Consider the following 49,138-nt stretch of genomic DNA (forward strand, 5'->3'; position numbering starts at 1 on the left):
ATGGTGCACCAGTTGCTACAGATGTTGCAACAGTGTATATTAGCATCGATCCAAACAACGGCGCTAATGAAATATTGGCCATTGACGACATCAACGATACCTTTATGAACCTACCAGTAGGTGGGGACGTATCTACCAATGATCAGAATCCTGACGGTCCAGCTGGAACGGAAGTGTTCACCTTGGTAAACGGTCCAACAAGTGGTACCGTGGTATTTAATGCCAATGGAACATACATTTATTCACCAGCTTTAGATTTCGTTGGAACAGATACTTTTGAGTATCAAATATGTGATGGTGGAAATCCAATAGCTTGTGATACAGCGATAGTTACAATTGAGGTTATTAGAATTACAATTGGCAATGATCCGCCAGTTGCAAACAATGATACCAATGTAACGTTAGTTGATGTACCAGTGGGAGGTAATGTACTTGTAAACGACTTCGACCCAGATGGCGATCCAATCGTTGTAACAGCTAACACGGCACCAACTGACGGTACGGTAGTAGTAAATCCTAATGGAACTTACATATACACACCAAATGCAGGTTTTATAGGAGTTGACACATTTGAATATACAATTTGTGATAACGGAACACCAGCACTATGTGATACTGCAGTAGTTACTATTTATATAATAGATTCTAAGGTCAATATTACTATAGCTAATGACGATGCCTATAATGGTGAATTGAACACAATTATTTCTGGTAATGTATTAGACAACGACAATGATCCAGAGGGAGATAATCAAACAGTTGATGTTACTATTAGCCCAATTAGTGGTCCATCAAATGGTACCTTAGTAATTAACGCCAACGGTACATTTGAATACACCCCAGGAGCTGATTTCACCGGAACTGATCAATTTGTTTACGGTATTTTTGATGATGGAAGCCCTGTTGCAACAGATAGAGCTACAGTTTATTTACTTGTTCAAAAAACACCAGCACCTGCAATAGCAGTAGTGAAAACTGGTATTCTTAACGATGAGAATCAAGACGGTTGTTCAAATGTAGATGAAACCATTTCTTACACTTTTACCGTAACTAATGAAGGAAATGTTCCATTGAGCACAATTACTTTAACTGATCCACTATTAGAAGCACCGAATCCAGTTGTGCCTATTATATTGGTGTCAGGAGATGATGGAGATGGAATACTTCAAGAAACTGAAACTTGGATATTTGCTGCAGACTATGCACTTACACAAGTAGATATTGATGCTGGTCAAGTTACAAACCAAGCTACTGTAGAAGGAACTGATCCAGATTTAACAGTGGTGAGCGATTTTTCTGATGATGACAGCGTTCTAGAAGATGACCCAACAGTAACTGTAGTATGTCAGAACCCTATAATTGCACTTATAAAAACTGGTGTTCTTGATGATACAAATGGAGATGGTTGTGCAGATGTAGATGAAGCTATAGATTATACATTTAAAGTATTCAACCTTGGTAATGTTACATTGTCTAACATAACAATTACCGATCCTTTGGTAACCGTTGTTGGAGGGCCAATTGCATTAGCTCCTAACACTACTGATGCAACAACATTTACAGCAAGGTATGTAATTACGCAAACTGATATAGACGCTGGATTTGTTGAGAACCAAGCAACAGTAACTGGTACCGATCCTTTAGGTAATACTGTTAGCGATCTATCTGATGACAATAGTGAATTTGAAAATGATCCAACAATTACAAACATCTGTCAGAACCCTGCAATTGCTTTAATAAAAGTAGGTGTTCCAAATGATGAAAACGATAATGGATGTGCAGACCTTGGAGAAACTATATCGTACACTTTTAGTGTTAAAAACATAGGAAACGTTGAGTTAACTAATGTAATTATTACCGACCCAATGGTAGCTGTTATTGGAGGACCGATTATTTTGGCTGCTGGTCAAGAAGATATATCTACCTTTACGGCAGTGTATACAATTACTCAGACAGATATAGATACAGGATTCATTCAAAACCAAGCTACGGCAGAAGGTACTGCACCTAATGGTAATGTAGTATTTGATCAATCTGATGATACTAGTTATACTGAAGATGATCCTACTATTACAGTTATTTGTCAAGACTTGTCAATTGCACTTGAGAAAACTGGCGTATTTGTAGATGAGAATGATAACGGCTCATCTGATGTTGGTGAAACAATTTCATACCAATTTACAGTAACAAATACTGGAACTGTAACAGTCTATAACATTACATTAGCAGATCCACTACCAGGAATTATTATAACTGGAGGCCCTATCGCTCAATTGGAGCCAGGTGAAGTAGATAATACTACATTTACAGCTAGCTATGCTATAACTCAAGTGGATATAGATAATGGTGAAGTAGTAAACCAAGCAACTGCTACAGGAGAGGATATAGATGGTAATATTGTAGAAGATGATTCTGATGATCCAACAGATCTAACCAATTTCGATAACAACGGAGATGGTGATCCGGATGATCCAACAGTTGTAACGCTTCCATTAGTATTACCTACTACCTTTGAAATATTTAACGGTATTACACCAAATGGCGATGGTTTCAATGACTTCTTCTTAATTGAAGGTATTAGTAACTATCCTATTAATAACGTGAAGATATTCAACAGATGGGGAGTACTTGTCTTTGAAACTGATGGTTATGGAGGTTCTAACGACAACGAAAATACTTTCAAAGGTGTTTCCGAAGGACGAGTAACTGTAGAACAAAACAAAGAATTGCCAACAGGAACATACTTTTATATTCTTACCTTCCCAGAAGATAATCCTGGCCAAGGAAGTTATAACGGATACTTATATATTAACAGATAGAGAAATCAAAAAAATTCCTGGGAGGAATTTCCCTCCCAGGATTAAAATACATAACTATGAAACACAGTTATCTAACACTACTAATTTTGATTTTACTTGGCACGTTTTCAAGTAAAGCGCAGCAGGATCCACAGTACACCCAATACATGTATAATACGCAGGTGGTAAACCCTGCATATGCGGGAAATCGTGAAGTCTTAAGTTTTGGTTTACTCTATCGTACCCAATGGGTCAATTTTGGAGAGGGAGCACCTAATACGGGAACTTTTACGGTAAACTCGCCTGTGGCCGAAAATATGGGTTTAGGGCTATCTGTTGTAAATGATCGCATTGGACCTTCAATTGAAACCAATTTCAATATAGATTATTCATATAGTATTAATACCTCTGATAATGCTAAACTATCTTTCGGTCTTAAAGCTGGTGTGGATATTCTAGACGTTGATTTCACAAAATTGAATATCTTCGATCCGAATGATCCATACTTCCAAGAAAATAATATAGACAACAAACTTCAGCCGCAAATTGGAGCTGGTGTATATTATAATACTGAAAAGTTCTATGCAGGACTATCTGTACCGAACTTCTTAACAACAAAACATTTCGACGTTGGTAGTATTGAAAATACTCAAATAGAAACTACTGCTGCAGAACGTATGCACTTCTTTTTGATCGCTGGTTACGTGTTCGATCTTAGTGATGATTTAAAGTTTAAGCCAGCAGCGCTTGTAAAAATGGTAACAGGTTCACCACTACAAGCAGATGTATCTGCAAACTTCTTGTTATATGATAAAGTTACATTAGGTGCTGCATACAGATGGAGCGCAGCTATGAGTGGATTAGTAGGCTTCCAAGCTACTGATGGTATTTATATAGGCTTCGCGTATGATTACCAAACAACAGACATAGAAGCTTACAGTGATGGTTCTTATGAAATTATGTTTAGGTTTGAATTATTTAACAGACCAGAGCGCGTACTAACCCCAAGATTCTTTTAAAATAGTAAAGATTATGAACACAATTATACGTAACATATTTATTTTCGCATTGGTTGTTCTTACTGCCGGTAGCGCCTTTTCACAAAAAAAGGATATCCAAAAAGCAAACAAGAAGTTTGATAAGTATGCGTATATAGATGCGCGAGAAATCTACTTGAAAGTTGTAGAAGATGGATACGAGTCTGCTCAAATCTTTAAAAATTTGGGAGATACGTATTATTTCAATAGTGATTATTCAAATGCGGCAAAATGGTACTATAAACTAGTAAACCAATTTCCCGATGAAACCGAACCTATATACTATTATAAAGCTGCCCAGTCGTTAAAAAGTTTAGGAAAAAACCAAGAAGCTGATGCCCTTTTACAGGATTATTTGGCAAAGGGAGGTACTGAATTTGTAGTTAATAATTATGTTGACGATCCAGAATATTTAAAGAGTGTTGTTTTTAACTCAAAAAACTTTGGAGTTGATGCAGTATCTGTGAATTCTCCCACTTCAGATTTTGGACCAGCTTTTTATATGAACAATAGAATAATCTTTGCTTCTGCTGGACAAACAGTTACTCCTAAATTCGATGATTGGACTCAAGAACCATATTTAGACCTTTTTATTGCAGATAGAAACGCCGATGGAAAATTAAGTAATGCAGTTCGAGTAGGAGGAGATGTAAATACTGATTATAACGAATCTACACCTACCTTTTCGAAAGATGGAAATACCATGTATTTTACAAGAAATCAAATCTTAGATGGTAAAAAGGACTTTGAGAAAACTAATAAGTTTAAAACACTAAAATTAGCAATTTACAAAGCTACTAGAGCAGGTGAGAACACTTGGAAAAATATTGTAGAATTACCTTTTAATAATGATAGCTATTCTGTTGCTCATCCAGCTTTGAGTCCGGATGAAAAAAGATTGTATTTTTCTTCAGACATGCCGGGAGCCATTGGAATGAATGATATTTGGTTTGTAGAGATTTTGGGAAACAATAGTTATGGCCCCCCAGTAAATTTGGGACCCAACGTAAACACGGGGGGTAGAGATTCTTTTCCGTTTGTTAGCGACAATAACAATCTATATTTTTCAAGCGATGGTCGTTCAGGACTTGGTGGATTCGATATTTTTGTAGCTTCACTCGATGAAAAAGGTATGCCTAGTACAGTTCAGCATTTAGGAGAACCTTCTAACAGTTCTAAAGATGACTTTGGTTTTATTATAAACGAAAAAGATCGTATAGCCTATTTCTCTTCAAATAGAAGTGGAGAGAGAGGAAGTGCTGACGATGAAATTTATTTAATAAAAGAGTCTTGCACAATTACCATAAAGGGAATCGTATTTGATAAAAACACAAAGGAGCCAATAGCTGATGCACAAGTAAGCTTACTTGATGCAAACAATCAATTGGTGAATCAAACCACTTCTGAAATTGATGGCACTTATAGCTTTATAGCTGGATGTGGTATGCAATACATAGTTAGAGGTGTAAAAGTAGACTACACGCCTTACGAAACAACTATTAAAACTCCATTCGTTACAGGAACAGTAGATGTTCCTATTCCATTACAACGTATTGGGTGTGATCCTAATGACTTAAACTGCATTTTGAAACTGCAGCCAATCTATTTCGACTTCGACAAATCTTTCATTCGTCCAGATGCTGAAATTGAATTAGCTAAGATTCTTGCTGCGCTAAGAACATATCCTCAACTTAATATCGACATAGAGTCGCATACAGATTCACGTGGTAATGATAGATACAATCTAGCTCTTTCTGAACGTCGCGCACAATCTACCCTTAAGTGGTTAGTAGGTAAAGGCATCGATAAAAAGAGACTATCTGCAAAAGGATATGGTGAAAGTCGTCTAATAAACAAATGTTCAAACGGCGTGAGTTGTACTGCTGAAGAACATCAACTTAACAGAAGATCCATGTTCATTATAAAGGATTAATTTCAAACTATAAATACTTAAAAAACAAACCCCGGACTCCCTAATTTGCTTAATGAATGTGAAGATCTAACTCACCATAGAATAGAATGAGTGCTTTAGACACTTAGTTTATAAAAACATAAGTAAGCTTTTCAAAAATGGATGCAGGTTTAAATGTAAATTGTTTTTTAAAAACGCAGTATTTTATTATACTGCGTAATAGTACGTTAGTAGTTTTAATGTTGTTCACAAACTTGGTGTTTTCCCAAGAAGTAAAAATAGCCAAGGCTAATGAGCAGTTTAATAAATATGGCTATATAAATGCTCAAGAGATCTATCTAAAGGTTGTTGAGAATGGTTATAGCTCTGCTGAGATTTATAAAAAACTTGGTGATACTTATTATTACAATAGCGACTATGTAAATGCTGAAAAATGGTATTTCAAACTTCTTAATGAATTTCCAAATGGTATTGAAACTGAATACTACTACCGTATTGCGCAAACTTTAAAAAGTGTAAGCAACTACGTGAAGTCTGACGAAATAATGAATATTTATTTCAGTAAGGGCGGCGGAGAAAAGAATATAAAAAAATTCGATAACGATCCTGAATATTTACTAAGCTTAGGCGTACATCCATTTAAATATATAATTAATAGTGTAGCCATCAATACGCGATGGTCAGATTTTAGTCCAACGTACTATAAGGATAAAATCGCTTACTCATCTACTTCCCAAGAGCGTTCAGAATTAAAAGCGCATAATTGGAACAATATGCCTTACTTAGATCTATATACTGCAGATGTGGATGCTGATGGTGGACTTTCTAATCCTAAATTATTAAAAGGAGATGTTAACACTTTCCTCCATGAATCTACTCCTGTTTTTTCAAAGGATGGTAAAACCATGTATTTTACTAGAAACAACTTTAAAGATGGAAAAAAAGGGTATGATAAAGAAAGGGTAATTAGATTAAAAATTTATAGAGCTACTTTAAAAGATGATAAAAAGGGTGAAGAATCCTGGGAAGATATATTAGAGCTTCCTTTTAATGGGCAATCTTTTAGTACAGCTCATCCTGCTTTAAATAACGATGAAAAGCGACTATACTTTGCTTCAGATATGCCTGGTGGTTATGGTAGGTCAGATTTATATAGAGTAGATATTATAAAAGATTCCGTTGGTGAAATTACCTACGGAGTTCCAGTAAACCTAGGGCCAGAAGTAAATACAAGGTCTAGAGAAACATTTCCTTTTATCAGTGAAGATAACAATCTTTATTTTTCTAGTGACGGCCATTTTGGTAATGGTGGGCTCGATATTTACGTGGCAACCTTAGATAATAATGGAAACTTGACTCAGGTTTCTAATTTTGGACCTCCCATAAATACAAATAAAGATGACTTTGGACTGATAATCAAAGAATCTAAAGGGGCTGGATATTACACTTCAAATGCTGCCGGTGGACGTGGTGCTATTGATGATGAAATTTATTATTTCTATGAAAAATGTGTGATGACAATCAATGGTATCGTTACTGATATTGATACCAAAGAATTACTTCCTGGTTCTGAAGTATCACTGCTTAGCGCGGACAATAGAGTTATTGAAACAGTAACTGTCGGTGAAGATGCCGCATTTAGTTTTACCACAGAATGTGACACAAGATATATTATTAGAGCTACCAAAAAAGAATATTACCCAAAAGAAGAAGTTGTTGAGACTCCAAAAGTTGGAGGGGTGATAGATATTGATATTCAATTAAAGCTAAAGCAGCCTTGTCCGCCAAACGATTTAGGTTGTATGCTAGAACTTCAACCTATTTATTTCGATTACGATAAAGACTTTATTCGTCCCGATGCCGAAATAGAATTGGCCAAAATATTATATGCAATGGAACTTTATCCAGAGCTAATAATCCACATTGAATCGCATACAGATTCAAGAGGTAGAGATGCCTATAACATGAAGCTTTCGGAAAGAAGGGCTCAATCTACACTAAATTGGATAGCAGAAAGAGGCATCGACAAATCTCGTTTGACTGCTAAAGGTTACGGAGAAACTTTACTGATAAACCAATGCAGTAACGATGTAGATTGTACCGAAGAAGAACACCAACTCAATAGAAGATCAATGTTTATTATAAAAAATTAGGCTGACCAGATTATATTTATGGAAAAGCGTTCAATAGATACTATTGGGCGCTTTTTACTTTTAGAACAGCCGTCCTTTTCGTATTTTTGAACCCTAAGGCTTTTTAATATGATTGAAGAACAAGTTATCCTCGTTAATGAAAATGATGAGCGATTGGGCTTAATGCCCAAACAGGAGGCGCACGAAAAAGGTGTTCTTCATCGCGCATTCTCAGTTTTCGTATTTAATGATAAAAATGAATTGATGTTGCAACAACGGGCGCTTCACAAATATCATACACCAGGATTGTGGACAAACACTTGCTGCAGTCATCAGCGCGATGGTGAATCATCGCTTGATGCTGGCAAAAGAAGACTTTTTGAAGAAATGGGTTTTTCCACAGATTTGAAAGAAACAACTTCATTCATCTATAAAGCACCTTTCGAGAATGGTCTAATCGAGCACGAATTAGATCATATTCTGATAGGACACTTTGATGGAACGCCGCAAATTAATCCTGAAGAAGTGGCATCATGGAAATGGATGGAGATGGAAGAAGTGAAAAAAGACATTAATAACAATCCGGAGATATATACGGCTTGGTTCAAAATTATATTCGATAAATTTTATCAGCATCTATCTGTATGAGCCTAACTGTTTATAGAAAAGCGCATTTTAACGCAGCCCATCGCCTTTATAGAAAGGAATGGGATGATGCTAAAAACCTAGCTGTATTTGGAAAATGTAGCAACCCTAATTATCATGGACATAACTATGAGTTAGAGGTTGGAGTTTCTGGTGAAATTGATCCAGAAACAGGTTTTTTAATGGACCTCAAAATTTTGAGCAATATTATAAAAGAAGAGATTGAAGATTCATTTGATCACAAAAATTTGAATATTGAAGTTCCAGAATTTAAAAACTTCAATCCCACGGTGGAAAACATAGCCGTGGTAATTTGGAATAAAATTAGAAATCGAATCGATTCGAAATACGGCATTTCAATAAAATTATATGAAACACCCCGTAACTTCGTTGTTTATAACGGAAAGTGATGGTTACAATTTCACCTTTATATCCTTTTAAATTTTACCCTATACTGAAACAAAAAGTTTGGGGAGGAAATAAATTAAATGAGTTATTTCATAAACATGGAAATGATAATATTGGCGAAAGTTGGGAAATAACTGGTGTTGAAGAAAATATTTCAGAAATAGAAAATGGACCACTTAAAGGAAAATCCTTAAGTTGGTTATTAGAAAATTATAAAGAGAAATTAGTTGGAGAGAAAGTGTATAACGCTTTTGGCAATCAATTTCCATTGCTATTTAAATTTATAGACGCCTGCGAAGATCTATCAGTTCAAGTGCATCCGGACGATTCTTTAGCGAAACGACGACATAATTCATTCGGAAAAACTGAAATGTGGTACATTCTCGATGTTGAAAAGGATGGGAGGCTAATTGTAGGTTTTAATCAGCAGATGGATCAAAGTATATATCTTGAATCGCTCTCAAAAAATAGGATTACTGAAATACTAAATTCTGTGCCAGTAAATAAAGGCGAAGCTTTTATTTTAAAACCAGGTACAATCCACGCAATTGGTGCTGGCGTTTTACTGGCTGAAATTCAGCAAACCTCAGATATAACCTATAGAATTTACGATTGGAATAGACCCGACACTAACGGACAGATGCGTGAATTACATACAGATCTAGCCTTGGAGGCGATAGATTTTAGTGTTTCAAAATCTAAAGTAGATTATTCTGAAGCGAAAAATGCTCCCACTCATATTGGAACAACAGATTTTTTTTGTGTGAATAAACTAGTGCTCTCTAAAAGTTACACTAGAGATTTAGAACAAATACCCTCATTTACAGTTTATATGTGTGTGGAAGGGGAAGCAATAATTGAAACCGACGACTTTTCAGAATCAATAAAGATTGGTCAAACAATTTTAATTCCGGCTCAATTACCTGAAATAAAATTTATTACAAATTCAGCAAGCTTTTTGGAGGTGTACATTCCCTAAATGTTCGTACCTTTGCCCGATTTAAAAAATAACCGAGAATAACTAATAGCAATATAAATAACGAATAAAAATGGCAAACGTAAGAGATTTAAAAAAAGACATTAACTATGTTTTGGGCGATATTATTGAAGCTGTCTACATTTGGGAATTAACCAATGCTGATAAGGATAATAAAAAAGCAGAAGCACTTATCGATGAAGCAATCATCACTTTTGATGATCTTATAACAAAGGTAAACCAAAAGGATGTTGACAATAAAAAGAAACATTTTAATACCGTACACGCAGAACTTGAAGAACGAGGTAGAAAACTTATAGATAAGATTAACGCACTATAAGATAGTATCACTCTTTTTACGCATTACAATAAAAGACTCCAATTCCTTACCGTATTTGGAGTCTTTTATTTTTGGTGCAAGCGCATTATAAACGGTATCTAAATATTTTATATTAGTATTATAAGCTTCACTCAATACTAAATAAGGAGCTACTTCGTAATCTTTATTGTTTAGCGCAAAGTTTATTGTTGTAAAATATTTACTGCTAATCAATGACCGTTTCTTTCGGTTTAAATCCATTTCTAACGAGTCGTTATTTTTCTTTCCGCTTTTAAGACGTTGCTCAATGTATTCTAAATTTTTTACAATGTAGCGTTGCTTGATTTTATCGAATTCTTTTAAAATACTATCGTTTTCGGAGCCTTTTACAACTGCAGCGTTTCCGAAATTTTTCAGGTTCGTTTGAATATTGATTGGTCCGCTTTCAGCAAAAAACGTTATACGGTCATCGCGTAGTGTTCCGTCCTTCAATCTCACATATAAATAATAGATTTCTGGACTCTTCACCTCTTCAGAAAAAGTAAATTCCGAACTCCCATCAACAATAATTGAGTCTACAGTAACTAACAAAGTATCTTCGAATTTTTGCAGAAGTATAGTGCCTTTCTTCAAGCCTTTTACATTGCCCGTAAGATTCATCATGTCTGTATTTGTAGAACAGCCAATTAAGGTCAGAAATACTATTGTAATAGAAAGGAAATAACGCATTTTGTATTTTTTTAAAGGTCAGGCTAAGGCTGAAAACAGCTTCGGTTTACGAAGCTGCAAATATGGATATTTTTTTTGAAATTTTATCCGCCAGAAGCCAATTGCATTAAAACTGTACATAAAATTGCTGCCACCGTTCCTATAGCATATCCGAACACAGCCAAGAGTACGCCAACCGTCGCTAATGAAGGGTGAAATGCTGAAGCAACAATGGGTGCCGATGCTGCGCCACCAACATTGGCTTGACTTCCAACGGCCAAGAAAAAGTATGGAGCTCGAACTAATTTGGCTACTAAAATCATTATTCCGGCGTGTACTGTCATCCAAACTAATCCTATAACAATAAGCCACATATTGTCGAAAATTAGCGTCAGATCCATTTTCATTCCGATACTCGCCACCAAAATGTAGATAAAAACACTTCCAAATTTACTTGCTCCAGCACCTTCGTATGTTTTTGCCTTGGTAAAGGAAAGTAACACCCCAATAATTGTAGTAATGGTTATCATCCAAAAGAAACTAGAATCTAGGAATGTAAATATGTTTCGGGTTATGCCTTTTGGAATTCCATCTACTACCGAAGTAAAGAAAGCACTTATATAATTCGCTCCAAAATGTGCGAAACTAACAGTCCCAAAAGCGATTGCTGCTAGAATCATCAAATCCTTCAAAGTAGGATTTCGATCTACCTTTTTAGAATATTCTGAGACTTTATCTTTTAAGTTATCTATAGCAGAAGTGTCTGCCTTCAGCCATTTATCGATCTTTGCCGATTTCCCAATTCCGAAGAGAACAATTGCCATCCAAATATTTGCAACAACAATATCTACGAAAACCATTCCGCCGTAAAGCTTTTGGTTGTAGCCGTAAATTTCTAACATTGCGGTTTGGTTAGCACCGCCGCCAATCCAACTTCCCGCCAATGTGGATAGCCCACGCCAAACTGCATCGGCTCCTTCGCCACCTACAGCCTCTGGATGAATTGTACCTACAATTAATACCGCCAAAGGTCCACCAATTACAATACCTGCAGTACCTGCCAAAAACATTATTAGTGCTTTTGGTCCCAAATTATAAACTCCTTTTATATCTATACTCAGCGTCATTAATACCAATGCTGCAGGTAATAAATAACGGCTAGACATATAGTATAAACTAGATTCTCCTACAGTTGGCTCACCAGTTTCTGAAACAGAAATCCATTCTGGTGAAATAAGTCCGGAGGTTGTAAATAGGGCGGGGATGAAGTACGCCATAAAAAGCGCTGGAACAACACCGTAAAATTTCTTCCAGAATCCTTCTTCTTTTGAGGATGTGTAAAAAATGAAGCCTAAGGCAATCATTAATATACCAAAAACGATAGTGTCATTGGTAAAAAGGGGAGTAGTGTCCTTTATAATTTCGATGGCTGTATCCTGCATTTTTAATGGTTTTGCTGCAAAATACAATTATTTTTTAATTTGAATTATTTTTTGATGAAATCGCTAATTATGGTGATCACTTTAGGAATAATGGGAAGATTGTAAATATTGTAGGACTTGCTGTTTTCCAGATCATTACCCTCAATTTCTTTTAAGATATGATTCATGTCTTGGATAATTTCATATTCTGCATCGGGCTTAGCCTGTTGCAATAATTCTGCTTCGGAAACTTGCACCTGAATATCCTTTCCGCCATTAAGTATTAATACTGGTATATTGAGTTTTGTGATTTCAACTTTTGGATTGTATTGCATCCACGTATAAATAAAAGGTTGTATTTCCTTTCTAAAAATGGAAGCCAAACCTGGACTGTAATTATATGCCACCCCATCAGCTCGAAGATCGTCAAATGAAGTTCGTGCGCTGTCTACAAGTCCCGGTGCCTGTTGGGATAATTGGTCTACAATTACATCGTCTATTTCCTGCCCAGCTCCAGCTATGGAAATAAAACCATCTGCACCATTTCGTGCAGCTACCATCCCAATAAGCGATCCTTGACCATGGCCAATTATATATATTTTTGAAAAGCGTTTGTCTTTTTTAAAGTAATTAAGAATTGCAATAGCATCTCCAATAAAATCGTCAAACCGAATGTTTTTTTCATTTAGAGCGTTGCTCTTCATTTGTTTTACAATTCTTTTATCATACCTAAAGGAAGCAATATTATTTTTGTAAAGTCCTTCAGCTAATAATTTTAGTGAATTGTTAACCATCATTTGTTGGTTTCCATTTCTATCTGTTGGACCACTATCTCCAATTAATATTGCCAACAATTGCTTTTCATTGGTTTCGGGAATTAAAAGAGTTCCATCAATGAGTGGCGTAATTTTCAGGTCTTCAGAAATGTAATTTTTGTTCTGTGCCGTAGCTATTCCTATGAAAAAAAGAAAAATTATAAGAATTCGTTTCATAAGTATTTTTTTAGTCCCTACAGATTAATGGTATACTTTAACACAAAAAACGCGGTAATATTGCTTTGTATTCACCCCAAGCAAAAAAATGTAAAGTGGCGAAAACGATTATAAATGTAGCTAAATCCGTGCGTATAATTCTTTTTATTTTTTTGAAAAGTTTAGAATCAATTTTGAAGTTATGGTTGCTATCTTTGCTTCCATTAAATTTTGATGGAAAATTAAAGTTATAAATATGAAAAGAGTTGTTGCAATTATATTGGTCTTATTATTTTCAAATAACATTTTTGCCATAGACGATTGGGGTAAGACAGGCCATAGAGTAGTTGGTGAAGTTGCCGATGAATATTTAAATAAAAAAGCTGGAAAGGAAATCGCGAAAATATTAGACGGACACTCCCTAGCTTTTGTAGCAAATTATGGTGATGACATTAAAAGTGACCGTAATTATGATAAGTACCGACCTTGGCATTATGTAAGTTTTCCGTTTGGGGACAAATATGAAACTCATCCTAAAAGTGAAGATGGCGATATAATTCAGGCAATTGAAAATTGTATTTCTGCACTAAAAAGCGAAAAGTCTACCAAAGGTGAAAAGGCTTTTTACCTTAAAATGTTGGTTCACTTTATAGGAGATTTACATCAGCCTTTGCATATTGGTTTAGCTGAGGATAAAGGGGGAAATGATTTTCAAGTTCGTTGGTTTAAGGATGGCACAAATCTACACGCTGTATGGGATTCAAAAATGATCGATTCGTATAATATGTCTTATACAGAACTAGCTGCAAATACCGATGTACTTTCGAAGCAGCAGGTAGCTGTTATTCAAAAAGGCACTGTTTTAGATTGGATGTATGAAAGCCGTGAGCTTTGTGAAGAGATTTACAAGAATACTGAAGTTGGTGAAAGCCTAGGTTACGGTTATATGTATAAGTATACAGACACTTTTCGCTTTCAACTTCAAAAAGGTGGAATTCGTTTAGCAGAAATTTTAAATAAAATTTTCAGTTAAATAAAGAAATCTTCCTTCACCTAAGTATATAAATACGCCCAATACATTAGTCCAAATTGTAGTGGCAGTCTTAGAAGAAGCAACCATTTAGGTAGTTTCATCGCTGCTTTTTCATTTTGGAGCATATAAATGTGAATAGGTATAAACACTATTAGCATTGCAATAATTCCCCAAGCTGCTCCTTCTTGGGTGTTTTTATTCATTAGCATAAAGCCAAGCACCATTTCTACCATACCGCTCAACATTACCATTGTACTTTGAACAGGAATATACGGAGGCATGATGCGCTCGTATATTTTTGGTTTTCGAAAATGATTCATTCCGGCAAGCACAAATAGCACTCCCATTAAATATTGATGCCAAGGTAACATAGCTTATTTTTAAGATTTTAAAAGTAATCTTTTTGAGGCTCTTGTCATGCTTCATTTTACTAAAAAGTGAAAGCCTCCCTATTTTTAGTAGGAAGGCTTTCTTTTTTAAATTGATTATTTATAATAGAAAAATTAGTCTTTAATTAAACGCTTCACTGTACTAGCGTTATCACCAATAATCTGTACCATGTAAATTCCAGCGGCAAGAGATGAAACATCTACTGCTTTTTCGCCTTGCATTGTACGAAGGTCTACTTGGTTTACAAGTCTTCCGTTTATGTCATAAATCATCAATTTCTCTAGAGAGATGTTGGTCTTGTTAACAAGGTTTACAACATTGCTCGCTGGGTTTGGATATAAAGCCACACCAGCTTCCAAAGAGTTTTGATTCACACCAAGGACAGATAGAACTGTAAGTTCAAAATCACAAGATGACATATTTCCGTATTCATCAGTAGCGGTAAAACTAATAGTGTAAACACCATCAGGCAATGCCGTACCTGCAGCAGGAACTTGAGTTGTATTAGTAACTGGGTCTGTACAGTTATCGTCAGCTATGGCTTCTCCAGTTGCAAAATAATCTGGTAAAATATAGAATATATTACCTGGTCCTGGATCAACTGTTTGGTCTGCAGGGCAAGTAATCACTGGAGCCAATCTGTCAACAACAATAATGTTTGCTGAACAAGAAGCTAAATTGCCACTTCCGTCTGTTACAAAAACAGTAACTAGAATTGGCGCTCCTATATCTGCACAACTTACGGTAGGTACATCTACTGCAGCGGTAGCAATTCCACAAGCTTCAATTACACTGTTGATAATATCATAAGGATCAATGGAAGCAGTACCGTTAGGGCCTAATTCAATAACAACATCAGTATTTGTGTTTGCGTATGAATAATTTATACCCCAAGAGTTAAGTGTACCTGTATCACCACCCGCAGCATCAGAAATAGTAATAATCCAATTACCCATTGTGCTTTCACCATTGAAAGCAGAAAGAGGATTGTTAGGTGTGAATGTACCGTCAATTGTTGGTACTCCAGCACCACACTGGCTCTCTACTGGGCCTGTTCCTGCATCATCAAGTGTAGCTAAGATATCATCTCCACTACAACCAAATCCTGATCCAGTATAACCTGGTCTATCAACTATTGTAACAGACGTGCCTGCGGGTGAAGTAATTGTTGTACTAACATCACCAACCCAAGAATGCGTAACATTTAGATTAATATTTAAATCTGAAATAATTACATCTTCAGCTATAGTTATGCTTGAAGTTACTCCAATTGGATCACCATCTGGAATAGCTAATGCAGGACTGTCAGATACCGTTGCGCTAACTGTTGGCTCTGGGCCACAAGTAATAACAGGTGCAATATTGTCTATTACATTTACAACTGCCATACAGGTAGAAGAGTTTCCACTAGCATCTGTAACAGTTACCTCAACAATGTTTTCACCTAAATCTGCACAAGTGAATTCTAAACCAGAACCACCACTAGTTACATAATGGATAGTTCCATTCCAAATACGTGGTGAAAATACCGATCCAGTAAATATTCCTGAAACAGCTTTACCTAAGGCTAACGATAGGTCTGCATTGTCGAAGCATTGATTTCCAGGACATCCGGTTCCGTTAGTGTAGTTTACATCAACATCCATCGTAATGGCTATACCATAGGTGGTATTTGCTGTTAACGTAACTGGTGTTGCAAGAACGGCATTGCTAGGAAGATCAGTTCCAAGAGCGGTACCGGCACCTGAACTTTTAGGGGCTCCCCAAGCAGCGGCATTGGTTTCATTGCCAACGTGAGTTCCCACCAAGGTGTAGAAATTTAAATTGAAAGGACCTGTAGCATCCGTATTTACATCAAGATCGGTGATGTCAATATCATTTGGTCCTACGGTAAGGTCATACATTACAGTCCAGTTTGCAGATCCGCCATTGTTTGTAGCGAATAAAGTAGTAAGAGAACCCATTGTTCCTCCACCAACACCTCCGGCAGTAATGGTATATCCACAAGCTTCATTTACACCAGTAACAAGATCGTTAGGATTTACAGAAGCCATTCCATTTGCATCAAGGAAAACATCAAGTCCTCCACCAGCTGCAGATTCATAGCTTAATAAGAAGGTGTCAACACCAGCTCCCCAATTCCATCCAGCATTTTCATCATCAAAGGTGAATCGAACTTGAAATGCTGCATTTACAAAGGCAGAAACATTTATATTTCCAGTGTTTGTAGGATTTGTATCTGCATTGTCGATAATAAAAACTTGTTGCCAAGCAGTACCATCCCAAACTTCAGCAAATAAAACTCCTGAGCCAGCAAAATCCTGAAGTGCATAATCAAACGAAAGTTGTACGTTGCTTGCACTCGTTAAATCATAGACAGGAGATAAAAGACTCGCTATATTTGCAGTTCCAGGTCCAGCGGCATCATCGTCAAAAATTGCTGCATTGGTTGTAAAATCACCACCAGTTGGCATATCTCCGCTTCCAAAGGTCCAATCATGTCCGCCAGAATTAATTACAGTAGTCCATCCAGTTGGGATGGTAGCACCTTCAAAATCTTCAGATTCTGAGAAAATTCCAAAGCCACCTACGCAGAATACTTCAGGAGGAGTAACATCCTGAACAGTTACTGTTGAAGTACAAGTTGCAGTTCTTCCTGCCGTATCGGTAACGGTCATTGTTATGGTATTAGCACCAACATTCGAGCAATCGAATGAAGACATGCTTAAAGTTCTAGACGCTATGGCGCAGTTGTCCGTAGATCCGTTATCAATATCAGCAGCTGTAATTGTTGCCATACCAGTAACCGGGTCTAAATCTATAGTGATGTCCTGGCACATTGCAACAGGATTTTGATTATCTACAACCGTAACTACAAAGTTACAAGATGAAGTATTGCCATCGCTATCGGTAACAGCCATTGTTACCGTTGTATCGCCCACGGGGAAAGTACTGCCGCTTGGTGGTGTTGCTACAATATCGCCAGAGATGTTGCCATCTTCGGTGTCAAAAGCTATTCCTGCAAAGTTAGCCACGGCACCACAGGTCCCGGGTGAGTTGTTTGCAGTTATGTTTGATGGACAAACTATAGTTGGTGCGTTGCCTATAATAGGGAATCCTGCAACATTAAGTTGAAAGGGCCCGGTAGCTGAACCGAAACCATGAACTAAAACATAATAAGTAGTTGCTGGAGTAGTGGCAAATTGTACTCTACTTTGCAGACCACAAAAATCATCATTGCCAGTTACGCATATAAAACCTGCACAACTTCCACGATATACACTTAGTTTTGAATCATAAGCAGTTGAAGTACATAAATCTAGCGTAACAGTAGCACCGGCACCGCTATTATCGGTAAATTTATACCAAACTCCGGGTGCAGTTACGGTGGTGATACACGTTGGCGCTGCATCTATAGACGCAAAAACAGTTGTTCCGTTTATTGGTCCATTTCCGGCAATCGTAATAGCGTTCGCACATAAATCATTTGGTGGGGCAGCTTCTGCTTCTATTTTTAAGGCGAAATTATTTAAAACGCCGCCAAAAGCTCGTGCGCATCCATTGTTGGCCACTGCGCTTCCACATCGTTGAACAACGCCGGTAGGTGGATCTCCCGCGGGTTGTGAGCCAATTGCTATATTTTCATTTAATATCCAGTAAACATCATTTCTACTTGCGTTTAAGGCAACTGAAATTTCATTGTCTGTCTCAGAATAAATATTAACATTGGGCAATGTAAAAACTACCGAATAAATAGAGCCTATTGGGCCAGGGGTTACAGCTTGTGTTACTGAAGACGCCGGAATTAAAGTTCCGGGACCGCTACCGCAAGCACCAGCCGCTCCGTTGGTGGTGCAGTCTGTATAAATACGTAGGTTTAAATTGTAAGGAGCATTAGAAGCAAGATTAAAAACTTCGACAGTAATAGTTTGTAAAACTCTATTTGTTCCCGCTAGTACTATAGCATCCGCCATAGAGGTGTTTGGACCATTTGCAGCGGCCGTTATTTCGGCTCCATTTGCCCCAGTATGGCTGGTTTCATAAATAGTTGATACGGCACGCGATTGTGTTGTTTGAATCTGTGAAGATTGCACATTACGAATTCCCGTAGCTAACCTTTCTTCTTGAGCTTCTGCGAAAAGCGTCGCAAACAGCGTCAGAAGCAAGAAAAGAGTAATTTTTTTCATAATTAAAGTTATTTATAGTTATACCATTAAAAGTATGTTAAATATTTGAAATTAGCTCCTTTATGAAAGGTTATTTCTATGAAAATTTAAAAATTTTAAGAAAATTATTATTTTTTATTCATCTCTGTTCATGAAAAAAGCCATTACTGTAGATACAGTAATGGCTTTCAGGTAATTAAGATGCTTGTTTTTATTTAATCATTTCATAACTACGCTTTATAAAAGCTGTGAGTTCTTCACCTTTCAATAAATTTTTGCTCAACCTTGCCAAATCTAGAGCTTGACTTACCAAGCGTTCTTTTTTCTTTTCGGTTTTGGTGTTCAAAATTTCACCTATAAGTTCATTATTAGTGTTCACAATTAAATTATACATATCGGGGAAGCCTCCCATACCAAACATTCCGCCGCCGCCGCCAGTTTTCTGCATATCTTTCATTCTTCGCATAAACTCTGGCTCGGTAATTATAAACGGATTTGCATTGCTATCCAAGGCCTCCAACTGTACGCTGAATTTTTCCTTCGGAATAACGCCCTTCAAAAATGTTTTCAAAGTTTCCTTTTCTTCATCAGAAAGCTTAGAAATCTGCTCTTCGTCTTTTTTAATAATGCTTTCAACGTGATCACTATCTACACGTACAAAAGAGATTTTTTCTTCGCTTCCTTCTACCTTTTGAAGTAAATGTGTAATAATTGGTGAATCTAAAAGCAATACTTCATAACCTTTTTCTTTGGCTGCTTCAATATAACTGTGTTGTTCTTCTTTATTAGAGGCATAAAGAATTACAAGATTACCATCTTTGTCAGTCTGCGCATCTTTTATCTTTTCTCTTAATTCTGGAAAAGTAAAGTATGTATTGTCAACCGTTGGGTAAAGTGCAAAATCTTTCGATTTTTCGAAGAATTTATCTTCGGTCAACATTCCGTATTCAATTACAATTTTAATATCGTTCCATTTCTTTTCAAAACCTTCACGGTCGTTGTTGAAAAGAGTTTTCAGCTTATCTGCAACTTTACGTGTTATGTAGCTAGCAATTTTCTTAACTGCACCGTCAGCTTGTAAATAGCTTCGTGAAACGTTTAATGGAATATCTGGACTGTCAATAACACCGCGCAACATTGTTAAAAATTCAGGAACAATACCTTCAACATTATCTGTAACAAAAACTTGGTTTTGATAAAGTTGAATTTTATCCTTTTGAATGCTCATATCGTTGCTCATCTTCGGGAAATAAAGAATCCCAGTAAGATTAAACGGATAATCTACATTTAAGTGAATGTGAAAAAGTGGCTCCTCAAACTGCATCGGGTACAACTCTCTGTAAAATGAATTGTAATCTTTCTCTTCAAGTTCTGTTGGCTGCTTTGTCCAAGCCGGACTTGGATTGTTGATAATATTATCAACTTCCGCAGTAGGCGCTTCGTCTTCTTCTTTAGCATCTTCAGGCTTTGGAAGGGTTTCAGTGCGTGTTCCAAATTTAATTGGGATTGGCATAAACTTGTTATACTTCACCAATAATTCTGAGATGCGGTTATCTTCCAAAAATTCGGTAGAATCTTCAGCAATGTGAAGAATAATCTCTGTACCTCTTACTTTTTTATCTGCTTCTTCTAAAGTGAATTCTGGCGAACCATCACAAGCCCAATGAACCGCTGGCTCATCTTTATAACTCTTTGTAATAATTTCTACCTTTTCTGCAACCATAAAGGCAGAATAGAAACCAAGACCGAAATGCCCAATAATCCCGGCATCTTTACCATCTTTATCTTTGTATTTTTCAAGAAATTCCTCTGCTCCGGAAAAGGCGATTTCGTTGATGTATTTTTCAACCTCATCTTTGGTCATCCCAATTCCTTGATCTATAATGCGAAGTTGTTTTTTCTCTTTATCCAACTTTAATTCAATCATCGGATTACCGTATTCAACTCCTTCAGCCTCGCCAATGTTGGCCAAATGCTTCATTTTTAAAGTTGCGTCGGTAGCGTTCGATATTAATTCACGAAGAAAAATTTCGTGATCACTGTATAAAAACTTTTTTATCAGTGGGAAAATATTATCCACTGATACATTGATAGTTCCTTTGCTCATTTTCTTAGTGTTGTTTTTAATTCCAGCGTAGGCGGAAATCTTATTATACTTAAATTAATTTTCTTGAATTAGTATAGTCAAAGAAAGTACCAATTGATTGGATGCTGACACGTTGTCACAGAAAATTTTAAGTGATGAAAGGGTAGGGGGAAAATGAATTAAACGGAGTGTTTAACAGTTATGAAAAAATTCAACTAAACTTTAACAAAACATTGTTTAATCCTTTAACAATTAGACTAAACAAAGTGTGGTATATTTACAGGAAGTAATCGAGTATTAAATTGCTATGAAAAAGTAAAAATATTCAATTATTTAATTGGTTAGGTTGTTTAAGAAGGGCGCATTAATTTGCGCCCTTTTTTCTTTTTACAACTATTTCTTTATTTCTTCGGTCAGCTTTACATCATTTTCGGCTTTGTTCTTCACGTATTTATCAAGCCATTGATCTTGTTCCCAAAGCACATGAAGCACGCTTTCTTTTGCGCTATAGCCATGACTTTCCTTCGGAAGCATAACCAATCGAGCCGTTGCACCTAAACCTTTTAAGGCATTAAAATAGCGCTCACTTTGCAGTGGGTAAGTACCCGAATTATTGTCTGCTTCGCCGTGAATTAGCAACAACGGACTTTTCATTTTGTCGGCATGCATAAAAGGTGATAGGGTGTTGTATGTTTCCGGCGAATCCCAATAGCTGCGTTCTTCACTTTGAAAACCGAAAGGAGTTAATGTTCTATTGTAAGCGCCACTTCGCGCAATTCCAGCTGCAAAGAGATTAGAATGGCTTAATAAATTTGCCACCATAAATGCGCCGTAGGAATGTCCGCCAACGCCAACGCGATTTCTATCAATATAGCCCATTTTATCAACCGCATCAATGGCAGCTTTTGCATTGCCAACTAACTGCGTTCTGAAAGTATCGTTGGGTTGCTCATCGCCTTCACCCACAATTGGGAAAGCGGCATCGTCCAAAACCACATAACCTTGCGTTACCCAATAAATAGGCGATCCGTAGTACGGATAAATAAATTCATTTGGGTTTGTAGTGGTTTGTGAGGCACTGTTTTTATCTTTAAATTCACGTGGATACGCCCAAAGAATCATCGGCATTTTTTCTTTCTTTTTTACATCATAACCAATTGGTAGATACAAAGTTCCTTCCAGTTCCAAGCCGTCATCGCGCTTGTAAGTAATAACTTCTTTGTGGACGTTTTGTATGCTTTTAAAAGGATTTTCAAAAGAAGTAACTGGCGTTAAATCGTTCTTCTTTTTAATATTTCTGAAGTAATAATTTGGGTATTCATTCTGCGATTCTATGCGCACCAAAATTTTCCCTTTCTTCATATCTATTGCCGAATTGAGGTTTTCCAATTTATCGGTATATTCAGATTGATAGATGCGTTTAGTTTGCTGTGTTTTTAGATTGAATTCATCTATAAAAGGAAATTGTCCTTTTTCCGAAAAGCCATCGCCCATTAAAAAAGCGTTGCCGTTTTCTAATTCGAGTACTCGTTCGTCAAAATCGTTTCGGGTGGTTACAAAATTCCCCGGATCGTTATATTTATCTTGATAATTTCTGTCGAAAATAACCTTTGGTTTTTCCGAAGCATTCGACGGATTAAAAATATAACTTTTCGTGTTTCGGTCGTTCCACCAATAATCACTAGCAATTGCTAATTTATCATCGCCCCAGGTAATGCCAGAATAACGGTTTATAGTTTTCAGAAGTAATTTTTCTTTTCCGTTGAAAGGAGCTTGCAATTCATAAACTGCGTCGCGAAAATCTACTTTTATTTCAGGATCGCCTTTATCTAAAGCTTCTGCCCAATAAATAGTTGCGGGTTTATCTGCGCGCCAATTCATACTTCGTTTCCCCATTCGGGTTGCCATAAAACCTTTTGGTTCTACTTCGTTTAACGGAACATCATTTACTTTTTGAATCAGTTTTCCGTCGCTGCTGTAAATAGTACTTTCAAATGGAAAACGGTTGTAAGGCACAATATAAGAGAAGGGTCTTTTAAGTGAATTCACCATTACATAGTTTCCGTCTGGCGAAAAATCGATATCATCGTACATTGCAGTGGGAAGAAAATCGGTAACCGATCCTTCCACAGAAATCTTCTTTATTTCTGAAAGCGCTAATTGCTCAAAATTGTATTCGTCGTTTGGGCTGCTTAGCAAATCTTGGTAGGTTCTGTTTTGGGCTTTTTCACCATCACTAACTGTAACTGTTGGTCCTTCGGGAATTGCTTCGGAAGTGTTTATTAATTCTTTTCTATCCTTCGCAATTACGTTTACCAAAAGCGCTTCCCCGTCTTTAAACCAATTAATAGGATTGCCCATATTGGCGTTTACTTTTAGAGTGCTGAGTTGTTTGGCAGTACCTTTTTCAATATCTGCAAGCCAAACATGTACGCCGTTTTCCGAAGTATTTAAGAATGCAACCATTTTCTGGTTCGGAGAAATGGTAAAACTAGAAATCCTTGGGTTTTCGGGGATTCCCGATACTTGCCGCGCATCTTTTTCGGTGGCTTTTTTCACCATTATATTATTATAAAATCTTGTGCGGCTACCAATGTTTGTTTTGGGGTTTATTCGCAGTCCTCCCAGACGTAACTCTGGCTCGGATAGTTCAGCGATTGATTTATAGGCATCGCGATAAAAGAGAACGACATTTTCTCCTTTGCTATCAATCCAAACGGATGGTGCTAAAGGAGCATCGACTAGTTCTAAAATTTCTTGTGGAGGTTTTTGGTAGGTTAGTTTTTCCTGAGCAACAAAATTTGAAGACAAGACAAGGAACCCGATAACTGCAATGATTTTTTTCATATTAAAAATTTTAAGGACTAAAGATATTCAAAATTTGTAATATCAATTTGCTATGCGCGCATACTATATAAACCACATTTTACTTCGTTGAAATGAGTTATATATTTATCTTTCAACTCTATTTAAAATTGAAATAAATGTACACTTCAAAAATTACTGGTTTGGGATCTTACGTGCCCGAAAATATAGTTACTAATGACGATCTCTCAAAGTTGATGGATACTAATGACGCTTGGATACAAGAGAGAACGGGAATAAAGGAACGCCGACATATAAAGAAAGGCGATGGCAATTCTACTTCGGTAATGGCGGTAAAGGCTTCAAAAATCGCTTTAGAACGCGCCAAGCTTGTGCCAAATGATATTGATATGATTGTTTTTGCCACATTGAGTCCAGATATGTATTTTCCGGGCGGCGGGGTAGAAGTACAGGAAATGATGGGAATGCGCACCATTCCTGCTTTGGATGTTCGTAATCAATGCAGCGGTTTTATATATGCTTTGTCGGTAGCAGATCAATTTGTGAAAACAGGAATGTATAAAAACGTTTTAGTAATTGGTAGCGAAAACCACAGCGGCGGACTCGATTTTACTACGCGAGGTAGAAATGTATCGGTTATTTTTGGTGATGGCGCAGGAGCTGTAGTGGTTTCGAGAAATGAAAATGAAAAAGGAGGCATTCTTTCAACACACCTTCATAGCGAAGGACAACATAAAAACGAACTTTCGCTTAAAGGCCCCAGCACAGAGCATTGGGTGCCACAAATTATAGCTGAAAATCCGCAAGAAGATATTCCATATTATCCGGTAATGAATGGGCAGTTTGTTTTTAAACACGCCATTGTTCGTTTTTCAGAAGTAATTAAAGAAGGTTTAGAAGCCAATAATCTTGAAGTGAAAGATATTGATATGCTTATTCCGCATCAGGCTAATTTGCGTATTTCGCAGTTTATTCAACATAAATTGAAATTGACAGACGACCAAGTTTTCAATAATATTCAAAAATACGGAAACACAACGGCCGCTTCCATTCCTATTGCACTTACAGAAGCTTGGGAAGAAGGAAAAATTAAGGAAGGCGATTTGGTTGTTTTGGCAGCCTTTGGAAGTGGATTTACGTGGGGAAGCGCCATAATTAGGTGGTAAAACACTTCAGAACAGATAAAATAAAGAAAGCCTTTCAGTAAAACTGAAAGGCTTTTCTTTTACCTAAAAAAGGTATAATTCGTTAAAGGCTAATTCAAATAAATTATAAAATGAAATTTTAGGTATCTAATATATAGACAGATTAAAACACATAATAGTTTCACTACAAACCGTCATTTAACACAACAATAACACAGTTGGTATTAAACAAACAAACCCGAAGCATTTGCTCCGGGTTTGAATCTTTACTGCTATAATTAACACTAACCATCAACGTAAAATTGTCGCAGTAAAGAACAATAACTCTAACTACTACATAGACGTATAAAAGTTACAATTGTTTCATGCGATTTTTCATTTTAACGAATCTTTGTGAAATCTTGAAAGGTAGAATTGTATTTTTCATAAAAAAATATTTGAAATGAAGAACACATTAGTACTTGGCGCCAGCCTTAATCCCGGACGATATTCAAACATAGCTATCAACAGATTAGTAAAATACGGACATCCCGTTGTAGCAATTGGTTTAAAACAAGGTGAAGTTGCAGGTGTTTCTATTATTACAGAAAAGCAACCGCTTGAAGCTATTGATACAGTAACACTTTATTTAAACGCCAAGCGCCAAGTGGAATATTACGATTATATAGTCTCACTAAAACCAGCGCGTGTTATTTTTAATCCCGGCACAGAGAATCCTGAATTTTATGAAATTCTTAAAAAAAATAATATTGAAAGCGAAGTAGCTTGCACCTTAGTTCTTTTGGGTACGAATCAATATTAAGCCGAAAAACGTAAGCGCACCATTCAAAATAAGTATAAAAAATCCGAATTCAAAATTCAAGTATGCTAGGCTTAAGGCACTAATTGCATAGCCTACAAACGGCGTCAATATTGCTACTACGGGAACGAGTTTGTCTTTCACATTCCATTTTGTGAAAAGTCCGTACGCATAAAGTCCCAAGAGTGGACCATACGTATAGCCAGCAAATACAAATAGTTTTGCAATTACAGATTCATCGGCAATAACATATTTGAAGAATATTATTACGACAATCAAAAGAACAGAAACCAATATGTGAATTAGTTTGCGGACACGTATTTGCTTTGCTTCGTCGTATCTCTTTTCAATATCTAAAATATCTATACTAAAAGAAGTGGTTAGCGCCGTTAATGCGCTATCGGCACTGCTATATGCCGCGGCAATCAATCCTAAAATAAACAGCACTGCAACGCCAATTCCAAATTCATTTTGCATTGCGAGTATTGGGTACAATTGGTCTTTGTGGGCGTCAATTCCGTTTTGAGAAGCATAAACGGTTAGTAATAATCCAAGAACCAAAAACACAAAATTCACGATGGTAAGTACAATAGTAAACCAAAACATATTTTTCTGTGCATCTTTCAGGTTGCGGCAGGTTAGGTTTTTCTGCATCATATCTTGATCTAAACCAGTCATTACAATAGCTATAAAAGCTCCGCTAAGGAACTGTTTCACAAAATAATCGCTCGATTTCCAATCGTCAAAAAAGAAAATCTGGCTCATATCGCTATCTGCAATAAAAGTGAAAAGATCACTTCCTGAAAGGCCCAAATCTGTGGAAACAAAATATACAGAAACTCCAACCGCTACAAGCATAAAGAGAGTTTGCAGCGTATCTGTCCAAACGATGGTTTTTATTCCGCTTTTAAAGGTATAAAGCCAAATCAATAATATTGTAATGGTTACAGTAACCCAGAAAGGAATGTTGAGGTCGTCGAAGATTAAACTTTGTAATACTACAGCTACTAAATATAATCTAAAGCTGGCACCAACTACTCTTGAAAGCAAAAAGAAACTTGCCCCTGTTTTATACGAAGCATTACCGAATCTTCCTTCTAAGTAACTATAAATTGAAGTCAAGTTTAATCGGTAATACAATGGCAAAAGTACAGTTCCGATAACTGCATAACCCACTATGTATCCCAAAACCACTTGAAAATAGCTAAATTTTGAAGCTTCCACCCATCCAGGAACAGATATAAATGTTACCCCGCTAAGCGACGCGCCAATCATTCCAAAAGCTACTAAATACCAAGGCGACTGTTTGCCTGCCTTGAAGAAATCGGCATTACTACCACCCTTATTCGTGAAATAGGAAATTAGTATTAGAACTAAAAAGTAAGCAAGAATAAGTAGCAGTATATGTAATGGTTGCATAAAATTTAGATGCTAATGGTTAGGAAATTTAATTCGGGTAAAAATACAAAGAATGCTTACCCCACAATTTTTATTTTTAATACATTTGAAATCTTTGATTGAAAAAATTGTATAACTCCCTTAAACTTAAAAAAATGCGTTTTAAATTACTCTTAATTTTTACATTATTATTGGGTTCTTTTGCCAGTCAGGCACAAGAATATCTACAAATGATTGATGCCGGTACCTATAAGGTGCAAGATGTTATAGACAGTGCTGAAACTTACTTTGCTAATACAGACAAAGGCAGAGGAACAGGTTACAAACAATTTAAAAGATGGGAGTACAATGCGTTGCGCAGAGTAAAAGAAGATGGATATCTTCCCTCAAACCAAGAACGCTTAAATGAACTTCAACAATGGAATGCTTATCTAAACGAAACAGCGTCTAACAGACGTGTTCTTACCGATAATTGGCAAGAATTAGGACCAACATCATGGAACGCAACTTCTGGATGGAATCCTGGAGTGGGTAGAATTACTGGCCTTGCAATTGATGAAGGAGATCCAGATCATATGATTGTTGGAGCAAACACAGGTGGTGTTTGGAGCACAACAGATGGTGCACAAACTTGGACACCGCTAAGCGATTATTTTTCGAATCTTTCGGTTTATTCAGTGGCTATTGATCCTTCAAATTCTGATACGTACTTTTTTGGTTCAACTAACGGTAGTATTTATAAATCTACAGATGCAGGAGCAACTTGGGCGCTTTTAGGAACCATAGGGAATAGTAACGTAAACAAAATATTAATTAACCCTGCTGATACTAGTATGATGTTTGCTTCCGCAGACAATGCAGGTGTTTATCGTTCTACAGATGGAGGAATAAATTGGGTGAAGCCAGTAACTGATAACAGAGGCTATGATATTGAATTTAAACCTGGCGATCTTTCAGTTGTTTATGCTACAGGAACAGGTTTCCATAAATCTATTGATGGAGGGGCAACCTTTACTACAATAGGTGGTTTTGCTTCTGGACCTAAAATGATTGGGGTTTCTGAAGATGATGCAGATGTAGTTTATGTGTTAGAGGCTTCGGGCGGTAGATTCGGTGGTTTTTACACTTCAAGCGATGTAGGAGACTCTTTTACAAAATTGAATCACGGAGGCCTTAACTTTTTTGGTTATAGCACTAGTGGTAACGATAATAACGGACAAGCTCCACGAGATATGGCTATTGCTGTAAATCCAACCGATGTAAATGAAGTACACATTGCAGGAATTCTAACTTGGCGTTCAACCAATGGTGGTGTTGACTTTTCTTGTACCTCAGATTGGGTACCTGGAAATGCCGCTTCACAAAATATAGGCTATTGCCACGCAGATGTGGATGATCTTCAATTTTATGGAACTACATTATTTGCAGTTACTGATGGAGGTGTATATAAAGCAGCAAACACAGGAACGGTTAGCGCAAATTATTACGAAGACTTAACAGATGGTCTTGGAATACGTCAATTTTATAAAATTGGTGTGTCACAAACCGCAGATGTTATTGTTTCAGGAGGTGCACAGGATAACGGTACTTCTTTTTACAAAGCTGCCACAGAATGGAAAGACTGGTTGGGCGCAGATGGAATGGAATCATTTGTAGATAAAGCAAATAATAATATGTTTTTCGGGACTTCACAAGGCGGACAAATGTATCGTTCCAGTAATGGCGGAAATTCATATACAGGTCTTAACGAACCAGGTAGTGGATCAGGAAACTGGGTTACACCTTTTGAACAAGATCCTACAGATAATGGTGTAATTTATGTAGGCTATAATATTGTTTATAAGTCAACAACATTTGGAACCAGCTGGACGGCAATTTCACAAAATCTTGGAGCGAATTTAGATAACTTAAAAATAGCTCCTTCTAACAACCAAGTAATATATGCCTCACGATCAGTTTTTCTTTATAAAACTACTGATGGAGGAGCTACAGATTGGGTTCAGGCAACTAGCCCGGGCGGAACCATAAATTCAATCGCTATTCATCCAACAAATCCCGATAAAATAGCAGTAGCGGTAGGTGCTACTAATCGCGTATTGGTTTCAATAGATGGTGGTGAAACCTGGATTAATTATAAAAAGAACCTTCCAGACTTCAGTGCTTTCGCTGTAGTGTGGGACGATAATGGCCAAGACGGTCTTTATTTAGGAATGGATTATGGAATCTATTATATAGACAACACATTCACAGATTGGCAGCCATATAGCAACTTATTGCCTAACGTATATGTAAATGAGTTAGAAATAAACAATGTTGATGGTTTGCTTTATGCTGGAACTTATGGTAGAGGATTATGGTCTTCTCCTTTAGTATCTGCAATTGCTGGGGTTGAAGATAGAATTTCTGAAAGTAATGTTTCAATATATCCGAATCCTGCATCTTCTGAATTTACTATCGCTTTGCCAAAAGCAATGAAAGTTGAAGTAAGAATTTTTGATATTACTGGAAAACTGCTTATTTATGAAGCAGAAGCTTTAGCTTCAAACAAGCATGCGTTTAATGTTTCAGCACTTACTACTGGAACTTATTTTGTTCGTATTAATAGTGAAGAAGGAACAGCAACTAAAAAGCTTCTTATAAACTAAAAACAATTTTTTATACTAGAAATGCTTCAGGAAAAACATCTTTTTCTGAAGCATTTTTTTTATAACTTCGCAGCAGGAATTAGGCTATGGAATTTTCTTCAAAACTTCTTGAGAATGCAGTAAATGAGATGTCCCAGCTCCCAGGAATTGGAAAACGGACTGCCTTGCGTTTGGTGTTACATTTATTAAAACAACCCAAGGAGCAATCACAAAAATTAGCTGGTAGTTTGGTAAAAGTGCGCGAAGAGATAAATTTTTGCGAAAACTGCCACAATATTAGCGACTCAAAACTTTGCGAAATTTGCGCCAATCCACGTCGCGACGAACAACTGGTTTGCGTGGTGGAAGACATACGCGATGTTATGGCTATTGAAAATACGAGCCAGTATCGTGGTCATTATCACGTTTTAGGTGGAAAAATATCGCCAATGGATGGCATTGGACCTGGCGATTTAAGCATTCCGTCTCTTGTTGAAAAAGTGAAAGCAGGAAGCGTTCGCGAACTTATTTTCGCACTTAGCTCAACTATGGAAGGCGATACTACCAATTTTTACATTTATAAACAGATAGAGCCCTACAATATTACAACCACTACAATTGCACGTGGTATTGCCGTTGGTGATGAACTTGAATATGCAGATGAGGTTACCCTAGGGCGAAGTATCCTGCATCGTGTTCCATTTGAAACTTCACTTAAAAACACTTAATCCTTGAAACTATCCGTTGTTATTCTTAATTATAATGTGCGTTATTTTTTAGAACAATGCATTCTTTCTGTCCAAAAAGCAATTGAAAATCTGGATGCTGAAATTATTGTAATAGATAACGACTCCAAGGACGATAGTTGCCAAATGGTCAAAACCCATTTCCCGAAAGTGGTTTTGATTGAAAATAAAGAAAATGTGGGTTTCAGTAAAGCAAACAACCAAGCCGTTGCTATTGCAAAAGGCGAATATGTTTGTATTTTAAATCCTGATACTGCGGTTGCAGAAGATACTTTTCAACAAGCTTTAAAATATTCTGAAAGCATTGCAGATATTGGCGCTTTAGGAGTTTATTTAATGGACGGGACGGGTAATTTCCTTTCCGAAAGCAAACGCAACCTTCCTACGCCAAAAGTTTCTCTTTTAAAATTAACAGGCTTCACTAAAAAATATTACGCCAATCAATTTTCAGAAACAGAACACGGTCCCGTAGATGTGCTTGTTGGCGCTTTTATGTTTCTTAAAAGAAGTATTTACAACGAGGTAGGAGGATTTGATGAAGACTATTTTATGTATGGAGAAGACATAGATTTGTCTTATAAAATAACCCAAGCCGGATATAATAATCATTACTTAGGAAGCACGACAGTCCTGCACTATAAAGGTGAAAGCACCAAAAAGGACGATGCGTATTTTGAACGTTTTTACGGTGCGATGCAGATTTTTTACGGAAAACATTTCAATAAAAACTTCTTTTTGGAAAGTTCGGTTTCTGCAGGTGTGGCTTTGGCCAAAACAATGCGAAGGTTTTCTTCGGAAGCAAATGTAAATATGCAGCCGAAGCTTGAAAGAAACTATTTTTTCACTGAAAACATTGAGCTGCTCGAGAATCTCTCGGCGAGTACGGCAACCGTTTTTCAGATGGTATCAAAAAACATGCACACGCTAATTGTGCTAGAAAACAGTCTATTAGTTTTTGATGTTGAATATATTTCTTACAATGAAATTTTCAGAATAATGAAACAGCTAAAAGGCAAAAACAATCTCTTCCGCATTCGCCCAACTGGCTGTAACTTCATAATAGGAAGTGATCAAAGCGACGAAAAGGGCGGAGTAGTTGTTTTTTAAGATAATTGAAACACTAAACGAGCAAATTTTAACTAATTTTGCAACGTTTTAAAACGAGCGCGAGAGTGCTTACAAAATTCGATATTGAAATTATACTATGGCAAAATTTGAATTGAAATTGCCCAAGATGGGCGAAAGTGTTGCAGAAGCAACCTTGACCAACTGGCTTAAAGAAGTAGGAGATAAAATAGAGGCTGATGAGGCGGTACTTGAAATAGCTACCGACAAGGTAGATAGCGAAGTGCCAAGTGAAGTTGACGGGGTTTTGATTGAAAAACTTTTTAACGTTGATGATGTGGTGCAAGTGGGGCAAACCATTGCCATAATTGAAACTGAAGGTGGAAATAACGACACAGAAAAATCTGTAGCCGAAAGCACCCCTTCACCAGAAGTAGTTAAACAAGTTGAACAACATGTTGATACTGCAAAAGAATCTACACAAACGGCAATAGAAAACACAGGAGATCGTTTCTATTCGCCATTAGTTAAAAATATAGCTGCCGCTGAAGGTATTGCACAATCTGAACTTGATGCAATAGCAGGCACTGGGAAAGATGGTCGCGTTACCAAAAACGATATTTTAGCATATGTTGAAAATCGTTCTACGGCAAAACAAACTTCGAGCGCTGAGCAACCACAAAAGGTTGTTGAAACCAAAAAACAGGAAACTGCAAAACCAAAAGCTGCTGTTTCACTTAGTAACGGCGATGAGGTTACAGAAATGACCCGAATGGGCAAACTTATAGCACACCACATGGTGGAAAGTACGCAAACTTCTGCGCACGTTCAGTCGTTTGTGGAATGCGATGTTACTAACGTTTGGAATTGGAGAAATAAAGTAAAAGGAGCTTTCGCAAAACGTGAAGGAGAGAATTTAACTTTTACCCCAATATTTATGGAAGCTGTGGCAAAAGCCCTAAAAGACTTCCCAATGATGAATATTGCCGTTGATGGTAATAACATCATAAAACGTAAAAATATAAACCTTGGAATGGCTGCGGCACTTCCCGATGGTAACTTGATTGTTCCTGTAATTAAAAATGCAGATCAGTTAAATTTACTTGGAATGAGTAAAGCGGTGAACGATCTTGCAAGTAGAGCTCGTGAAAACAAACTGAAACCAGACGATATTCAGGGTGGAACCTACACTGTTACTAATGTGGGGACCTTCGGAAGTATTATGGGTACACCAATTATCAACCAACCTCAAGTGGGTATTTTGGCTTTGGGCGCCATTCGTAAAGTGCCTGCGGTTATTGAAACTCCAGAGGGTGATTTTATAGGAATTCGCTTTAAAATGTTCCTTTCGCACAGTTATGACCACAGAGTTGTAAACGGTGCTTTGGGTGGACAATTTGTAAAACAAGTAGCCGATTATTTGGAAGCTTGGGATGTAAATCGAGAAATTTAAAATTATATAAAATATTGAAAAAGAGGATTTTGAGACTCAAAATCCTCTTTTCAGTTTTAACCTTTTTTCAAAGTTTGAATAAGAGGTATCTTTGCCTTTTTAAAATAATACAATGGAACTTAACTTAAAAAAACCAATCTGCTTTTTCGATCTTGAAACCACAGGAATTAATGTGGCTAAAGATAGAATCGTAGAAATTGCTATCCTAAAAGTATATCCTAACGGTAACAAGGAAAGTCATACGTGGCGCGTTAATCCTGAAATGTCCATTCCTGCAGGATCTACCGAAATACACGGAATTACGGATGCAATGGTTGCAAACGAGCCTACGTTCAAAGATCTTGCGCCTCAAGTTTACGCTTTGATAAAAGACTGCGATTTGGGTGGTTTTAACTCCAATCGTTTTGATATTCCGTTACTAGCAGAAGAATTGCTTCGTGCGGAGGTAGATTTTGATATGAAAAAAGCGCTGTCTGTAGATGTACAAACTATTTTTCACAAAATGGAAAAACGTACTTTGGAAGCAGCCTATAAGTTTTATTGTAACAAAGATTTAAAAGATGCACACAGTGCAGCTGCAGATACAAATGCTACCTACGAAGTTTTAAAGTCGCAATTAGACAAATATAGCGAGCTCGAAAACGATGTAAATTTTTTGGCCGATTTTAGTTCTCACAGAGACCATGCCGATTTTGCTGGTTTTATAGGCTATAATGAGGAAGGTGTTGAGGTTTTCTCCTTCGGAAAATATAAAGGAAGTGTGGTAACAGAAATTCTTGAAAAGGATTCTGGCTATTATGGATGGTTGCTCAATGCTGATTTTCCACTCTATACCAAACAGGTATTAACACGTATCCGACTTCAAAAGTTAAACACAAAATTTTAATTGCAAGATGAAAATAATCTGCATTGGTCGAAATTATGCCGATCATATAAAAGAACTCGATAACGCCAAACCTACCGAGCCCATTATCTTTTTAAAACCGGACACCGCAATATTATTAAAGAAGCAACCGTTCTTTATTCCAGAATTTTCAAATGATGTACAGCACGAAGTAGAATTGTTGGTTCGCATCAACAAAATTGGAAAGCACATTGATCAAAAATTCGCACATAAATATTATGACGAAATTGGTTTGGGGATAGACTTTACTGCTAGAGATTTACAGCTTAAATTGAAGGAAAATGGATTGCCTTGGGAAAAGGCAAAATCATTTGATGGAGCTGCGGTTATAGGAAATTTCATCAAAAAAGAAGAATTTAAAGACATAAATAGTATCGATTTCAGCCTGAAACGCAATGGATTAACCGTTCAAAAGGGTAATTCTATGCTGATGATGTGGAAAATTGATGCGTTAATCGAATATATTTCGAAATATTTCACACTAAAAATTGGGGATATTATCTTTACCGGAACGCCCGCAGGTGTTGGGAGAGTTGAGACCGATGATGTATTAACGGGTTATATAGGTGAAACAGAAATGTTTTCCATAAAAGTAAAATAAGATGACTAAATATTATGAAAAGGAGAATCTGAGTGAAATCGCTGATGGAGATCAGGATTTTTTGCAGATATTGGCGCAGACATTTCTAGATGAAATTCCGCCAGATTTAAATTCTATGAAAGAAGCCATAGAAAACGAGAATAGAGAATTGGCATATCAATTTGCCCATAAAATGAAGCCGAACATTGAAATGTTCGGTATAGATGCGCTAAAAGATATCACGAGCATTGAAGCGTGGTCCAAAACGTCTAAAAATAAAGCTACAGTTCTTCCACACTTGGAAAACGTGGTTTCCACTTTAAACCTTGTGTTTGAGGAGTTGAGAAAAGATTTCCAATTATAATATGCTTGCAGAAATTATTACTATCGGCGATGAGATTCTCATCGGCCAAATTATTGATACAAATTCAGCTCATATTTCAAAAGAGCTGAACAAAGTAGGGGTAAAGGTTTATCAAATTACTTCAATACAAGATGACTGCGACCATATATTGCAAGCTTTTAAAGATGCTAAGCAACACGCCGATCTCGTTATAATTACCGGCGGATTAGGTCCCACGAAAGACGATATTACAAAACAGACTTTCTGCGATTTTTTCGACGATGTTTTGGTTGAGAATAAAGAAGTGCTGCAGAATATTGAGCAACTTTTTAAGAGATATAATCTCAACAAACCTTTGCCTGCAAATTTCCAACAAGCAATGGTTCCATCGAAAGCCACTATTTTAACAAATCTGCACGGCACAGCACCGGGAATGTGGATGGAGAAAGACGGAGTAGTCTTTGTGTCTCTGCCTGGCGTTCCTTACGAAATGAAAAATCTGTTGCAAGATGAAGTATTGCCCAAGATTATAAGCCGTTTTAGCAGACCATTTATTTATCATAAAACGCTATTAACATACGGCCTTGGCGAAAGTATAATTGCCGAAAGAATTGCCGATTGGGAAAATAATTTGCCAGAAAATATTAAGTTAGCCTATTTGCCTTCTTTAGGAAAGGTGCGTTTGCGGTTGTCTTCCTCAGGAAAGGACGAAAAGTTCCTAAAAGATAGTATCGACTCGCAAATGGCGGTTTTAAACGAAATGCTTGCAGACATTGCAGTAGGCTTTGAAGATGAAACTAGTATTGTTGGCAGAATAGCACATATTCTCAATGATAAAAATCAGACTTTAAGTTTGGCAGAAAGCTGCACGGGTGGAGCGATAGTGCAACACATTATTGCTGAAGCTGGCGCATCTACTTTTTTATCAGGAAGTATAATTCCGTATAAAACTGAGCTAAAAACTAAGCTTCTTGGCGTTCCAGCTTCTCTAATTAAAGAATATACTGTTGTAAGTATAGAAGTAGCAGAAAGTATGGCTATTAATTGTTGCAAACTTTTTAATACAGATTATGCAATTGCAACTACCGGAATTGCTGGTCCCACAAAAGGCGACGGAAAAGATGAAGTTGGCACGGTATGCATTGCTATTGCTTCGCCCAAAGGAGTGATTTCAGAGAAATTCAACTTTGGAAATGACCGTTATCGTGTTATTGAAAAGTCTATAAATAAGGCCTTTGAGATACTTCTAAAAGAAATATCAAAAAACTAATTTTCTTTTGTTGTGCATAACAAAAGAATTACTTAAATTTGCACCCTGTTTTAAAAATAACTAAAAAGGTTAAGGAATGTCAAGAGTTTGTGAACTTACCGGAAAGAAAGCGATGGTTGGGAATAACGTATCGCACGCAATGAATAAAACCAAACGTAAGTTTGATGTAAACTTGCTGAAAAAGCGTTTTTATATCCCAGAAGAAGATAAGTGGGTAACCCTTCGTGTTTCGGCTTCTGCTATAAAAGACATCAATAAAAAAGGTATTTCTGCGGTTATGAAAGAAGCTCGCGAAAAAGGCTTTTTAACTAAATAATTGCACTAATCAATAAAGTCTATTACAATGGCTAAAAAAGGAAATAGAGTACAAGTAATTTTGGAGTGCACTGAGCACAAGGAGTCTGGACAAGCTGGAACTTCTCGTTACATCACTACCAAAAACAAAAAGAATACACCGGATAGAATGGAGTTGAAGAAATTCAACCCTATTCTTAAGAAAATGACGGTTCATAAAGAGATTAAATAATATAAGTCATGGCAAAGAAATCAGTAGCATCGTTACAAACAGGTTCAAAGCGTTTATCCAAAGCAATAAAAATGGTTAAATCGCCAAAATCAGGGGCATATACATTTTCTGAAGCTATTATGGCCCCAGAATTGGTAAACGACTGGTTGAACAAAAAATAACCAGCTTAAAATATTAAGATAAAGCCACTTTTTTACGAAGGTGGCTTTTCGTATTGCTACCAATTCATCACTTTCAGAGCAAATGGTTGAGATCGTTTTCCCTGAAAATAACAATGCAATCGTAAATTTTAAAATTTGACAAAGTTTGAAACTTTGTTTAAGTGAAAAAATCAACTAATTTTACTGATTATTGATTACGTACCACTGAACACAAAACCATGAGTCTATTTAAAAAAATATTTTCGAAAGAGAAAAAAGAAACGCTCGATAAAGGACTTGAAAAATCCAAAACTTCCTTTTTCGATAAGCTAAGTAAAGCTGTTGCCGGAAAAAGCAAAGTTGATGTTGACGTTCTAGATAATCTTGAAGAAATTTTAGTTTCCAGTGACGTTGGCGTAAATACAACTCTCAAAATAATTACTAGAATTGAAGAAAGAGTTTCCAGAGATAAATTTTTGGGAACCGATGAATTGAATAAAATTCTCCGCGAGGAAATTGCAGGACTTTTAAGTGAAATTGATTCGGGAAATGCAACTGAGTTTGAAATTCCTCAAAACAAAAAACCATACGTTATTATGGTTGTTGGCGTAAACGGCGTAGGTAAAACAACAACTATTGGTAAACTTGCCTATCAATTTAAAAAATCCGGGAAAACAGTAGTTTTGGGAGCTGCAGACACTTTTCGTGCGGCAGCTATTGATCAACTCCAGATTTGGGCAGACCGTACCGATGTAACAATTGTTAAGCAAAGTATGGGTAGTGATCCTGCAAGTGTTGCTTTTGATACTTTACAAAGCGCAGTAACTCAAAATGCAGATGTGGTTATTATAGACACAGCTGGCCGACTTCACAATAAAGTAAATTTAATGAACGAGCTTACAAAGGTGAAGCGTGTAATGCAAAAGGTTATTCCAGATGCACCGCACGATGTGCTTTTGGTTTTGGACGGATCTACCGGCCAAAATGCCTTTGAACAAGCCAAACAATTTACCGCTGCAACCGAAGTTACTTCACTAGCTGTCACGAAACTTGATGGTACGGCAAAAGGTGGCGTGGTTATAGGCATTAGCGATCAGTTTCAGATACCTGTAAAATATATTGGCGTTGGCGAACGAATGGAAGATCTTCAAGTGTTCAACAAACATGAATTTGTAGATTCATTCTTTAAATAAATGGAAGCTAAAGAAACTCAAAAACCCAGCAAACTTTTTCAATATATACTAATACTCTTAGTAGGTTATGTGGGAATTCTTACTGGTTATCATGGTTTTAATATTATTCGATATTTCATAAAATCGGTGCCAAATCCTTTGATGCCAATAGATTTATATAAATCTATTGCTTTTCCTTATTTGTCTTTTATTCCGTTTCTTTTGGGATTACTTATTTTAGGGGTTTATTTTCTAAATAAGAAATATTTCAAAAAAGGACATGTAATTTTTTATATAATATTAATTCTGCTTTTTCATCTTTCGCAAAGCAGTCTTCTCACTTTTTTCGATAGTTTCAATCCTTACGGAGGCTAAAAATTCGAATACTAAGCATAAAAAAAACCTACAAGGTTTTGGAAACCTTGCAGGTTATTTGACTATATTCTTTTCTCTATTTGTGAATTCGTGGCTTTTTTTAGTCTTACATCTTACGTCTTTTAGCGAAGCGGTCTTAAGTCTTTTTACAGTGTTTCCTTCAGCCAACTGAAAAATTCACGTTGCCAAACCAGCGCATTTTGTGGTTTTAACACCCAGTGGTTTTCTTCGGGGAAATAAAGAAGTTTGCTCTTTATTCCTTTTAACTGTGCTGCTTGAAAAGCTCCTAATCCTTGTTCAATTGGAACGCGATAATCTTTTCCTCCTTGAATAATCATAATTGGAGTGTCCCATTTATCTACGTAAGAGATTGGATTGAATTCATTAAATGACTTCTGTGCTGTAGCGTTGTCTTTTTCCCAATAAGCACCGCCCATATCGTAATTTACAAAGAATAATTCCTCTGTAGTTCCGTACATTGCGCGCGTATCAAAAACCCCATCGTGAGCGATAAATGTTTTAAATCGACCATCGTGATTTCCAGCTAACCAAAACACAGAATACCCACCAAAACTAGCGCCAATAGCGCCTAAACGGTCTTTGTCTACATAGCTTTCTTTTGAAATATCGTCTATTGCATCAAGATAATCTTGCATTGCACCACCGCCCCAGTCGCCACTAATTGCTTTGTTCCATTCCACACCGTGTCCTGGCATTCCGCGACGGTTTGGTGCTACAATAATGTAGCCTTCCGAAGCCATTAATTGAAAATTCCAACGTGTAGAATAAAATTGAGATAGCGCAGATTGTGGCCCACCTTGAGCATAAAGCAAGGTTGGATACTTTTTATTTTTATCGAAGTTTGGCGGTAAAATTACCCACACCAACATTTGTTTATTGTCTTTGGTTGTAACCATTCTTTTTTCAACTGTTGGCAAATCTAACTTTCCGTAGAATTCGTTATTTACTTGGGTTAGCTGGTTGAAGGTTTTGCTTTTCAAATCGAAAGAGAAAATTTCTGAAGCGTGATTCATGTCAGTTCGGGTAACAATTAACTGACCGTTCTTTTCGGCAACAATACTTGTAACGTCAAATTGTCCTTTTGAAAGTTGCTCCACGACTGGCATTTTTTTGGTTTTGCCCGGATAATCAACTTTAAAAATTTGTTGGGTTCCATCAACCGGAGCTGTGAAGTAAATGTCTTTATTGTTGTTGGCCCAAGTAAAATCATTTACCGTTCCATCCCATTGCGCGGTTAAGTTTTGTTTCACACCATTTTGAAGCACGATAATATCATTCTTGTCTGCTTCATAACCATCAGTTTTCATTTGAAGCCACGCCAGCGCTCCTTCTTTCGAAAACCCCGGTTGGGTATCGTATCCCTTATTTTCTTCAGTAATATTTTCAGTTAGTTTACTGGCTAGATTGTATTTGTATATATCTGTATTCGTGCTAGTAGCATATTCTGTTCCAGCTACTTTTTTGCTTACATAATAGATGTTTTCGCCTTTTGGTCCCCAGATATAATCCTCATCGCCACCAAAAGGTGCTTGCGGCGTATAATAAGGTTGTTGCGGAGTAATATCTGTTTCGGCACCTGTTTTCACATCTTTATAAAAAACGTGATTGTAGCTACCATCGTTATAAGTATCCCAATGGCGATAGTCTAATGAAGTAAAAACATAGGCATCGCTATTGGGTAAGTCGCTGTAAATATCTTTTCCCGTAATGTCTTTAACATGCACGGCTTTATTTATTAATTGGAATTGTCCATTTGGAGAAACATTCTTATCGGCGACAATTGCTTCTTCTTTTGAAATTTCCGCAAAGTTTCCACCTGTTACAGCCATTTTGTAATATTTGGAATCAAAGCTATTCTCTTCCATATTCGGAGTTGAAACCTTGTAGAACAATTGTTTTCCATCATTAGAAATTCCAATTGGGCTTACTTTTTTCACCTGCCATAAAAGCTCAGGTGTCATCGTCTTTTGAGCGAACAAAAAGCCGGCGCATAGAAAGGCCAGCAGAAAAGTTATTTTTTTCATCTGTATAAAATATTTGAATTTTTAAGAGTTGTAAAGTTACTCAAAAAAGTTGGCAGTGTTTAATGGCAGTTTGCAGAAAGCCACTAATAGGAGTCAGAATTACCCAGTGCGTTTTGTGATTTGTTTCGGTTTTTTCGTGGTATCTTTGCACCCCGATAATAAAAAATTATATGCGTACCAAAACCTTAAAGAAGAACAAGATAAACGTAGTAACCCTTGGTTGCTCCAAGAATGTATACGACAGCGAAGTGCTGATGGGCCAACTGCGTGCCAGCAATAAAGAAGTGGTACACGAGGAGGAAGGTAACATTGTGGTTATTAATACCTGCGGTTTTATTGCAAATGCTAAAGAAGAAAGTATAAACACTATTCTTGAATACGTTCAAAAAAAGGAGGAAGGCATTGTAGATAAAGTTTTTGTTACTGGTTGTCTTTCCGAAAGATATAAGCCAGATCTTCAAAAGGAAATTCCAAATGTAGATGCATATTTCGGTACTACTGAATTGCCAAGCCTGCTAAAAGCTTTGGGCGCAGATTATAAACACGAATTAATAGGAGAACGAGTTACAACAACTCCAAAAAACTACGCATATTTTAAAATTGCCGAAGGTTGTGATCGCCCTTGTTCATTCTGTGCCATCCCAATTATGCGTGGAAAACACAGAAGTACGCCAATTGAAGATTTGGTAATTGAAGCTGAAAAGCTCGCTGCTAAAGGCGTTAAGGAATTGATATTAATCGCTCAAGATTTAACTTATTACGGCTTAGACATATACAAAAAACGAAATCTTGCAGAATTGTTGCAAGAGCTCGTAAAAGTGGAAGGTATAGAATGGATTCGTTTGCATTATGCATTCCCAACGGGTTTCCCGATGGACGTTTTAGATGTAATGCGAAACGAGCCGAAAGTTTGTAATTATATAGACATTCCGCTGCAGCATATTTCAGATTCTATTTTGAAGTCGATGCGCCGCGGAACTACAAAAGCGAAGACTACAAAATTATTGGAAGATTTTAGAGCAGCCGTTCCCGAAATGACAATTAGAACTACACTTATCGTTGGCTATCCGGGAGAAACTGAAGAAGATTTCCAAACCTTGAAGCAATGGGTATCAGACATGCGTTTTGAACGTTTGGGTTGTTTTACTTATAGTCACGAAGAAAATACACACGCTTATAATTTGGAAGACGATGTGCCAGAAGATGTAAAAATGGACCGCGCCAACCAGATAATGGAAATACAATCTCAGATTTCTTGGGAATTGAACCAGCTAAAAATTGGCAAGGAATTCCGCGTAGTAATTGATAGAAAAGAAGGTGGGTATTTTGTGGGAAGAACCGAATTTGATAGCCCAGATGTAGACAACGAAGTATTGATTAATGCTGAAGATGACTATTTGCGTGCAGGTGAATTTTTCAATGTAAAAATTACAGCTGCCGAAGATTTTGATCTTTACGCGGAGGTTGTAAGATAGTTACCTTGAGCGCAGTTGAAGGGTAGTGGTTAATAATTTTATTATCTTAGTTCATTAATTAATTGCAAATGAACCTTGAAGCAGAAAAAATAGAGCTAATACAGTTATTGTTGGATTCTGAAAGCGAAGAAGTCTTGAAAGAAATAAAGCAATTACTAAAGCGCGAACAGAATCGAGAACTTTCAGACTCACAAATGGCCGAACTTGACCATCGTTTGAAGAAAAATTCAGAAGGAGAAATGAAATTCTATTCTTTGGACGAGTTTGAAAATAGATTAAACGAACCTGATTAATGTATCCTATTGTAATATCTGAAGAAGCAACTTTAGATGTTGTGGATGCCTTGGATTGGTATAAAAAACGGAGCAGTAAACTTTCGGACAGGTTAAAAACAGAGATTAATAACGGCTTCGAATATATCAGAAAAACACCTTTTTCATTCCAGCTTAAATTTAAAGACGTTCGTGTTAGTTATTGCAGGACCTTCCCTTATGGAATCCATTATATTATTGAAAACGAAACTATAAAAGTAATCGCTCTATTTCACACGAGTCGCGACCCTAAAAACTGGGAGAACAGAAATATTTAGCCAATGAATTTTTTAAAATTATTCTTCACTCTTTTTCTTAGTGTAACTATACTCGCTACCTGTAAAACGGAAACAAAAAAGGAAGCTACAACTTCTTCTAAATTTGAACCTACTGCGGAAACCGTTGTTGTATTAGAAAACCCAACTGTTGGTAACAGCGCTTTGCCGAGACTTTTCGGAACAGAAAAGCAACTTTTTATGTCGTGGGTTGAAAAGAAAGATTCCATTTCAGAATTGTATTTTTCAACTTTTGAAGCTGGCAATTGGACAAAACCTTTTAAAGTAAATTCTGGAAATGATTGGTTTATAAATTGGGCAGATTTCCCTGCCATTGCTGAAAATAATGGAAATATTTTAATCAGCTATCTACAAAAATCTGCCAACGGGAAATATACGTATGATGCCAAAATAAACCTTTATTCAGCTGAAACACAGACTTGGCAAAAAGATATTCTTTTACACAATGACGGAACTGCCAGCGAACATGGTTTTGTTTCGATAGTGCCCCAAGGAAAATCTTCTTTTTATGCGGTCTGGTTAGATGGAAGAAACACCACGGCAGAAGCTGGAGGTCACGACAATCACGGTTCGGGAGCAATGACCCTTCGCGGACGAGTAATACACGCAGATGGTTCAATGCAAACCAGTGTAGAGCTAGATAATAGTGTTTGCGATTGTTGCCAAACGGCAATAACATCTATCGATGGCGCACCATTAATTGTTTATAGAGACCGCACGGATACTGAAGTTAGGGACATTTCTCGCATCGGACTTTTTGATGATTCATTTTCGGAATCGCAACCAATTTATAATGATAATTGGGAAATTCCTGGTTGTCCAGTTAATGGTCCTTCCATTGCTTCCTATAAAAATAACTCGGTGGTTGCTTGGTTTACCGCGGTAAACGACAACCCCAAAGTACAGCTTGCATTTTCAAGTAATAAAGGCAAAACTTTTGCAGCCCCAATTCAAATAAACACCTATGAAACTATGGGCAGGGTTGATGTTGTAATGACTTCAGAAAATACTGCTATTGTAAGTTGGATGGAAAATATTGGTAAAGAAACTCTAATTCAAGTAATGCGAGTTTCCGCCGATGGCACCAAAGGTTTTCCTGTTACTATTTCAAAAACCAGTTTTGAACGTGCCAGTGGTTTCCCGCAGTTGGAAATTGCCGGAAATACGCTTTATGCTGCTTGGACAATGGTTGACGGCAAGAAAAAATCTATTAAAACTGCGTCTATTTCTATTGCGAATTTATAAGGGGTAATTACACTTCTTGTAAACCCGTATCTTTGAAAAAAATCTACAATTGAAAAAACTTCTCATCATCGGCCACACCTTTCCCGAGCCCAGTACCACTGCTGCGGGAAGCAGAATGATGCAGTTGATTGAATTGTTTACCGATCAAAATTTCGAAATTATCTTCGCCAGCACAGCCGCTGTGTCAGACAAAACTGTAAATCTTGAAGCGCAACATATTTCGGTCAAAAACATTCAATTGAACAATGCTTCTTTAGATGAATTTGTAAAAGAAGTAAATCCTAAAATCGTCATTTTTGATCGCTATATTACCGAAGAGCAATTCGGGTGGCGTGTTTCTGAAAATTGCCCGGATGCCTTAAAAATTCTCGATACCGAAGATTTACATTTTCTACGGAAAGCTAGGGAAGAAGCAATAAAAAAAGGCAAACAAGTTTCTGAAGCAAACCTGTTTTCGGAAACCGCAAAACGCGAATTAGCGAGTATTTTGCGTTGCGACCTTTCGCTTATCATTTCAGAATACGAAATGGATTTGCTTCAAAATACTTTTAATATTTCTTCTAAAATACTTCATTACTTACCTTTTCTAGTTGAAAATATTTCAAAAGAAAAAACAATTCCTTCATTTGAAAATCGTCAGAATTTTATTGCAATAGGAAACCTTTTGCATGCGCCAAACGTAGATTCAGTCTTGCAATTAAAGGAGATTTGGCCCGAAATTAGGAAACAATTATCGCAGGCGGAACTACATATTTATGGAGCTTATGCGCCACAGCAAATACTTCAGCTTAATAATAAAAAGGAGGGTTTTATTGTAAAAGGTTGGGCCGAAAATGTGGAAACTACAATGAGCAATTACCGAGTGCAATTGGCTCCCATTCGTTTTGGCGCCGGACTTAAAGGCAAACTTTTAGATGCGATGCGTTTTGGTTTACCGTCAGTAACTACCGAGGTGGGTGCGGAAGGAATGTGCGGGAAACTTCCTTTTGGTGGCGCAATTACTTCTTCAAAAGAAGAGTTTATTACGGCTTCCATCGAGCTATATTCCAACCAAAATAGCTGGAAAGTAGCGCAACAAAACGGTTTCAATAATATTCAAAAACGATTTCAGAAAAGTCTATTTGCCGATGCATTTATAAATAATAGCTACACCATTTCTGAGAATTTAGCAGAGCATCGGCAGCATAATTTTCTTGGTCAAATCCTGCAACACCAATCCCTACAAAGCACTAAATATATGAGTAAATGGATTGAAATAAAGAACTTACGAGAATAATCTTCAGAATATTTCAATCTCAAAATAAGTGATTTCACTATATTTGGTATGTAACCTTTTAAATATAATGAAATGAAAAGCAAGAATCCTGTAGTTTGGTTTGAAATTTATGTGAACGATTTAAAAAGAGCCCAAAAATTTTATGAAACCGTGCTTAAACTCGAATTATCCGAGATGCCAATGCCCGATTCTGAAGGCGAATTGCAAATGTTGTTTTTTCCAATGGAAATGAATGGCGACGGAGCCGCTGGCGCATTAGTAAAAATGGAAGGAGTTGACGCTGGCGGAAATTCTACTTTAGTATATTTTGGCAGCGAGGACTGTAGTATTGAACAAAAAAGAGTTGAGGCTGCTGGCGGTAAAATTTTTAAAGCCAAACAATCTATTGGAGAATACGGCTTTATCGTTTTAGCGCATGATACCGAAGGAAATATGTTTGGTGTACATTCTCAAGCATAAGATAACGCGTAAAATCTTCAGATTATAAACGACAATAGAAATTCAATAAGTGGATTGAAAATAAAGTTTTGATCTTAGATTGGAGTTTATTTCTTCCCGAAATTTAACGCTTAAAAGTTATCCATACCTGCTAATTTGCCCTTATATTTGAAGCTTTTCAATTTGGCATGAGGCAAACATTATACGAATTTATAAAGAAATTAGGTAGTTTTCTAAGACACACTTTTAGGAAAGACAATCCCAAACTGCCCTATATACTTATTGTTCTAGCGGCATTAATTCTTGTAATTGCTGGAATTAGTATTTTTATTGAATTAACCGAAACTTTAAAGGAAGATGTATTAGCAAAATACGATCAACAGATTTCAGATTACATTATTTCCTTTCGAACTCCCTTACTCACCGAGTACTTTTTTTTCATGACAGATGTGGGTGATATTTATGGCTATTTAATAATGCTGGCTATCGCGATAATTGGGACTGTGCTCTATTTTAAAAATTGGAAGTACATTCTTCAAACTGTTTTTGTGCTAATGTTGGCTTCAATATCAAACGTTATGCTCAAACGCTTAGTAGATCGTCCTAGACCGGGGATTGATCATATGGTTGTTGTAGAGACCTTAAGTTATCCCAGTGGACATGCGATGAGCGCAATGGCGTTTTACGGGTTTTTAATCTATCTTTTGCATCGTTTTAAAATAAATATATTGCTTAAATACGTTGCAATTCTTCTATTGATAGTTATTATTTTTAGCATCGGTATTAGTAGAGTCTACTTGGGTGTGCATTATCCTTCAGATATTGCGGGTGGATTTATCGCAGGTTTAATATGGGTGTTTTTCTGTATTCTACTATTTAATTTAGCAGATGTCTTTAGAAGAGATTCAAAGGTGAAGTAATAAAAATTGACTTTTACAATTAAAAAAAATGCTCAAAAAAAGGTTAAAACAAAGTATTGGATTGATTGTTTTTGTGGTTTTGGGACTGATTTTCTTTTCAAATTATACAATAGAAAACGCTAGCAAAAACAAGACTTTTTCAAGTATTTCAACTATTCAAAAAAATAGAGTGGGATTGCTTTTGGGGACCGCAAAATATTATAAGGACGGCGGAATAAACCTTTATTTTCAATATAGAATTGATGCTGCAGTAGAACTTTATACGAATGATAAAATTGATTTTATCTTGGTGAGTGGTGATAATGGGTCGCAATATTACAATGAGCCTATTACGTTCAAAAATGAGCTTATAAAACGCGGAATTCCGGAAGAGGTAATCTTTTTAGATTATGCAGGTTTCCGAACTTTAGATTCTGTTGTGCGGGCGGGAGCAATTTTTGGACAGGTAGATATTACAATTATTTCGCAGCAATTTCATAATGAAAGAGCGATTTATATAGCTGAACACAGAGGAATTACTGCTATCGGTTATAACGCAAAAGGCATTAATGGGACGAATGGTTTTATGGTTCAATCGCGTGAATATTTAGCAAGAACAAAGGCTTTTTTAGATATAATTTTCAACGTTGAACCTAAGTTTTATGGCGATAAAATTGAAATAAAAAGAGTTGTGAAAGTGGATACAATTTCAAATATTGATTGCCCAGAAATAAGTTGCTAAAAAAATGGATTCTAAGTATATAGCCGAGCAAACGTTCACAAATATCAATTATTCTGAAAGGGAGTTGGAAGTTGCTGATTATGAATATTGCACTTTTGTAAGTTGCAATTTTTCAAACACTATTCTTTCCAAAATTCAGTTTTTGGAATGTGAATTTATTGACTGCAATTTCAGTAACGCTAAATTGGCTAATGTTTCTTTTCAGGATGTGAAATTTAAAAATTGCAAAATGTTAGGCTTGCAATTAGACGCTTGCAATGAATTTGGTTTTGCTGCAACTTTTGATACCTGCCAATTAGATCATTCTATTTTCTATAAAGTGAAATTGAATAAAAGCGCTTTTATGAATTCACAATTGAAAGGGGTAGATTTCAGCGAGGCAGATTTAAAAAAATCCAAGCTCGTTGGCTGCAATTTACAAAATGCCACTTTTCAAAACACGAATTTAGAAATGGCAGATTTAAGAAATGCCACCAACTATTCCATAAATCCCGAGCAAAATCGAATAAAAGGCGCAAAGTTTTCGCTGCCAGAAGTTGTGGGGCTTTTGGATAAATATCAAGTTAAAATTGAGCGGTAAAAACAGTGCATTTTGAAGAGGCGATTTATATTATATTTGATGGACGCTCAAGAAATTGGCGCTAAATATAATATATACGTCATAATATTTTGAGCGTTCATATATAAACATGTTGGCAATAATTAAGAAAAACTGAAATCCGAAACCGATTCTTATTAACATGACAGAAATTCCTTTACTGACTTTCGATGAATTATTTGACTTGCTCGAGGAAAATCGATTTGAAAATAAAACTGACGAAAAGATTGCAGAAAAAATACTCGAAGCGGAAAATGATTGGGGAGATTGGAAAAATTCAGTAAATAATTTGAACGAGTTTATTCTTGTATTGGAAAAGGAAATTAACGGAATAACAACTCAATCAAACCTTGAAAAACTTTTGAATAGATATAATCGAAATCTTTCAAAGTATGCTTGGGAAGCTGAAAGTATATGCTCTTTGCTTGAAATTTTTGAACTGACAGACAAAAGCGAATTACGAAATATTTTCTTCAATATCGCTGACAAAAATAAGACGAAATAAAATGGAATTATTATTAATCATTCTTATCCCAATTGTTATTTGGATTGCAAGTATTTATATGCTTTCTGGTTGGGAAAAATTCAACAAATTTTTCATCGCAAACGGGGTTTTAATAATTGTATATGTTGGGTTCTTAATTTATGGAAAAGCAATTTGGGGACACGATGAATATGGATTAGGATTTCTCTTTAGATTAGCCATTTGTTTATTGACTCACGTATTAATTGTATTTGTTTTCGCAGTAGTAAAAAACAGACAGTTGAAAAAATAACTATTGCCAACAAGGTATAAAAAACATAGGGCGTTTGTTCTAAACCGAAGACCTGTGAATATTAACAAAGTCCGCTAAATATAAAATTTGGTGTTTATAGTAGAAAAGATAAAAGCAAAATATTTATATTTAGCTAAGTAATAAACCGAAACGAAAGTGCTTATCTCATGCCCTACGTTTCTTATACGTAACGTTGGCAAACATTTTGGTACGGTAAAGGGACATCCTTTACAAAGTTAAAGGGACATAGTTTACACTTTTAAGATTCATAAATTGCTTGAAAAAGCGATTTATCATGGTCTGGAAAGCAAAAACTAAAATGGAACAAAAGGTAGAATTTATTCACGAATGGTTAACCCAAAATTACACCATCACAGAACTTTGTAGGTCATTTAATATATCGCGACCTACCGCTTACAAATTGATTTCTCGGTATGAAAATATGGGTTTATCGGGCTTAATTGAGCAAGAAAGAGCCCCGATTAATCACCCCAACAGAACCGATCAAAAAGTAGCGGATTCGATTTTAAAATTAAAGAACAAACACCTGCTCTGGGGTGCCAAGAAAATCCGCATATTGTTGTTTAAACAGTATCCAGAGGAACTTATCCCAAGTGTGGTCACGGTTCACAACATCCTTTCTAAAAATGGTCTAGTTAAACCTCAAAA

Annotated in this window: 45 protein-coding genes; 36 read left to right on the forward strand and 9 right to left on the reverse strand. The window is 36.5% G+C overall.

What is annotated here, in order from left to right:
* The 8 genes from AC3RVG_RS15695 to AC3RVG_RS15730 all read left to right on the forward strand — a co-directional run.
* Positions 1 to 2,819 (forward strand): DUF7507 domain-containing protein (locus AC3RVG_RS15695; protein WP_489692426.1); only part of this gene is annotated, 2,819 nt, incomplete at its 5' end.
* A gap of 56 nt (positions 2,820 to 2,875) precedes the next feature.
* Positions 2,876 to 3,817 carry a PorP/SprF family type IX secretion system membrane protein gene (locus AC3RVG_RS15700; protein ID WP_489692427.1) on the forward strand — a complete coding sequence of 314 codons (942 nt, stop codon included), beginning with the start codon at positions 2,876 to 2,878 and terminating at the stop codon, positions 3,815 to 3,817.
* 13 nt (positions 3,818 to 3,830) lie between these two features.
* The gene (locus tag AC3RVG_RS15705) at positions 3,831 to 5,768 is read left to right on the forward strand and encodes an OmpA family protein (protein WP_489692428.1); all 1,938 of its coding nucleotides are present in this window, start codon (positions 3,831 to 3,833) and stop codon (positions 5,766 to 5,768) included.
* Between the two features lie 137 nt (positions 5,769 to 5,905).
* On the forward strand, positions 5,906 to 7,900 hold the full coding sequence (locus AC3RVG_RS15710) for an OmpA family protein (RefSeq protein ID WP_489692429.1): 1,995 nt from the start codon (positions 5,906 to 5,908) through the stop codon (positions 7,898 to 7,900).
* A 108-nt stretch (positions 7,901 to 8,008) separates the two neighbouring features.
* Entirely contained in the window at positions 8,009 to 8,527 is a 519-nt protein-coding gene (idi, locus tag AC3RVG_RS15715; RefSeq protein ID WP_489692430.1) for an isopentenyl-diphosphate Delta-isomerase, read from the forward strand.
* Positions 8,524 to 8,934, forward strand: a complete 411-nt coding sequence (locus tag AC3RVG_RS15720; protein ID WP_489692431.1) for a 6-pyruvoyl trahydropterin synthase family protein — start codon at positions 8,524 to 8,526, stop codon at positions 8,932 to 8,934. The genes idi and AC3RVG_RS15720 overlap by 4 nt, the downstream gene beginning before the upstream one ends.
* Positions 8,934 to 9,911, forward strand: a complete 978-nt coding sequence (locus tag AC3RVG_RS15725) for a type I phosphomannose isomerase catalytic subunit (RefSeq protein WP_489692432.1) — start codon at positions 8,934 to 8,936, stop codon at positions 9,909 to 9,911. The genes AC3RVG_RS15720 and AC3RVG_RS15725 overlap by 1 nt, the downstream gene beginning before the upstream one ends.
* Positions 9,912 to 9,981: 70 nt before the next feature.
* Complete coding sequence (locus AC3RVG_RS15730; protein WP_489692433.1) at positions 9,982 to 10,248, forward strand: hypothetical protein; 267 nt, start codon at positions 9,982 to 9,984, stop codon at positions 10,246 to 10,248.
* Here the strand turns inward: AC3RVG_RS15730 and AC3RVG_RS15735 are convergent.
* From AC3RVG_RS15735 to AC3RVG_RS15745, 3 genes are all read right to left on the reverse strand, one after another.
* On the reverse strand, positions 10,243 to 10,956 hold the full coding sequence (locus AC3RVG_RS15735; protein ID WP_489692434.1) for a DUF4369 domain-containing protein: 714 nt from the start codon (positions 10,954 to 10,956) through the stop codon (positions 10,243 to 10,245). The genes AC3RVG_RS15730 and AC3RVG_RS15735 overlap by 6 nt on opposite strands.
* An 83-nt stretch (positions 10,957 to 11,039) precedes the next feature.
* Entirely contained in the window at positions 11,040 to 12,377 is a 1,338-nt protein-coding gene (locus AC3RVG_RS15740; protein ID WP_489692435.1) for a DUF819 family protein, read from the reverse strand.
* Positions 12,378 to 12,421: 44 nt separating this feature from the next.
* The gene (locus AC3RVG_RS15745; RefSeq protein WP_489692436.1) at positions 12,422 to 13,348 is read right to left on the reverse strand and encodes an alpha/beta hydrolase; all 927 of its coding nucleotides are present in this window, start codon (positions 13,346 to 13,348) and stop codon (positions 12,422 to 12,424) included.
* 235 nt (positions 13,349 to 13,583) lie between these two features.
* Between AC3RVG_RS15745 and AC3RVG_RS15750 the strand changes: the two genes are divergently transcribed.
* Positions 13,584 to 14,360, forward strand: a complete 777-nt coding sequence (locus AC3RVG_RS15750; RefSeq protein WP_489692437.1) for a S1/P1 nuclease — start codon at positions 13,584 to 13,586, stop codon at positions 14,358 to 14,360.
* A 20-nt stretch (positions 14,361 to 14,380) separates the two neighbouring features.
* On the opposite strand, the gene AC3RVG_RS15755 is transcribed toward AC3RVG_RS15750, so the two are convergent.
* The 4 genes from AC3RVG_RS15755 to AC3RVG_RS15770 form a co-directional block, all read right to left on the reverse strand.
* Positions 14,381 to 14,731 (reverse strand): DoxX family protein, encoded by a 351-nt coding sequence (locus AC3RVG_RS15755; protein WP_489692438.1) that lies wholly within the window; start codon positions 14,729 to 14,731, stop codon positions 14,381 to 14,383.
* 132 nt (positions 14,732 to 14,863) lie between these two features.
* Complete coding sequence (locus tag AC3RVG_RS15760; protein ID WP_489692439.1) at positions 14,864 to 18,937, reverse strand: HYR domain-containing protein; 4,074 nt, start codon at positions 18,935 to 18,937, stop codon at positions 14,864 to 14,866.
* A gap of 190 nt (positions 18,938 to 19,127) precedes the next feature.
* Entirely contained in the window at positions 19,128 to 21,023 is a 1,896-nt protein-coding gene (htpG, locus tag AC3RVG_RS15765; RefSeq protein ID WP_489692440.1) for a molecular chaperone HtpG, read from the reverse strand.
* Positions 21,024 to 21,395: 372 nt separating this feature from the next.
* On the reverse strand, positions 21,396 to 23,849 hold the full coding sequence (locus AC3RVG_RS15770; RefSeq protein ID WP_489692441.1) for an alpha/beta hydrolase family protein: 2,454 nt from the start codon (positions 23,847 to 23,849) through the stop codon (positions 21,396 to 21,398).
* 137 nt (positions 23,850 to 23,986) lie between these two features.
* Between AC3RVG_RS15770 and AC3RVG_RS15775 the strand changes: the two genes are divergently transcribed.
* Complete coding sequence (locus tag AC3RVG_RS15775) at positions 23,987 to 24,994, forward strand: 3-oxoacyl-ACP synthase III family protein (RefSeq protein ID WP_489692442.1); 1,008 nt, start codon at positions 23,987 to 23,989, stop codon at positions 24,992 to 24,994.
* A gap of 421 nt (positions 24,995 to 25,415) precedes the next feature.
* On the forward strand, positions 25,416 to 25,775 hold the full coding sequence (locus tag AC3RVG_RS15780; RefSeq protein WP_489692443.1) for a CoA-binding protein: 360 nt from the start codon (positions 25,416 to 25,418) through the stop codon (positions 25,773 to 25,775).
* On the opposite strand, the gene AC3RVG_RS15785 is transcribed toward AC3RVG_RS15780, so the two are convergent.
* The gene (locus AC3RVG_RS15785; RefSeq protein ID WP_489692444.1) at positions 25,746 to 27,191 is read right to left on the reverse strand and encodes a sodium:solute symporter; all 1,446 of its coding nucleotides are present in this window, start codon (positions 27,189 to 27,191) and stop codon (positions 25,746 to 25,748) included. The genes AC3RVG_RS15780 and AC3RVG_RS15785 overlap by 30 nt on opposite strands.
* Positions 27,192 to 27,325: 134 nt before the next feature.
* Between AC3RVG_RS15785 and AC3RVG_RS15790 the strand changes: the two genes are divergently transcribed.
* The 13 genes from AC3RVG_RS15790 to AC3RVG_RS15850 all read left to right on the forward strand — a co-directional run bounded on the left by AC3RVG_RS15790 (position 27,326) and on the right by AC3RVG_RS15850 (position 38,368).
* On the forward strand, positions 27,326 to 29,815 hold the full coding sequence (locus tag AC3RVG_RS15790) for a T9SS type A sorting domain-containing protein (RefSeq protein WP_489692445.1): 2,490 nt from the start codon (positions 27,326 to 27,328) through the stop codon (positions 29,813 to 29,815).
* A gap of 86 nt (positions 29,816 to 29,901) precedes the next feature.
* Complete coding sequence (gene recR / locus AC3RVG_RS15795) at positions 29,902 to 30,522, forward strand: recombination mediator RecR (protein ID WP_489692446.1); 621 nt, start codon at positions 29,902 to 29,904, stop codon at positions 30,520 to 30,522.
* A gap of 3 nt (positions 30,523 to 30,525) precedes the next feature.
* Complete coding sequence (locus AC3RVG_RS15800; protein WP_489692447.1) at positions 30,526 to 31,647, forward strand: glycosyltransferase family 2 protein; 1,122 nt, start codon at positions 30,526 to 30,528, stop codon at positions 31,645 to 31,647.
* A gap of 97 nt (positions 31,648 to 31,744) precedes the next feature.
* On the forward strand, positions 31,745 to 33,058 hold the full coding sequence (locus AC3RVG_RS15805; RefSeq protein ID WP_489692448.1) for a dihydrolipoamide acetyltransferase family protein: 1,314 nt from the start codon (positions 31,745 to 31,747) through the stop codon (positions 33,056 to 33,058).
* 112 nt (positions 33,059 to 33,170) lie between these two features.
* Positions 33,171 to 33,944: an exonuclease domain-containing protein gene (locus AC3RVG_RS15810; RefSeq protein WP_489692449.1), complete on the forward strand. Its 774-nt coding sequence runs from the start codon at positions 33,171 to 33,173 to the stop codon at positions 33,942 to 33,944.
* Positions 33,945 to 33,951: 7 nt separating this feature from the next.
* Positions 33,952 to 34,563: a fumarylacetoacetate hydrolase family protein gene (locus AC3RVG_RS15815; RefSeq protein ID WP_489692450.1), complete on the forward strand. Its 612-nt coding sequence runs from the start codon at positions 33,952 to 33,954 to the stop codon at positions 34,561 to 34,563.
* Between the two features lies 1 nt (position 34,564).
* The gene (locus AC3RVG_RS15820; protein WP_489692451.1) at positions 34,565 to 34,906 is read left to right on the forward strand and encodes an Hpt domain-containing protein; all 342 of its coding nucleotides are present in this window, start codon (positions 34,565 to 34,567) and stop codon (positions 34,904 to 34,906) included.
* Position 34,907: 1 nt separating this feature from the next.
* Positions 34,908 to 36,155, forward strand: a complete 1,248-nt coding sequence (locus tag AC3RVG_RS15825) for a CinA family nicotinamide mononucleotide deamidase-related protein (protein WP_489692452.1) — start codon at positions 34,908 to 34,910, stop codon at positions 36,153 to 36,155.
* Between the two features lie 76 nt (positions 36,156 to 36,231).
* Entirely contained in the window at positions 36,232 to 36,471 is a 240-nt protein-coding gene (gene rpmB, locus AC3RVG_RS15830) for a 50S ribosomal protein L28 (RefSeq protein ID WP_014782807.1), read from the forward strand.
* A gap of 27 nt (positions 36,472 to 36,498) precedes the next feature.
* The gene (gene rpmG, locus AC3RVG_RS15835; RefSeq protein ID WP_014782808.1) at positions 36,499 to 36,681 is read left to right on the forward strand and encodes a 50S ribosomal protein L33; all 183 of its coding nucleotides are present in this window, start codon (positions 36,499 to 36,501) and stop codon (positions 36,679 to 36,681) included.
* Positions 36,682 to 36,689: 8 nt separating this feature from the next.
* Positions 36,690 to 36,842, forward strand: a complete 153-nt coding sequence (locus tag AC3RVG_RS15840; RefSeq protein WP_489692453.1) for a DUF4295 domain-containing protein — start codon at positions 36,690 to 36,692, stop codon at positions 36,840 to 36,842.
* 218 nt (positions 36,843 to 37,060) lie between these two features.
* Positions 37,061 to 38,014, forward strand: a complete 954-nt coding sequence (gene ftsY / locus AC3RVG_RS15845) for a signal recognition particle-docking protein FtsY (RefSeq protein WP_489692454.1) — start codon at positions 37,061 to 37,063, stop codon at positions 38,012 to 38,014.
* A complete protein-coding gene (locus AC3RVG_RS15850) occupies positions 38,015 to 38,368 on the forward strand; it encodes a hypothetical protein (RefSeq protein WP_489692455.1) in 354 nt (117 codons plus the stop codon). It abuts the gene before it with no gap.
* 146 nt (positions 38,369 to 38,514) lie between these two features.
* On the opposite strand, the gene AC3RVG_RS15855 is transcribed toward AC3RVG_RS15850, so the two are convergent.
* Positions 38,515 to 40,413 carry a S9 family peptidase gene (locus AC3RVG_RS15855; RefSeq protein ID WP_489692456.1) on the reverse strand — a complete coding sequence of 633 codons (1,899 nt, stop codon included), beginning with the start codon at positions 40,411 to 40,413 and terminating at the stop codon, positions 38,515 to 38,517.
* A 170-nt stretch (positions 40,414 to 40,583) separates the two neighbouring features.
* On the opposite strand from AC3RVG_RS15855, the gene rimO reads away from it, so the two are divergent.
* The 12 genes from rimO to AC3RVG_RS15915 all read left to right on the forward strand — a co-directional run.
* Positions 40,584 to 41,888 (forward strand): 30S ribosomal protein S12 methylthiotransferase RimO, encoded by a 1,305-nt coding sequence (gene rimO, locus AC3RVG_RS15860; protein ID WP_489692457.1) that lies wholly within the window; start codon positions 40,584 to 40,586, stop codon positions 41,886 to 41,888.
* Between the two features lie 68 nt (positions 41,889 to 41,956).
* Positions 41,957 to 42,181 (forward strand): addiction module protein, encoded by a 225-nt coding sequence (locus tag AC3RVG_RS15865; RefSeq protein WP_489692458.1) that lies wholly within the window; start codon positions 41,957 to 41,959, stop codon positions 42,179 to 42,181.
* On the forward strand, positions 42,181 to 42,477 hold the full coding sequence (locus AC3RVG_RS15870) for a type II toxin-antitoxin system RelE/ParE family toxin (RefSeq protein ID WP_489692459.1): 297 nt from the start codon (positions 42,181 to 42,183) through the stop codon (positions 42,475 to 42,477). The genes AC3RVG_RS15865 and AC3RVG_RS15870 overlap by 1 nt, the downstream gene beginning before the upstream one ends.
* Before the next feature lie 3 nt (positions 42,478 to 42,480).
* On the forward strand, positions 42,481 to 43,740 hold the full coding sequence (locus AC3RVG_RS15875) for a hypothetical protein (RefSeq protein WP_489692460.1): 1,260 nt from the start codon (positions 42,481 to 42,483) through the stop codon (positions 43,738 to 43,740).
* A gap of 49 nt (positions 43,741 to 43,789) precedes the next feature.
* Positions 43,790 to 45,016, forward strand: coding sequence for a glycosyltransferase (locus AC3RVG_RS15880; RefSeq protein WP_489692461.1), 1,227 nt, complete (start codon positions 43,790 to 43,792; stop codon positions 45,014 to 45,016).
* 72 nt (positions 45,017 to 45,088) lie between these two features.
* Positions 45,089 to 45,475, forward strand: a complete 387-nt coding sequence (locus AC3RVG_RS15885) for a VOC family protein (protein ID WP_489692462.1) — start codon at positions 45,089 to 45,091, stop codon at positions 45,473 to 45,475.
* A 167-nt stretch (positions 45,476 to 45,642) separates the two neighbouring features.
* Positions 45,643 to 46,374 (forward strand): phosphatase PAP2 family protein, encoded by a 732-nt coding sequence (locus AC3RVG_RS15890; RefSeq protein ID WP_489692463.1) that lies wholly within the window; start codon positions 45,643 to 45,645, stop codon positions 46,372 to 46,374.
* Positions 46,375 to 46,402: 28 nt separating this feature from the next.
* Positions 46,403 to 47,095: a SanA/YdcF family protein gene (locus tag AC3RVG_RS15895; RefSeq protein WP_489692464.1), complete on the forward strand. Its 693-nt coding sequence runs from the start codon at positions 46,403 to 46,405 to the stop codon at positions 47,093 to 47,095.
* A 4-nt stretch (positions 47,096 to 47,099) separates the two neighbouring features.
* Positions 47,100 to 47,675: a pentapeptide repeat-containing protein gene (locus AC3RVG_RS15900; protein ID WP_489692465.1), complete on the forward strand. Its 576-nt coding sequence runs from the start codon at positions 47,100 to 47,102 to the stop codon at positions 47,673 to 47,675.
* A gap of 160 nt (positions 47,676 to 47,835) precedes the next feature.
* The gene (locus AC3RVG_RS15905) at positions 47,836 to 48,198 is read left to right on the forward strand and encodes a hypothetical protein (protein WP_489692466.1); all 363 of its coding nucleotides are present in this window, start codon (positions 47,836 to 47,838) and stop codon (positions 48,196 to 48,198) included.
* Between the two features lies 1 nt (position 48,199).
* Positions 48,200 to 48,469: a hypothetical protein gene (locus AC3RVG_RS15910; protein ID WP_489692467.1), complete on the forward strand. Its 270-nt coding sequence runs from the start codon at positions 48,200 to 48,202 to the stop codon at positions 48,467 to 48,469.
* Between the two features lie 295 nt (positions 48,470 to 48,764).
* The coding region (locus tag AC3RVG_RS15915; RefSeq protein ID WP_489692468.1) for a helix-turn-helix domain-containing protein at positions 48,765 to 49,138 on the forward strand (374 nt) is incomplete at its 3' end.

It is taken from the genome of Aequorivita sp. IT1282 (genome assembly GCF_058068205.1).

Bases quoted from the DNA above. Each gene is read 5' to 3' on its own strand.
- AC3RVG_RS15855 (WP_489692456.1), bottom strand. From the start codon at position 40,413: ATGAAAAAAATAACTTTTCTGCTGGCCTTTCTATGCGCCGGCTTTTTG.
- AC3RVG_RS15775 (WP_489692442.1), top strand. From the start codon at position 23,987: ATGTACACTTCAAAAATTACTGGTTTGGGATCTTACGTGCCCGAAAAT.
- idi (WP_489692430.1), top strand. From the start codon at position 8,009: ATGATTGAAGAACAAGTTATCCTCGTTAATGAAAATGATGAGCGATTG.
- AC3RVG_RS15910 (WP_489692467.1), top strand. From the start codon at position 48,200: ATGGAATTATTATTAATCATTCTTATCCCAATTGTTATTTGGATTGCA.
- AC3RVG_RS15725 (WP_489692432.1), top strand. From the start codon at position 8,934: ATGGTTACAATTTCACCTTTATATCCTTTTAAATTTTACCCTATACTG.
- AC3RVG_RS15745 (WP_489692436.1), bottom strand. From the start codon at position 13,348: ATGAAACGAATTCTTATAATTTTTCTTTTTTTCATAGGAATAGCTACG.
- AC3RVG_RS15755 (WP_489692438.1), bottom strand. From the start codon at position 14,731: ATGTTACCTTGGCATCAATATTTAATGGGAGTGCTATTTGTGCTTGCC.
- AC3RVG_RS15905 (WP_489692466.1), top strand. From the start codon at position 47,836: ATGACAGAAATTCCTTTACTGACTTTCGATGAATTATTTGACTTGCTC.
- AC3RVG_RS15710 (WP_489692429.1), top strand. From the start codon at position 5,906: ATGGATGCAGGTTTAAATGTAAATTGTTTTTTAAAAACGCAGTATTTT.
- AC3RVG_RS15705 (WP_489692428.1), top strand. From the start codon at position 3,831: ATGAACACAATTATACGTAACATATTTATTTTCGCATTGGTTGTTCTT.
- AC3RVG_RS15700 (WP_489692427.1), top strand. From the start codon at position 2,876: ATGAAACACAGTTATCTAACACTACTAATTTTGATTTTACTTGGCACG.
- AC3RVG_RS15885 (WP_489692462.1), top strand. From the start codon at position 45,089: ATGAAAAGCAAGAATCCTGTAGTTTGGTTTGAAATTTATGTGAACGAT.
- AC3RVG_RS15865 (WP_489692458.1), top strand. From the start codon at position 41,957: ATGAACCTTGAAGCAGAAAAAATAGAGCTAATACAGTTATTGTTGGAT.
- AC3RVG_RS15820 (WP_489692451.1), top strand. From the start codon at position 34,565: ATGACTAAATATTATGAAAAGGAGAATCTGAGTGAAATCGCTGATGGA.
- AC3RVG_RS15730 (WP_489692433.1), top strand. From the start codon at position 9,982: ATGGCAAACGTAAGAGATTTAAAAAAAGACATTAACTATGTTTTGGGC.
- rimO (WP_489692457.1), top strand. From the start codon at position 40,584: ATGCGTACCAAAACCTTAAAGAAGAACAAGATAAACGTAGTAACCCTT.
- AC3RVG_RS15760 (WP_489692439.1), bottom strand. From the start codon at position 18,937: ATGAAAAAAATTACTCTTTTCTTGCTTCTGACGCTGTTTGCGACGCTT.
- htpG (WP_489692440.1), bottom strand. From the start codon at position 21,023: ATGAGCAAAGGAACTATCAATGTATCAGTGGATAATATTTTCCCACTG.
- rpmB (WP_014782807.1), top strand. From the start codon at position 36,232: ATGTCAAGAGTTTGTGAACTTACCGGAAAGAAAGCGATGGTTGGGAAT.
- AC3RVG_RS15750 (WP_489692437.1), top strand. From the start codon at position 13,584: ATGAAAAGAGTTGTTGCAATTATATTGGTCTTATTATTTTCAAATAAC.
- AC3RVG_RS15825 (WP_489692452.1), top strand. From the start codon at position 34,908: ATGCTTGCAGAAATTATTACTATCGGCGATGAGATTCTCATCGGCCAA.
- AC3RVG_RS15850 (WP_489692455.1), top strand. From the start codon at position 38,015: ATGGAAGCTAAAGAAACTCAAAAACCCAGCAAACTTTTTCAATATATA.
- AC3RVG_RS15900 (WP_489692465.1), top strand. From the start codon at position 47,100: ATGGATTCTAAGTATATAGCCGAGCAAACGTTCACAAATATCAATTAT.
- recR (WP_489692446.1), top strand. From the start codon at position 29,902: ATGGAATTTTCTTCAAAACTTCTTGAGAATGCAGTAAATGAGATGTCC.
- ftsY (WP_489692454.1), top strand. From the start codon at position 37,061: ATGAGTCTATTTAAAAAAATATTTTCGAAAGAGAAAAAAGAAACGCTC.
- AC3RVG_RS15770 (WP_489692441.1), bottom strand. From the start codon at position 23,849: ATGAAAAAAATCATTGCAGTTATCGGGTTCCTTGTCTTGTCTTCAAAT.
- rpmG (WP_014782808.1), top strand. From the start codon at position 36,499: ATGGCTAAAAAAGGAAATAGAGTACAAGTAATTTTGGAGTGCACTGAG.
- AC3RVG_RS15810 (WP_489692449.1), top strand. From the start codon at position 33,171: ATGGAACTTAACTTAAAAAAACCAATCTGCTTTTTCGATCTTGAAACC.
- AC3RVG_RS15890 (WP_489692463.1), top strand. From the start codon at position 45,643: ATGAGGCAAACATTATACGAATTTATAAAGAAATTAGGTAGTTTTCTA.
- AC3RVG_RS15875 (WP_489692460.1), top strand. From the start codon at position 42,481: ATGAATTTTTTAAAATTATTCTTCACTCTTTTTCTTAGTGTAACTATA.
- AC3RVG_RS15790 (WP_489692445.1), top strand. From the start codon at position 27,326: ATGCGTTTTAAATTACTCTTAATTTTTACATTATTATTGGGTTCTTTT.
- AC3RVG_RS15720 (WP_489692431.1), top strand. From the start codon at position 8,524: ATGAGCCTAACTGTTTATAGAAAAGCGCATTTTAACGCAGCCCATCGC.
- AC3RVG_RS15870 (WP_489692459.1), top strand. From the start codon at position 42,181: ATGTATCCTATTGTAATATCTGAAGAAGCAACTTTAGATGTTGTGGAT.
- AC3RVG_RS15740 (WP_489692435.1), bottom strand. From the start codon at position 12,377: ATGCAGGATACAGCCATCGAAATTATAAAGGACACTACTCCCCTTTTT.
- AC3RVG_RS15780 (WP_489692443.1), top strand. From the start codon at position 25,416: ATGAAGAACACATTAGTACTTGGCGCCAGCCTTAATCCCGGACGATAT.
- AC3RVG_RS15805 (WP_489692448.1), top strand. From the start codon at position 31,745: ATGGCAAAATTTGAATTGAAATTGCCCAAGATGGGCGAAAGTGTTGCA.
- AC3RVG_RS15815 (WP_489692450.1), top strand. From the start codon at position 33,952: ATGAAAATAATCTGCATTGGTCGAAATTATGCCGATCATATAAAAGAA.
- AC3RVG_RS15840 (WP_489692453.1), top strand. From the start codon at position 36,690: ATGGCAAAGAAATCAGTAGCATCGTTACAAACAGGTTCAAAGCGTTTA.
- AC3RVG_RS15735 (WP_489692434.1), bottom strand. From the start codon at position 10,956: ATGCGTTATTTCCTTTCTATTACAATAGTATTTCTGACCTTAATTGGC.
- AC3RVG_RS15895 (WP_489692464.1), top strand. From the start codon at position 46,403: ATGCTCAAAAAAAGGTTAAAACAAAGTATTGGATTGATTGTTTTTGTG.
- AC3RVG_RS15785 (WP_489692444.1), bottom strand. From the start codon at position 27,191: ATGCAACCATTACATATACTGCTACTTATTCTTGCTTACTTTTTAGTT.